Origin of the sequence: Mammaliicoccus sp. K-M42 (genome assembly GCF_022386375.1) — a bacterium.
Lineage (GTDB): Bacteria > Bacillota > Bacilli > Staphylococcales > Staphylococcaceae > Mammaliicoccus > Mammaliicoccus fleurettii.
On the sequence record NZ_JAJNIS010000001.1, the window covers coordinates 1 to 57671 of the forward strand.

Annotated in this window: 54 protein-coding genes, 1 other RNA gene and 1 riboswitch (1 of these 56 running past the window's edge); of the genes, 7 read left to right on the forward strand and 48 right to left on the reverse strand. The window is 31.0% G+C overall.

Going from position 1 to position 57671, the window contains the following annotated elements; translation table 11 throughout:
• Positions 1-141: 141 nt before the first annotated feature.
• Positions 142-4242, reverse strand: coding sequence for a Rib/alpha-like domain-containing protein (locus tag LQ668_RS00005; protein WP_239775849.1), 4101 nt, complete (start codon positions 4240-4242; stop codon positions 142-144).
• A 452-nt stretch (positions 4243-4694) separates the two neighbouring features.
• On the opposite strand from LQ668_RS00005, the gene LQ668_RS00010 reads away from it, so the two are divergent.
• Positions 4695-5102, forward strand: coding sequence for a ribonuclease HI family protein (locus LQ668_RS00010; protein WP_107510170.1), 408 nt, complete (start codon positions 4695-4697; stop codon positions 5100-5102).
• A 31-nt stretch (positions 5103-5133) separates the two neighbouring features.
• On the opposite strand, the gene LQ668_RS00015 is transcribed toward LQ668_RS00010, so the two are convergent.
• Together LQ668_RS00015 and LQ668_RS00020 are read right to left on the reverse strand one after the other, a co-directional pair.
• Complete coding sequence (locus LQ668_RS00015; RefSeq protein ID WP_078356657.1) at positions 5134-6018, reverse strand: 5'-3' exonuclease; 885 nt, start codon at positions 6016-6018, stop codon at positions 5134-5136.
• 11 nt (positions 6019-6029) lie between these two features.
• On the reverse strand, positions 6030-9458 hold the full coding sequence (locus LQ668_RS00020; RefSeq protein ID WP_119634652.1) for a dynamin family protein: 3429 nt from the start codon (positions 9456-9458) through the stop codon (positions 6030-6032).
• 285 nt (positions 9459-9743) lie between these two features.
• On the opposite strand from LQ668_RS00020, the gene LQ668_RS00025 reads away from it, so the two are divergent.
• Both LQ668_RS00025 and LQ668_RS00030 read left to right on the forward strand, forming a co-directional pair.
• Positions 9744-10223, forward strand: coding sequence for a cytochrome c oxidase subunit II (locus LQ668_RS00025; RefSeq protein WP_078356655.1), 480 nt, complete (start codon positions 9744-9746; stop codon positions 10221-10223).
• Positions 10220-11872, forward strand: a complete 1653-nt coding sequence (locus LQ668_RS00030) for a b(o/a)3-type cytochrome-c oxidase subunit 1 (RefSeq protein ID WP_239775850.1) — start codon at positions 10220-10222, stop codon at positions 11870-11872. Before LQ668_RS00025 ends, LQ668_RS00030 begins: the two co-directional genes overlap by 4 nt.
• An 83-nt stretch (positions 11873-11955) precedes the next feature.
• Here LQ668_RS00030 and LQ668_RS00035 read toward each other — a convergent pair whose 3' ends face one another.
• The 5 genes from LQ668_RS00035 to LQ668_RS00055 form a co-directional block, all read right to left on the reverse strand.
• Complete coding sequence (locus LQ668_RS00035; RefSeq protein ID WP_203153281.1) at positions 11956-13080, reverse strand: THUMP domain-containing class I SAM-dependent RNA methyltransferase; 1125 nt, start codon at positions 13078-13080, stop codon at positions 11956-11958.
• An 81-nt stretch (positions 13081-13161) separates the two neighbouring features.
• An RNA gene (rnpB, locus tag LQ668_RS00040) (RNase P RNA component class B) lies at positions 13162-13531 on the reverse strand.
• Positions 13532-13578: 47 nt separating this feature from the next.
• Positions 13579-13893 (reverse strand): cell division regulator GpsB, encoded by a 315-nt coding sequence (gene gpsB, locus LQ668_RS00045; protein WP_078356652.1) that lies wholly within the window; start codon positions 13891-13893, stop codon positions 13579-13581.
• Between the two features lie 13 nt (positions 13894-13906).
• A complete protein-coding gene (locus LQ668_RS00050; protein WP_078356651.1) occupies positions 13907-14467 on the reverse strand; it encodes an SLOG family protein in 561 nt (186 codons plus the stop codon).
• Positions 14464-14793 carry a DUF1798 family protein gene (locus LQ668_RS00055; protein WP_078356650.1) on the reverse strand — a complete coding sequence of 110 codons (330 nt, stop codon included), beginning with the start codon at positions 14791-14793 and terminating at the stop codon, positions 14464-14466. The genes LQ668_RS00050 and LQ668_RS00055 overlap by 4 nt, the downstream gene beginning before the upstream one ends.
• Positions 14794-14961: 168 nt before the next feature.
• On the opposite strand from LQ668_RS00055, the gene recU reads away from it, so the two are divergent.
• Entirely contained in the window at positions 14962-15588 is a 627-nt protein-coding gene (gene recU / locus LQ668_RS00060; protein WP_078356649.1) for a Holliday junction resolvase RecU, read from the forward strand.
• Positions 15585-17924, forward strand: a complete 2340-nt coding sequence (locus LQ668_RS00065) for a transglycosylase domain-containing protein (RefSeq protein ID WP_239775851.1) — start codon at positions 15585-15587, stop codon at positions 17922-17924. The genes recU and LQ668_RS00065 overlap by 4 nt, the downstream gene beginning before the upstream one ends.
• A gap of 547 nt (positions 17925-18471) precedes the next feature.
• On the opposite strand, the gene LQ668_RS00070 is transcribed toward LQ668_RS00065, so the two are convergent.
• The 30 genes from LQ668_RS00070 to cmk form a co-directional block, all read right to left on the reverse strand.
• Positions 18472-18819, reverse strand: coding sequence for a YpoC family protein (locus LQ668_RS00070; protein ID WP_078356647.1), 348 nt, complete (start codon positions 18817-18819; stop codon positions 18472-18474).
• A complete protein-coding gene (gene nth, locus LQ668_RS00075; protein ID WP_078356646.1) occupies positions 18816-19484 on the reverse strand; it encodes an endonuclease III in 669 nt (222 codons plus the stop codon). Before nth ends, LQ668_RS00070 begins: the two co-directional genes overlap by 4 nt.
• Complete coding sequence (locus tag LQ668_RS00080; protein WP_115337439.1) at positions 19474-20166, reverse strand: DnaD domain-containing protein; 693 nt, start codon at positions 20164-20166, stop codon at positions 19474-19476. The genes nth and LQ668_RS00080 overlap by 11 nt, the downstream gene beginning before the upstream one ends.
• A 76-nt stretch (positions 20167-20242) precedes the next feature.
• Positions 20243-21535: an asparagine--tRNA ligase gene (gene asnS / locus LQ668_RS00085; protein ID WP_239740834.1), complete on the reverse strand. Its 1293-nt coding sequence runs from the start codon at positions 21533-21535 to the stop codon at positions 20243-20245.
• 62 nt (positions 21536-21597) lie between these two features.
• Positions 21598-24291, reverse strand: coding sequence for a helicase C-terminal domain-containing protein (locus tag LQ668_RS00090; RefSeq protein WP_239775852.1), 2694 nt, complete (start codon positions 24289-24291; stop codon positions 21598-21600).
• A gap of 10 nt (positions 24292-24301) precedes the next feature.
• Positions 24302-25270 (reverse strand): biotin--[acetyl-CoA-carboxylase] ligase, encoded by a 969-nt coding sequence (locus LQ668_RS00095; protein WP_239740836.1) that lies wholly within the window; start codon positions 25268-25270, stop codon positions 24302-24304.
• On the reverse strand, positions 25257-26468 hold the full coding sequence (locus LQ668_RS00100) for a CCA tRNA nucleotidyltransferase (protein WP_115337435.1): 1212 nt from the start codon (positions 26466-26468) through the stop codon (positions 25257-25259). Before LQ668_RS00100 ends, LQ668_RS00095 begins: the two co-directional genes overlap by 14 nt.
• 1 nt (position 26469) lies before the next feature.
• Positions 26470-27591, reverse strand: coding sequence for an N-acetyl-alpha-D-glucosaminyl L-malate synthase BshA (bshA, locus tag LQ668_RS00105; RefSeq protein ID WP_239775853.1), 1122 nt, complete (start codon positions 27589-27591; stop codon positions 26470-26472).
• A 19-nt stretch (positions 27592-27610) separates the two neighbouring features.
• Positions 27611-27925, reverse strand: coding sequence for a nucleotide pyrophosphohydrolase (locus LQ668_RS00110; RefSeq protein ID WP_239740838.1), 315 nt, complete (start codon positions 27923-27925; stop codon positions 27611-27613).
• Positions 27926-28133: 208 nt separating this feature from the next.
• The gene (locus LQ668_RS00115) at positions 28134-28820 is read right to left on the reverse strand and encodes a zinc metallopeptidase (protein WP_078356638.1); all 687 of its coding nucleotides are present in this window, start codon (positions 28818-28820) and stop codon (positions 28134-28136) included.
• Positions 28821-28873: 53 nt separating this feature from the next.
• Positions 28874-29467: a DUF1405 domain-containing protein gene (locus LQ668_RS00120; RefSeq protein WP_239740839.1), complete on the reverse strand. Its 594-nt coding sequence runs from the start codon at positions 29465-29467 to the stop codon at positions 28874-28876.
• Between the two features lie 48 nt (positions 29468-29515).
• Positions 29516-30304: a menaquinol-cytochrome c reductase cytochrome b/c subunit gene (locus LQ668_RS00125; protein ID WP_078356636.1), complete on the reverse strand. Its 789-nt coding sequence runs from the start codon at positions 30302-30304 to the stop codon at positions 29516-29518.
• Between the two features lie 37 nt (positions 30305-30341).
• On the reverse strand, positions 30342-31016 hold the full coding sequence (gene qcrB / locus LQ668_RS00130; RefSeq protein WP_016912349.1) for a menaquinol-cytochrome c reductase cytochrome b subunit: 675 nt from the start codon (positions 31014-31016) through the stop codon (positions 30342-30344).
• A gap of 13 nt (positions 31017-31029) precedes the next feature.
• Positions 31030-31533, reverse strand: a complete 504-nt coding sequence (locus tag LQ668_RS00135) for a Rieske (2Fe-2S) protein (protein WP_078356635.1) — start codon at positions 31531-31533, stop codon at positions 31030-31032.
• A 293-nt stretch (positions 31534-31826) separates the two neighbouring features.
• Positions 31827-32267: a DUF2487 family protein gene (locus LQ668_RS00140; protein ID WP_239740840.1), complete on the reverse strand. Its 441-nt coding sequence runs from the start codon at positions 32265-32267 to the stop codon at positions 31827-31829.
• On the reverse strand, positions 32267-32800 hold the full coding sequence (locus LQ668_RS00145) for a YpiB family protein (RefSeq protein ID WP_078356633.1): 534 nt from the start codon (positions 32798-32800) through the stop codon (positions 32267-32269). Before LQ668_RS00145 ends, LQ668_RS00140 begins: the two co-directional genes overlap by 1 nt.
• 12 nt (positions 32801-32812) lie before the next feature.
• Positions 32813-34051: a tetratricopeptide repeat protein gene (locus LQ668_RS00150; protein ID WP_115337428.1), complete on the reverse strand. Its 1239-nt coding sequence runs from the start codon at positions 34049-34051 to the stop codon at positions 32813-32815.
• A 16-nt stretch (positions 34052-34067) separates the two neighbouring features.
• On the reverse strand, positions 34068-35141 hold the full coding sequence (gene aroB / locus LQ668_RS00155) for a 3-dehydroquinate synthase (RefSeq protein ID WP_239719542.1): 1074 nt from the start codon (positions 35139-35141) through the stop codon (positions 34068-34070).
• A gap of 8 nt (positions 35142-35149) precedes the next feature.
• Positions 35150-36316, reverse strand: coding sequence for a chorismate synthase (gene aroC / locus LQ668_RS00160; RefSeq protein ID WP_203153297.1), 1167 nt, complete (start codon positions 36314-36316; stop codon positions 35150-35152).
• Positions 36317-36436: 120 nt separating this feature from the next.
• The gene (gene ndk, locus LQ668_RS00165) at positions 36437-36889 is read right to left on the reverse strand and encodes a nucleoside-diphosphate kinase (protein WP_078356629.1); all 453 of its coding nucleotides are present in this window, start codon (positions 36887-36889) and stop codon (positions 36437-36439) included.
• A 75-nt stretch (positions 36890-36964) separates the two neighbouring features.
• Entirely contained in the window at positions 36965-37927 is a 963-nt protein-coding gene (locus LQ668_RS00170) for a polyprenyl synthetase family protein (RefSeq protein ID WP_078356628.1), read from the reverse strand.
• Between the two features lie 12 nt (positions 37928-37939).
• Positions 37940-38644, reverse strand: coding sequence for a demethylmenaquinone methyltransferase (locus LQ668_RS00175; RefSeq protein WP_078356627.1), 705 nt, complete (start codon positions 38642-38644; stop codon positions 37940-37942).
• 43 nt (positions 38645-38687) lie between these two features.
• Positions 38688-39158, reverse strand: a complete 471-nt coding sequence (locus LQ668_RS00180; protein WP_078356626.1) for a hypothetical protein — start codon at positions 39156-39158, stop codon at positions 38688-38690.
• Positions 39159-39289: 131 nt separating this feature from the next.
• Positions 39290-39562, reverse strand: coding sequence for an HU family DNA-binding protein (locus LQ668_RS00185; RefSeq protein ID WP_016912122.1), 273 nt, complete (start codon positions 39560-39562; stop codon positions 39290-39292).
• Between the two features lie 127 nt (positions 39563-39689).
• Positions 39690-40415, reverse strand: coding sequence for a hypothetical protein (locus LQ668_RS00190; protein WP_115337424.1), 726 nt, complete (start codon positions 40413-40415; stop codon positions 39690-39692).
• Positions 40408-40614: a DUF2768 domain-containing protein gene (locus tag LQ668_RS00195; protein WP_078356624.1), complete on the reverse strand. Its 207-nt coding sequence runs from the start codon at positions 40612-40614 to the stop codon at positions 40408-40410. Before LQ668_RS00195 ends, LQ668_RS00190 begins: the two co-directional genes overlap by 8 nt.
• Positions 40615-40631: 17 nt before the next feature.
• Positions 40632-41636, reverse strand: coding sequence for an NAD(P)H-dependent glycerol-3-phosphate dehydrogenase (locus LQ668_RS00200; protein ID WP_078356623.1), 1005 nt, complete (start codon positions 41634-41636; stop codon positions 40632-40634).
• An 18-nt stretch (positions 41637-41654) separates the two neighbouring features.
• On the reverse strand, positions 41655-42965 hold the full coding sequence (gene der / locus LQ668_RS00205; RefSeq protein WP_078356622.1) for a ribosome biogenesis GTPase Der: 1311 nt from the start codon (positions 42963-42965) through the stop codon (positions 41655-41657).
• Positions 42966-43074: 109 nt separating this feature from the next.
• Positions 43075-44232 carry a 30S ribosomal protein S1 gene (gene rpsA / locus LQ668_RS00210; RefSeq protein ID WP_078356621.1) on the reverse strand — a complete coding sequence of 386 codons (1158 nt, stop codon included), beginning with the start codon at positions 44230-44232 and terminating at the stop codon, positions 43075-43077.
• Between the two features lie 78 nt (positions 44233-44310).
• Positions 44311-44964 (reverse strand): (d)CMP kinase, encoded by a 654-nt coding sequence (gene cmk, locus LQ668_RS00215; protein WP_078356620.1) that lies wholly within the window; start codon positions 44962-44964, stop codon positions 44311-44313.
• A gap of 75 nt (positions 44965-45039) precedes the next feature.
• Between cmk and LQ668_RS00220 the strand changes: the two genes are divergently transcribed.
• Positions 45040-46008, forward strand: a complete 969-nt coding sequence (locus LQ668_RS00220) for an asparaginase (RefSeq protein ID WP_107510082.1) — start codon at positions 45040-45042, stop codon at positions 46006-46008.
• 46 nt (positions 46009-46054) lie between these two features.
• On the opposite strand, the gene LQ668_RS00225 is transcribed toward LQ668_RS00220, so the two are convergent.
• The 5 genes from LQ668_RS00225 to LQ668_RS00245 all read right to left on the reverse strand — a co-directional run bounded on the left by LQ668_RS00225 (position 46055) and on the right by LQ668_RS00245 (position 51865).
• The gene (locus LQ668_RS00225) at positions 46055-47041 is read right to left on the reverse strand and encodes a YpdA family putative bacillithiol disulfide reductase (protein ID WP_119634244.1); all 987 of its coding nucleotides are present in this window, start codon (positions 47039-47041) and stop codon (positions 46055-46057) included.
• 162 nt (positions 47042-47203) lie between these two features.
• Positions 47204-47845, reverse strand: coding sequence for a CBS domain-containing protein (locus LQ668_RS00230; RefSeq protein WP_239749444.1), 642 nt, complete (start codon positions 47843-47845; stop codon positions 47204-47206).
• Between the two features lie 24 nt (positions 47846-47869).
• Positions 47870-49462 (reverse strand): LysM peptidoglycan-binding domain-containing protein, encoded by a 1593-nt coding sequence (locus tag LQ668_RS00235; RefSeq protein ID WP_239749441.1) that lies wholly within the window; start codon positions 49460-49462, stop codon positions 47870-47872.
• Positions 49463-49554: 92 nt separating this feature from the next.
• Positions 49555-50928, reverse strand: a complete 1374-nt coding sequence (locus LQ668_RS00240; RefSeq protein ID WP_107510086.1) for a RecQ family ATP-dependent DNA helicase — start codon at positions 50926-50928, stop codon at positions 49555-49557.
• Positions 50909-51865 carry a helix-turn-helix domain-containing protein gene (locus tag LQ668_RS00245; RefSeq protein ID WP_119634242.1) on the reverse strand — a complete coding sequence of 319 codons (957 nt, stop codon included), beginning with the start codon at positions 51863-51865 and terminating at the stop codon, positions 50909-50911. The genes LQ668_RS00240 and LQ668_RS00245 overlap by 20 nt, the downstream gene beginning before the upstream one ends.
• A 104-nt stretch (positions 51866-51969) precedes the next feature.
• On the opposite strand from LQ668_RS00245, the gene LQ668_RS00250 reads away from it, so the two are divergent.
• On the forward strand, positions 51970-52218 hold the full coding sequence (locus LQ668_RS00250; RefSeq protein WP_016913182.1) for a ferredoxin: 249 nt from the start codon (positions 51970-51972) through the stop codon (positions 52216-52218).
• A 163-nt stretch (positions 52219-52381) separates the two neighbouring features.
• Here LQ668_RS00250 and LQ668_RS00255 read toward each other — a convergent pair whose 3' ends face one another.
• From LQ668_RS00255 to resB, 5 genes are all read right to left on the reverse strand, one after another.
• Positions 52382-52930 carry an ECF transporter S component gene (locus LQ668_RS00255; RefSeq protein ID WP_119634241.1) on the reverse strand — a complete coding sequence of 183 codons (549 nt, stop codon included), beginning with the start codon at positions 52928-52930 and terminating at the stop codon, positions 52382-52384.
• A gap of 77 nt (positions 52931-53007) precedes the next feature.
• A riboswitch (FMN riboswitch) is annotated at positions 53008-53141 on the reverse strand.
• A 77-nt stretch (positions 53142-53218) separates the two neighbouring features.
• Positions 53219-54958, reverse strand: a complete 1740-nt coding sequence (locus LQ668_RS00260) for an ATP-binding protein (protein WP_078356612.1) — start codon at positions 54956-54958, stop codon at positions 53219-53221.
• Complete coding sequence (locus LQ668_RS00265; protein ID WP_107509695.1) at positions 54958-55665, reverse strand: response regulator transcription factor; 708 nt, start codon at positions 55663-55665, stop codon at positions 54958-54960. Before LQ668_RS00265 ends, LQ668_RS00260 begins: the two co-directional genes overlap by 1 nt.
• Before the next feature lie 27 nt (positions 55666-55692).
• Positions 55693-56910, reverse strand: coding sequence for a c-type cytochrome biogenesis protein CcsB (ccsB, locus tag LQ668_RS00270; protein WP_078356610.1), 1218 nt, complete (start codon positions 56908-56910; stop codon positions 55693-55695).
• A protein-coding gene (gene resB / locus LQ668_RS00275) for a cytochrome c biogenesis protein ResB (protein ID WP_107509694.1) crosses the window boundary here: on the reverse strand, positions 56903-57671 show its 3' portion. The gene runs 875 nt beyond the window's last position; 769 of the gene's 1644 nt are visible here — the last part of the coding sequence; the start codon falls outside the window, past its right edge — the gene reads right to left on this strand; the stop codon is at positions 56903-56905. Before resB ends, ccsB begins: the two co-directional genes overlap by 8 nt.

Here is a 57671-nt window from a genome sequence, read left to right on the forward strand (position 1 = left end):
TTTAAGTTACTTTCAAATATAGCACTTGCCAATTCTTCAAAGTCTACGTTAATATTTAATTGAGTCATATATAGTCACCTCTACAATTTTTCTTAGTCGATTACATTGTACTAAAGTGAGCTATATATGGCTCTTATTTTATTACACAATTATATGGACATATTCAATAGTTGGTGTAATTTCAGCAACACCTTGATCATTTGCGATGCCTTCACCAATCTTATTACCATCTTTATCGAACAATTCTACTTTAGAATGAGGTTCAGCGTTTACTACAATAGGATCTTTCATACCACCTTTGCCTGTTAAGTCTGTAGTGATAACAGGTTTAGCCGGAGCCGTTGTATCTGTCGCCTTGATTGGGTCAGAAGCGTCAGACGTATTCGGTGATTGCGCATTATCTGTCGCTTTGGCTGTGATATTACCTTCAGGTAATGGTGTTGTTGGTGTAATTTCAGCCACACCTTGATCATTGGCAATAGCTTCACCAATTTTGTTGCCGTCTTTATCGAATAATTCAACATTAGAACCTGGTTCAGCATTCACAGAAATAGTTGGTGTCATATGAGCTTTACCACTTAAATCTGTTGTAATAACAGGTTTAGTTGGCGCAGTTGTATCTGTCGCCTTGATTGGGTCAGAAGCGTCCGACGTGTTCGGTGATTCTGCGTTATCTGTCGCTTTGGCTGTGATATTACCTTCAGGTAATGGTGTTGTTGGCGTAATTTCAGCCACACCTTGATCATTGGCAATAGCTTCACCAATTTTGTTGCCATCTTTATCAAAAATTTCAACATTAGAACCTGGTTCAGCATTCACAGATATATTTGGCGTCATATGAGCTTTACCAGTTAAATCAGTTGTGATGACAGGTTTAACCGGAGCCGTTGTATCAGTTGCCTTAACTGGATCAGAAGCGTCAGATGTATTCGGTGTTTCTGCATTATCCGTTGCTTTCGCTGTGATATTACCTTCAGACAGTGGTGTAGTCGGCGTAATTTGAGCGATACCTTGATTATTCGCTTTAGCTTCACCAATTTTGTTTCCGTCTTTATTAAAGATTTCAACATTAGAACCTGGTTCTGCATTTACAGAAATAGTTGGCGTAGTTCCTGCTTTGCCTGCTAAATCTGTTATGATAACTGGTTTAGCAGGTGGCGTTGTATCTGTCGCCTTGATTGGGTCAGAAGCGACAGAAGTATTCGGCGTTTCCGCATTATCTGTTGCTTTAGCTGTGATATTGCCTTCAGGTAATGGCATTGTCGGCGTAATTTGAGCGACACCTTGATTATTTGCCACACCTTGACCAATCTTATGACCATTTTTATCGAATAATTCAACATTAGAACCTGGTTCAGCATTAACAGAAATAGCTGGTGTTGTACCTGCTTTGCCTATTAAGTCTGTTGTAATAACAGGTTTAGCCGGAGCTGTTGTATCTGTCGCTTTGACTGGATCAGAAGCTGCAGAAGTGTTTGGTGATTCTGCGTTATCGGTTGCTCTCGCTGTGACATTACCTTCAGTTAAAGGTGTTGTTGGTGTAATTTCTACCACACCTTGATTATTCGCCACACCTTGACCAATTTTATTTCCATCTTTATCGAATAATTCAACATTAGATCTTGCTTCTGCATTAACTGAAATAGTTGGTGTTGTACCAGCTTTACCAGTTAAGTCTGTTGTGATGACAGGTTTAGCTGGTGGCGTTGTATCTGTCGCTTTGATTGGATCAGAAGCAACAGAGGTATTTGGTGTAGCTGCATTATCGGTCGCTTTCGCTGTGATATTACCTTCAGTTAAAGGAGTTGTCGGTGTTATTTGAGCAACACCTTGATCATTTGCGACCCCTTCACCAATCTTATTGCCATCTTTATCGTATAATTTTACATTAGATCTTGGTTCAGCGTTAACAGCAATAGTTGGAGTCGTACCAGCTTTACCAGTTAAATCTGTTTGAATGACAGGTTTATTTGGTGGTGTTGTATCTACAACTGTGAATTTGAAATTTTTACCTATACTATTGCCACTTGGATCTACATATTTAACAGATATTCTACTTGTACCTTCTGTTGTTGGTGTACCGGTAATTTGCTTAGTTTGACTGTTATAAGTTAGTCCTGGAGGTAAACCTGTTACGCTACTTGGTTCTACATCACCGCTATTATCTGTCGCATTAGGAATTGTTATTGGTTGTATAGCTACATTTCTTTCATTAGTTTTATTTTGTAGAGTTGGAGCTACTGGTGGTGTCGTGTCTATAACTTCAATTACTACTGGCACATCATCGTAACTGTTATCTGGGTATGTTACTCGTACTGTAGCGTTTTTATCACCTACAGTTTGCGTATCTATTTGTGTTATATACTCATATCTTGTACCATTTGGTGTTCCAGAAGGTAAACTGATTGATTGATCGACAGATGGTGTTTCATTTATCTCTACTGTTTGGTTAATAGCAGTTGGATTATGTCTATCTGCATCTGTTTCTTTACGAGTAGCGACTTTTGGAGCACTCGGAAACAATTCTCTTCCTTTGGTTACTATTCTTGCTGTAACATCTCCGGCAGGAATATCTACTGTAGGTGTTATAGGTGCTTTACCATTTGATTGGACAATACCTTCACCAATTACATTATTACTTTTATCGTATAATTTAATTGCTAATCCTGGTAATGAATATACAACAACAGGAGTTTTGGTATTAGCTTTTTCAGTTAGATCTGTATGAATAGTAGGACTAATAGTGGTGTTATAAACACCTCTAACTCTAAATGTATTTTGTTTGTTTCTAATAGCAGTATTCAATCCACCAGCACCAATAACAAATGATTTGAATTTATGATCACCAGTTGATGTATCTGTTGGGTCTTCATATTTTGAAAGTAAAGTTGTTAATGGTACTCTTACTTCAAATTCCACAATAATTTTATCAGAACGTTTTCCATAAACTACTTTAACTTGTGATGTAAGAGGATGGATGAAATCTCTTGTTATATCATTATATATTTGAGGTCTCTTTAATTTAAATGTCTTATTTAAATCCTCGGTATAAACATTGTTTGTATTTATACTTTGTCCATTTTTTTCTAAACGAAGAATTTTAATATTTCCTTCACTTGCAGCGAAATAATATTTCATACTTCCTCTATTGGCACTGTTGTCATTGAATCTAATTTTATCTCTTATAACCGCATTATCACCTTCACGTGCTACGTTTTCTAATTGCATAGCAGCAAGTAAGTGGAATTGGTCTCCTTGGTTATTACCACCAAAGTCTCTATCACCCAGAGGACCAAAGTCATATTCTTGAGCAATACCTGTTGGATATGGTCCTTGAGCAGCTCTAAACATTGATAAACTAGGAGCAGGATAAATATTTCCGTAATATGATTGGAAAGATTTATTTAACGCTAATGCTTTTTGTTGTGCTCTTGTTAAATCAGAATAGAAAGCTTGAATATTTAAGTTCTTAAGTTCTTCAAAATCAATTGAAAAAATCTCTCTTGGACTTAATTTCTTAAATTCTTCAACAGTCATTTTATTAGTACGGACTTCAGTAGCTTTAACTATTTTAGGTGTCACATTATTCTCATTATTATTTGTGTTATTTATCTCATTATTATTTCTATTTTGAATTGCTTCATTTGAATTATTTTTCTCTATAATTGTTTTTTTATTATTTTCAGGTTCAGTTAAATTTGTTTTTATTTCTGAATGTGGCGTTTGTTGAGAAGATGAATTATGTTGATCTACTGTATTTGTCGTAGTTGACGCCTTGATAGATTGGTTTACATTATTTACAGGTTTATCTAATTCTTTATTATTTTCTTTAGTAACAATCGTATCTTTGTTTAATTTGTTTTCCTCTTTATAAGTTGAATTTTCTGTATTTTTTTCTTCTTGTGTTGTTTCATTCTCCACTTTTGAAGTTTGATTATCTGTTTCTTCAACTATAGATTGTTCTTCTATTTGTTCATTTGTTTTTATTTTATCAGTTGGTGCTTCATTATTCTGTTCTACATTTTCGTTTGTGTTTTGATTTGATAGTTCATTACTTGTATCATTTGTTGTTTCTGTAGGTTTTACTGATTCTTCTTGATTGGTAACATCTATATTTTTTTCTGATGCAAAAGCTTTATCTGATGGATTACCAAGAAATAAAAGTGTGCCGATTAATATTGAGCATGTACCAATAGTATACTTTCGAATACTAAATTTTTGTAATCGCCGTTGATTGTCCATTAGCAATCTCCTTTTCATAGATAATAATTTAAATTGGAGTGCTAATTTACTCATACGATGATTCTTATGTAACTATTTTATTTTTATCTCACTAGTAATGTGTTCAAAAAATCTCTAAATGAATCTAAGATATATGAGCTAAGTTTCACACTAGCAATATGTGAATGGTGATATTAAATTACTCTCCTTCCATATAAACTATTCACATATTTGATATGGAACAAAATTAAATTTTGTTCCAAAATATTATATCATATTTATTGTGCGAATAAAATACTATATTTTTAAATCTCTATAAAATATTTATATAAATTTTAAAGTCTATAATATCTCGTTATAGTATGTCGTATTCAAATATTATTCCTGTATTCTCACTTGAATTTAATTGAACTATGCTAGATGTTCATGTAAATTAGATATAATGATGAATTTAATTGAAAGAGATGATATTAGTGCCACAAATTTATTTTGATGCAGCGACTAAAGGTAATCCTGGTGAAAGTACATGTGGAATTGTAATTATAGTAGATAATGAGAGGCATTATTTTACGGAAAGCTTAGGATTGATGGATAATCATCGTGCTGAGTGGGAAGCATTTATCTTATCACTAAAGCATGCTGCTGAATTAAATGTTAATAATGCTTTAGTGTATACAGATTCAAAATTGATTGGTGATAGTATAGAGAAAAATTTTGTGAAGAATGAAATGTTTAAATCGTATTTTAATGAATATAAACAATTGCAACAGAAATTTGATTTAGTATTTGTTAAATGGATACCAAGAGTACAAAATAAAGAAGCTAACCAATTAGCACAAACTGCATTAAGAAAGCATTTGAAAAAACGAAATAAAAAATAATAACCGCCAACTACATTGTTGGCGGTTATTATTATGAAAAGTTATTCATTAAATATTTACTTGAAACAAACAGTTCATGTTCATTACAAATATTAATAGAATTTTCTATATGATGGTTGTATGTCATTTTATTTAATAAGTCTTCTGTTTCAAGTGGTACATCTGTATGAATTTGAGCTAGTCGTTTGGACATGGCTAAATCATCTCTATATGTGATGATTTTATTTTGTTGTCCTGCAGTTAATTCATCAATATTTTCTATAACATTTTCAACTGATTGATATTGTTGAATAAGTTTTATTGCAGTCTTCTCACCTATTCCTTTAACACCTGGATATCCGTCAGCAGTGTCACCCATAAATGCTTTTACATCTACTAATTGATGTGGCTCAAGACCATATTCTTCTCTAAATTTATGGATATCATATTTATTATATATATTGAATCCTTTTTTTGTTAGCCAGATGTTAACGTTTGTATCAATACATTGCAATAAATCACGGTCACCACTTACTACGTATGTTTCGTACCCTTTTTCCTGTGCCTTTTTACTAATCGTACCGATAACATCATCCGCTTCATAATTTGTTATACCTAAGTTAAACATTCCTAATTTTTCAGCAATCTCTTTCGCTCTATCAAATTGAGGTATCATCTCTTCTGGTGGTGCAACTCGGTTAGACTTATAAGCTTCAAACATGTCATTACGAAATGTTTTTGAACCCATATCCCAACATACTGCAACATGTGAAGGTTGTATATCGTTAATAACTGTATACGTATGTCTAACGAAACCTTGTACCGCGTTTGTGGGAATCCCTTTTGAATCTCTCATAAATTGCTTATGGATACTTGTAGCATAAAAATGTCTAAATAATAAAGCCATTCCATCTATTAATAATATTTTATTTCCCATTTTGTTCTCCTCTATATCTCTTTTAAGACTTTTTCGATTTGTTCTATGACATTATTATCTACGTTAACAGATAAATATGATTCTATCAGTTTAATCGTTTCTTTGTTGTAATCTACTATATAATGTTCAGCTAAGTTATCATAGCCTTCAAGATTTTTAGTTAAAGCATTGTTAAAGTAGACGATTGGTTGATCTAATAACGACATTGTATCATTTAATATTGATGTTTGTACGTCCTTAGCTTTAGATGTTTTTAACAAATCTTTTTTCGAAATGGAGCTAATTGTTTGGTTAGAGATTTCTTGAATATTGATGTTTATCGGTTCTGGATTTATTTCATTGATAAAATCATGTTTGAACTTTGATACTAATATTGACGCTTCGTTTAATTCAACGATTGTTGGTGTAAGCAAATCATCAAATGTTCTTGAATAAAAGTTCTTTAATCTTTCAACTATGAGTGAACTTTCTAAACTTAATTTTTGATTTAAATCATCGACATATTGTTTTGTACTTGTTTGAAGTGATTGTTTAAAATCATCTGTAACAGTAGAAGTATTAAAATGTTTTTTCACAATATCGTTTAGTTGTATATTTAATCGGTCTTTCAAATAATAAAGTTGATCATGAATTTCTTTTTCTAGTTGATGATGCGATTTTACAACTATTTGATTAGTGAAGTTTTGTTTTTCTTTATATTTAAGTAATGTAGTATTTCTTTTTTCTAGTTGTGCTTTATCTTGTCTATACGTATGGACCATTCTTTCAAGTTCACTAATCAATTGATTAATTCTTGATTCTACTTGAGATTGTAGAACAGTTTTACTTTCAACTTTAACAAAATGATCTATTGCGTTCATGAAATTATTGAAATAGTCGTCATAATTTTTAATAGCGAGTTTACTAGATACAGGATAACATTCAGGTTTAATGTTTAATGCATCTAATGAGGACTCGACATATGAAATAACTGCATTTTTATCTTCTTCGGATTCAGCTAAGTCAATTGCATTAATAACGAATTTTAATCCTTGTGTTTGTTGCAAATTATTCATATCTCTCATATAAGTTAAAAATTCGCCATCTTTATCTGTAAAGGCATGGTTGTAATAGCTAACATATATTATAAGATCACTTGAAGCTATTATTTGTTCAGTTTCTCTCGTGTGTCTTTGGTTATTAGAATTTAATCCAGGTGAATCGATAATAATTTTATCTTTTAACCATTCTTCTTCAAGTCTTAAATTAATTTTATGCACAAATGCTGCGTGCGTATCATCTGCAGTTAGTTTTTCTAATTCTTCAAGTTTAAACTCAGTGGCTTTCTCTTTTTTCAGTGTATCTTCATAATATTTGAAGTTTGTTTCAATAGCTTCAAAAAATGCTATATGATTACTCGATAAAGAAGGATGTTGTTTTATATTTTTATCTTCTATAAAAGACTCAATAGAATCATAATTTTTATTCGCAAATTCTGTTATATGATTAATTTCTTCGAGTAATTGAGAATAAGTTTTAAAAGTAACTTCTTGTTTTGTTCCATAACTAATTTCAGTAATACTTGCAGTAGTTGGGTTTGGTGAACTTAATAATATAGGATTTCTTAAAATAGCATTAATTAAACTACTTTTCCCTGCACTGAATGTACCAAATACCGCGATTTTTGTAATGTTATTTTCCATACGCTGAACTTGGTTATGAATGTTTTCTACTTCACCTTCAAATAATGGAAGATTTTTCAACTTTGTTAATTTTTCATTTATATTAACGAGATTACTTTCTTTTTGTTTTGAGCTTTCTACTTTATATTGATGTTTCTTCTCAATTTGATTTCCTAAATCTATTTCTTCAATACGTACAAAATGTCTATCAATTAACTTATCAATAGATTCATCCAGATGAATATAGTAGTGCTGGTAATTATTTGTTATAAGAGAAGATTTTAAATTTTTGAATTCAATATATTCTTCATATTCACTTAGCTGGTTTGCATCTTCATTAGTTTCATTATGCACTTCACTTGAATTCACAATTTCTTCTATAAGTTGATTTGTATCATTACGAACTTTTCTAGTGATGATATCTACTATACCTTTCGTATATATAATTACATAATCATTCGTAATAGACGTTTGCTCTTGGACATGTTCAGCAAGTTCTTCTTTAGAAATTGTATATTGTTGGTTGATAATTTTTTCGAAAAGATTGGAATCTTTAATGTATTTATTAAGATGTTCTAATGATTTAATCCATACTTTTGTTATTTCATCATGTATTTTTAAATCTAATTCTTCTTTTACCGTATTTAACTTTTCTTCTTGAATAAGTTCTTTTTTCTTATCTTTGTTGAATAACCCTTTTACTTTATAATCTTTAGCTGTCGTTTCTAAATAAACACGAATCGTTTCTCTCATTTCGTAAGGCATTAGATAAGCGTTATCTAATATTTCTTTTCGCTTTTCTTTTAAATTTGATGTGAATTGATCTTTATTTTGAATAAGAGACTGTTCATTTTGAACGTTGAATTTTTCTTTATATGTTTGATAATCTTCATCAAATGTTTCTTCAGTTGATTCAATGTCTGAAAGAATAGATTCCATATGACGATTTATATATTCTAATTGTTCTTGTTTAATATAATTTGTTACGCGTTCAATAAATACTTGATGTTCAGTTCTGTTTTGATCAAGTTGATGAATGTATTCATTGAATTCAACTTTTTCATTGTTTAGTGTTTCATACTTTGATACATAGAATATTTTCTCTAAATTAAGTTTCCAATCTGTTACTGCTTTATTAACTCTACGTTTATATATATCAAAAGGTATTTCATTTTCATCATGTTTATCTACTTGATTCACTAGCAAAATAACAGGTATATCTAATTTGTTAAGAGACTTAATGAAATTGAAATTCATATCTGATTGTACGTGGTTATAGTCTACTGTATAAAAAACATAATTCGAAGTCAGTAAATATTGAAATGCACTTTCTCTATGGTTGTCACTCATAGAATCTACACCTGGCGTATCTTGAAAAGTGAAACCTTTATTAAATTTATCAGAAGTAAACTCTATCTCGATTGATTCTACTTTACGATCTTCAGTATTTAATCTTTTGACATCTTCTTGGTTATTCACCACTGTATATTGGTTATCACTTAAATTGACGGAAATACTATTTTTATTTGATGAAATTAATTGTGCGGTATTACTCGTTGTCGGCACTGGTGAACTCGGTAATATGCTTTGGCCGATAACATTATTTATTAATGTAGATTTTCCAGCTGAAAAATGACCTACAAAGCTAACAGTATATTGTTCATTATATACTTTCTTAATCATTTCATTGATTTGTTTAATCAATTGTTGATTTGATGATTTTTCAATTTCTTTTTTTAGTTTATAGAGTAAATCTAATGATTCTTGATTACTTTCCATTTTAATTCCCCTTCATTTATGCACAAATAATTTAAATAATGTGATTTACATCACATTATTTTTTCTATCTCTATTCTATTATAAATAATGAAGAGAATATAAGAAAGGATGAATCATATGACAGTCCAAAAAAATGACCTTAGTAATAAAACTGATGACCATTCACATGATGATCTCGACCTAAGAGGCACGCTCTACTCAGTTTTTACATTGGGAGGAATTTTTGCAGTATTATGGGTGATTTGTTTTATTTTATTTTTGATAAGAATGTAAGGGGTGAAATTTGTGCATAAATATGAAAAGTTATGGTTAACCATAGGAACAGCTTCTTTAGTATTGTTTCTTGCAATTTTAATAATCACTGGATTACATAATGGACATAAGCCAGCCGCTTCTGGTAGAGAGTATGTAAATCCAGATAAAGTCGATCAAATTGAACCTTTTAATAAGCCGGGTCTCAATAAAGTGGATGGTAAAGATTATGACTATGAACTAGTAATAGTCGCTTCAGCTTTTAATTATCAACCTGGGAAAGTAGAAATACCTAAAGGTTCGAAAGTAAAAATCATTGCAACAAGTAAAGATACTTTGCATGGCTTCAGTTTACCTGGAACAAACGTTAACATGATGCTTGAACCAGGACACATTAGTGAATATACAAAGACATTTAATGATAAAGGCGAATATTTGATCATCTGCAATGAATATTGTGGTGTCGGTCATGCAGATATGAAGTCGATGATAAAGGTTGTGGATAAAAAATGATAACACGTTTAAATAAGTCAGACAGTAAACTCGTTATGGCACATATGTATGTGGCAATTGGTTGTTTAATTCTAGGGGGACTCGCAGGTTTATTACAAACTTTCGTAAGATCAGGTTTATTACAATTACCTAAGAATATTTCTTATTATCAAATTTTGACTGTACACGGTATTGTTTTAGCACTTGTACTTACAACTTTCTTTATTTTAGGGTTTCAATATTCAGCAGTAGCCAAAACATGTGGACATTTAACATCCGTACAAAGAAAATTAGGATGGATTGGCTTTTTTGTTATGATTGTTGGAACGCTTATGGCTGCTACAATGGTGTTACTTAATAAGGCAACAGTTTTATATACTTTTTATGCACCATTACAAGCACACGTCATATTCTATGTAGGTATGGCTTTAGTAGTTGTAGGTAGTTGGATTTCTGTAATTGGCCAAATTTTGAAATATAGAGAATTTAAGAAAACTTATCCAGGTAAGAAATCTCCCTTACTTAGTTATATGGTAGCAATAAATGGAGTAATGTGGATTGTATGTTCGTTAGGGGTTGCAGCAACAGTGCTTTTTCAATTAATACCATGGTCTTTAGGTTTAGTTGAAAGAGTTGATGTGTCTTTAAGTAGAACATTATTTTGGTATTTTGGACATGCATTAGTTTATTTCTGGTTATTGCCAGCTTATATGTGTTGGTATGCAATTGTACCGAAAATAATAAACGGCAAAGCATTCTCAGATAACTTAGCAAGAATGTCATTTATGCTTTTCTTATTCTTCAGTATTCCTGTTGGGATACACCACCAATTAGTTGAACCTGGAATTGATGATATATGGAAGTATTTACAAGTAGTTCTAACATTTATGGTAGTAGTACCTTCATTTATGACAGCATTTAGTTTATTTGCAACTTTCGAGCATCATGGGCGTTCTTTAGGATATAAAGGATTATTTACATGGTTTAAATCTTTACCTTGGAACGATGCAAGATTTGTATTACCTTTCTTAGGTATGTTGGCATTTATACCTGGTGGTGCTGGAGGCTTAGTAAATGCTTCAGCACAAATGAATGGTCTTATACACAATACGATTTGGGTAACTGGACATTTCCATTTAACAATCGCATCAGCTGTTATATTAACTTTCTTCGGCATAATGTACTGGTTGATACCTCATTGTACAGGTAGAAAATTGACTAAATTTACTAATAAATTAGCAATTATACAAGGTTATACTTGGGCTATCGGAATGACAATTATGAGTGGTGCAATGCACTATGTAGGTTTATTTAAAGGTGCTCCAAGAAGATCGACTTTTTCTGAATATGGTGGCGCTAAACAAGCGGCAGAGTGGATCCCGTATCAAGTTTTACAAGCCGTTGGGGGAACAATTCTATTTATTTCAATTATATTAGTTGTAATGATATTTATACACTTAACTTTCTTATCACCAAAAGGAGAAGAAGAATATCCAATTGCGGAAGCATTAGATGAGCAACAACCAGTAACTAAACTTGTCGAAAATTGGAGATTCCTAATCATCATTACTGTATTATTAATTCTAATAGCTTATACAGTTCCGATTGGTCAAGTGTTTATAGATCCACCACCAGGCGCTAAAGGATTAGGTGAAGGTAAACTTTGGTAAGTAAATTGAAATTTTATTAAGTACGCTTCATACAAAAAAGATGAAACACCCACAATTGGATGTTTCATCTTTTTATTTATGTTTTATTTACTTCGCTTACCCCAATATTGATAGTAAGTACATTCGATATAACCGTTAAATAATTTTCTTTTCTTAGTAGCTTTTGTACCTACTAAAGGTTCGAATTCTTTATAACTCGTTAACATATATAATGAAACTTGGTTATTCTTGTTTAATATTTCACCTAAATGTTTGTACATTGCTTCTACTTCGCTTCGTTCACCTATACGTTCTCCGTATGGTGGATTCCCTATTATTGAAACAGGTCCTTCTGGTACTACTAAATCATGTACATCTTGAACAGTAAATTTAATTATATCACCTAGTCCAACTTCTACAGCATTTGCTTTCGCTATTTCTACCATTCTAGGGTCTATATCGCTAGCCACAATATCAATCTCTTTATCATATAAAGCTACTTCATCTGCTTCTTGTCTTAATTGATCATATAAGCCTTCTGGAATGATATCCCATTCTTCACTTGCAAAGCTACGATTGAAACCTGGTGCAATGTTCTGAGCTATTAGAGCTGCTTCAATTGCAAGAGTACCTGAACCACAGAATGGATCTATAAATGGTGTTTCTCCACTCCAGTTTGTTAATCTTACGAGTGCAGCTGCTAACGTTTCTTTCATTGGAGCTTCACCTTGTGCTAAACGATAACCTCTTTTATGAAGTCCTGAACCTGATGTATCAATTGTTAATAACGCTTCGTCTTTTAGCAATGATACTTCTACTTGATATTTACTACCAGATTCATCAATCCAACCTTTAATGCTATATACATGTTTAAGTCTTTCAACTATCGCTTTTTTAACGATTGCTTGGCAGTCAGATACACTAAATAATTTAGATTTAACGCTTTTGCCTTGTACTGGAAACATGCCTTGAGCTCCAATAACATTTTCCCATGGTAGTGACTTTGTCTTTTCGAATAGTTCATCAAAAGTTGTTGCATTAAATCTTCCGACTACTATTTTGACTCTATCAGCAGTTCTTAACCATAAATTTGCTTTAACAATTGCTTTTTCGTCACCTTCGAATAATACGCGACCATTTTCTACAGTCGTCTCATATCCTAATTCTTGAACTTCTTTAGCAACAATTGATTCTAATCCCATGGGACTAGTAGCGAGTAATTGATACATGTATATACTCCTTTATATTTAAATTATTATTTACAAATAAAAAGCTCTCCTACTTGGGAGAGCGACACTAGTAAGTGATAAATCTGTAAGCCATGTTTTGTCCTTTAGTACTGCTAACGTGTACTAGTTACACTCGTACGCCAGTGATAATCATCTGTCTGTATGATTACATACCTTCTCATTCCGTTCATTTCCGTCAAAGAAGTGCTCCTACCAATTTTGGATTGCTCACTCGAGGGGTTTACCGCGTTCCACCTTCTACATTTCTGTAGAAGCTACGTCACTGTGGCACTTTCAAACTACTTTAACCATATTATAAATAACTTAGGTTATTTCGTTGCCGTCAATTAATTGCCTTGGCTTATTGTTTCGCCAAGCACGAACACTACATTCATCTCAGAATGTGTGAGCATGGACTTTCCTCTACATAATGTAGCGATTATCCGAAATACCACTCGACTTAGAATTATAGCATAAACTGAGAAAAATAACTATAATTTATTCACCAAATACAGCTTTTTCAAGATTAGAGATTCTCTTTAATATATCTACATTATTAGAATTATATTGTTGTGAACCTTGTGGTCTTCCTGAAGCAACACGCAATCTTAACTCTTCGATTTCTTTTTTTAGTTTAGAATTTTCTTCTGTTAACTTTAGTACTTCATTATTTAAGTCAGCCATCTTTTGATAGTCTGAAATAATGTCATCTAAAAAAGCGTCTACTTCTTCAGTTTTAAAGCCTCTTAAACTTTTTTCGAATTCCTTTTCATAAATATCTTTAGCAGATAGTTTTAATGTTACATCAGCCATATTTACACCTCATTTAATAAGATTCATTTTCATTATTATAATTAAATTCCATAAAGTCTTGTAAATCGATGAACGTAATAACATTATAAGTATAATTTGTCTTTTCAGCAAAATCAACTAACTTACTTTTGAAGTACTTTGGTGAAGCTTCTTGTTCGTCATCATAGAATAAAATGGTTTTGTCGGTATTATCCAAAATAAAATCATTTGCTTGTTGGAATTGAAATGCTCCTTGGTATTCATTTTGATGAATAGCATTTACGTAATCAGCTTGAGCAACAATACTTTGATATTTATGTTGGTTTGTTTCATTCCATTTATTAAAATGATTCAAGAATGGTGTTAAAATTGCAAGTTTCAATTGAGGATATTTACTTTTCATTTCTATTGTAACTTCAGCTGCCCACAATTCAAAGCCAAGCTGACCAGATATTATTGCCCATTCCATACCTTCCTCAATTTCTTGTTCAATGATTTCCTTAATATATGCTTTGATCACTTTAACTTCAGGCTGATCATCTTTAAATATATTGAGTTCAAAAGGTTTATAGCCAGTAAAGTATATGGATGTCATGACAAATCACCTAAATGTGTATGAATATAATTCAAATCGTGTTGTACTGCTTTATGTTTCTCTAGAAACATTTTTTTACTCGTTCTTTTATAATGACATTCAACTGATAATTCTTTATAGTTATCAATTAGTAAATAAAACTTTTGTTCGTTCATATACTGTAATTTTAGAATTTCTTGTTGTTGCGAAGAAAGTTTATCTAGTAACTCGTCAACCACTTCAACAAATGGGACGACATCATTATAAAAATCATATTCATGATCATCTTTAGCATTTTTAAATATTTGCTGCATATCATTCAATTTATTTATAAGATTTAATAACATAATTATCCCTACTATCAATGAAGTTTGTGTTTTAAAAATCCCCACGATAAAATGATAACATAACTAGAAAAGTTCTAGAATATATTTGTATCATAAAAAACTTTTGTAACTTATAATGAAATAAGGTATAATATTTAGAGTTTTATGATATGAAGATAGGTGATGAATTTGAACTACCCAAATGGTAAAAAAGTATCAAAAGATACTTCTAAAGTCTTAAGTCAAGACTCCACAAAGTATAGTAAAATAAAATATGGTAAACGGGGTATGAATTTAGAAGAGGAAATTGATAAATCAAATCAATATTTCAGATTAGAAAATATTGCTGTTATCCATAAGAAACCGACACCTATTCAAATTGTTGATGTAGATTATCCTAAAAGACAAAAAGCTGTCATTAAAGAAGCATATTTTAGAAAACCTTCAACAACAGATTACAATGGTGTTTATAATGGATACTATATTGATTTTGAAGCTAAAGAAACCAAAAATAAAACAAGTTTCCCATTAAATAATATTCACGACCATCAAGTATCACATATGGAACAAGTTTCAAACCAAAAAGGTATATGTTTTTTATTGATAAAATTCAGCTATCATGATAGCGTATTTTTATTGCCTTTTAGGGAATTTATGGTATATTGGGACAGATATAAATCTGGTGGGAAAAAGTCCATTACACTTAAAGAAATTGAAAATGATGGATATTTAATTCCAATCCAATTTAGACCAAGAATTAACTACATAAAAATAGTTGATCAATTGATAAAAATAGAAAGTGAGGCGCTCAAATGAGTCAATCAAAAGCTTCTAATAGTAAAAATAACAAAGAACAACCTAAGAAAAAGAGGAATATTAAAAGAACAATAATTAAGGTGTTTGGTATTCTCGCACTTGCATTCTTGGCAATGGTAATAGTAGGTGTTCTCTTATTTGCATATTATGCTTGGAAAGCTCCTGCTTTCAATGAAAGTGCACTTAAAGACCAGTTGCCAACTAAAATTTACGATAAAAACAATGAACTCGTAACAACCCTTTATATGGGACAAAAAAGAGAACATGTTAAATTTGACGAAGTTCCAGACCAATTAAAAGATGCTGTTCTAGCAACTGAAGATAATCGGTTTTATGATCATGGTGCATTAGATTATAAACGTTTATCTGGCGCAGTATTGAAAAACTTTACAGGTGGATTTGGATCTCAAGGTGCCTCAACACTTACACAACAAGTTGTAAAACGTTCATTCTTAACAGATAAGAAATCAATTGAAAGAAAAGCTCAAGAGGCATACCTTTCATATAGACTTGAACAAGAATATTCAAAAGATGAAATTTTTGAAATGTATTTAAACAAAATCTATTACTCAGATGGTATTTATGGTTCACAAACTGCAGCTAAGTATTATTTTGACAAAAAACTAAAAGATTTAAACTTAGCAGAAACAGCATATTTAGCTGGTTTACCACAAGTTCCAAACCAATATAATATTTATGACAATCCTGAGGGTGCTGAAAAACGTAAAGACACAGTACTTTATTTAATGGAAAGACATGGTAGAATTTCTAAGGAAGAAATGAAAGAATCACAAGATACACCTATCGATAAGAACTTAGTTCAAAGAACGGTAGAAGAAAGAAATGAAGCTATGACAGAAACACCAGATAACGAGTACGCTTCATATATTAATTTTGTTAAACAAGAAATTACTGAGAATAAAGCATTTAAAGGACAATCTTTAAACGATATTATGACAAACGGAAATAAAATCTACACAAACATGGATAAAGATGTTCAAAAGAAATTACAAGATGCTGTAGATAACGGTACTTTCTATAAAAACAAAGACCAAATTACTGGTTCATCCATTATAGATACTAAAACTGGTAAACTCGTTGGTATTAGCGGTGGTAAAGATTATAAAGATGTTGTAGATAGAAACCAAGCAACAGACCTACATCCAACTGGTTCGTCATTAAAACCAATTTTATCTTATGGTCCAGCAATAGAAAATATGCAATATGCTACAAATCATAAGTTCCAAGATGAAAAAGAATACAGCATTAATGGTAGTGTATTTAAGAACTATGATGGCAATGGCCACGGATCAGTGACAATGGCAGATGCATTAGCAAGATCATATAACATACCAGCACTGAAAGCTTGGCAAGAAACAAATCAAAATGCTGGTGAAAAAGCAGTTAAAGATTTTGCATCTAAAGTTAATTTAAATTATAAAGAAGAAATAGGACCTTCAGAAGTACTAGGTGGTTCACAATCTGAATTCTCCCCTACTCAACTCGCTTCAGCATTTGCAAGTATGGGTAATGGCGGAACATATAACGAAGCTAAATCAATTAGAAAAGTTGTAACACAAGATGATGAAACAATTAAATTCTCAAGTGATAGTCATAAAGCAATGGAAGATTACACAGCATATATGTTAACTGAAATGCTTAAAGGTACTTTCGATGCATATGGTTCTGCTTATGGTTATGGCGTTGACGGAGTAAATGTAGCAGCTAAAACTGGTACAGGTACTTATGGTGATGAAGTATATAATGAATATCAATTACCTGAAAATGCAGCCAAAGATGTTTGGATTACAGGTTATTCACCTCAGTACACAATGTCCGTTTGGATGGGCTTCAATAAAGTTAAAGATTACGGTGAAAATTCATTCTTAGGACACGATGAACAAATTAAACCACAAATGTTATTTAAAGATGTAATGTCACAAATATCAAGTTATGATGGTGCAGACTTCGAAAAACCTGATTCAGTAACAGGTAGTGGTAAGAGCCTAAGTGTTGCAGGTAATGAAGATAATCAAACAACAAGTAGCTCAGCACCAAGTACTGACAATAGTAATGATAGTAACAATAACAATAACTATAATTTCTCAAACAATAATAATAATGTAACAACAAATGAACCACAAACAAACTCAAATACTTCAAGATCATCTAACACACAAAGTACAACTCAACAACAATCAACTAATACTGAAGAAGTAACAACAGAAGAACAAACAACTGAAGCACCTACTTCCGAAGATTCTAGTGATAATAGTTCAAGTAGTTCCAGTTCGAGCGCAGCTAAAGAAGCCGCCAAAGAAGCTGAAAATGATTAACGACTACTAAATATTAAGAGCAGAAATTCATTATTAAAATGAATTTCTGCTCTTATTTTTTATAAAAATTGTTTTGGCACCTCTTAGAACTACCATCAGATTGCCCGCAAAGTCATAGACATTGTGGGCAATTTTTATGCACATGCTAACACTTCTTTCGACTTGTGTTAACATAGGTATCCTTAGTTACACTTCTTTCCATTCATGTAAATATAGTTACCCTTGCTTACACTTCTCTCAACTTATGTAAATATAGACACTTAAGATTAATTACCTTTGACATAAATGTCCTAGTATTTTAATGATAATCATTTAGCTAACTCTTAGAACTTACATTTTTCTATATAAATATGGTTATTACGACGATTTTGTAAGTGCTGACGCCTGAGGGAATAGTATGTGTGAGAGACTACAGGCTCGAGCCATACCCCTAGGCAAGCATGCACGTACAAAATCGGAAGATATAAAAAAATTAGCATATCACTGTAAACTTTAAAAAATCAGTTACGTGATATGCTAATATAATAATCCACACGATCAAATACTTTTATTTATCTTCTTTTAATCTTGCTTCTCTTTTAAGTTTAAGTTGATGTCTTGCATTCATCTTAATAAGTTCATCTTTAAGCGTTACCATCTGTCTATAACCCATAAAGTGATAAATTCTATCATTTATATACTGATATCTTTCTTCAAAGTTCATTGGTATAACTGGATAGTCATGGATACCTTTTATTTCAAATTTGTCTATTTGGTTGATTTGTTCTATATAAGCTATGATAAGTGCATAATATTGATCTAAGAGTTCGTGAGCTTCATTACTTTTTAATTGTTTGTTTTTTACAAGTGGTTCTATTTGTTCTTCTAATATTATAAAATCATTCTTTTCTATCATGCTTCATCAACCTTTACTAGTCCTGCTTTTAATCTTTTCTGACCTTCTCTACAATCAGCCAGCAATGGACATGCTTCACATTTAGGCTTGCGTGCAACACAGTGATATCTACCAAAGAAAATTAACTGATGATGGCTTTTAGTCCACCTTTCTCTTGGTATAATACTACATAAGCGATCTTCTACTTGTCGTACATTATCCTTTTGTCTACATATTGCTAGACGTTTTGAAACTCTTTCAACATGTGTATCAACCGCAAGAGAAGGTTCTCCAAATGCAACACTCATTACAACGTTTGCCGTCTTACGGCCAACACCTGCTAAAGATTCTAGCTCTAAATGTGTACTAGGTACAATGCCGTCATAATTATCCAACAGTGATTGACATAATTTTTGAATGTTTTTTGCTTTATTTCGAAATAGTCCGATTGATCTAATATCATCTTGTAATTCTTCTAAACTCACATTTAAGTAGTCTTCAGGTGTTTTATATTTTTGAAAAAGCGACTTTGTGACTTTATTAACTAAAACATCTGTACATTGTGCAGATAGCAATACAGCAATTGTTAGTTCAAAAGGATTGTCGTGTACAAGCTCACATTCAGCATCAGGAAACATTTCATCTATGACATCCATCATTTCTAATGCTCTTTTTTTACTTATCATAAGGATTCTCCCCGTTCACCCAATCAAAAATCGGTATTGAATTTACATTTTGTTTTAATTTTTTGTTGTGATTAAATTTCTCACTTTCTTCTTTTGAAGACTGAACAGTTGTAATGTTTTTCTTCTTCCAATTTAATAAAATCCTATCAATATACTTGAAGCTTAGCTTGTCTAAACTATGCGCTTCATTTAGTGCACTTTGTATAAGCTCATTAGAATGGTGATCAGTATCAATCCAATGATTTAATGTTTGAACTTCAAGTGGTGTTAAAGGACGTCCAAACGTAGATTCAAATTCTTGGAATAATTTTTTGAATTGACTGTTTTGATCTTCAACAGTATCTTCTTGCTTTACTTCATTCATTATTAAAGCTAATTGTTCAAATAATGGTTCAAACGATATGAATTCATTATATTTATGCTGCTCATCTTTTTCAATTTTAATGTCAATACATTTTAGCTGTGAAAGTTGATTAATGACATGACTTACTTCTTGAATAGACAAACTTGTTCCTTGTTGAATATTTTCTAATGGTGGTTGCAAATTTCGATCATTTTCTTGATCTAATAATTTTACTAATATAACAAATTGTTTTTCATTTAAACCTAACTTTACGTAATGATTAAATAAAGCGCGTTGAATAATGACCGGTTTTTCTTTTAACATTTCGCTGGAATACATCTTTTCACCTACTTTGTGATTGAAATAATGCCAAATGATTAGAGGCTGAGACAATTAATATGTCCCAGCCTGATTATTATGGATATAAACGATTTAATAAGCGTGGGAACGGTGAAGTTTCTCTAACATGTTCAACTCCACTTAACCATGCTACTGTTCTTTCTAGACCTAATCCAAAGCCACTATGAGGTACACTTCCATATTTTCTTAAGTCCGTGTAATAGCTATATGAATCTGGATCTAATCCATGTTCTTTAATTCTTTGATTAATTAAATCTAAGTCACTAATTCTTTCTGAACCACCAATAATTTCACCGTAACCTTCAGGTGCAATTAAGTCAGCACATAGTACTGTTTCTGGATTTTCAGGATTTGGTTCCATGTAAAATGGTTTAATTTTAGTTGGATAATTGATAATAAATACTGGTTTATCATAATGATTTGCAATTGCTGTTTCATGTGGTGCGCCAAAATCATCGCCCCATTCAATATCATCAAAGCCTTCTTTATGCAAGAATTCAACAGCATCATCATAAGTGATTCTTGGGAATGGTGTTGAAACGGCCTCTAATTTAGAAGTATCTCTTTCAAGCAAATCTAATTCTAAAGTACAATTTTCTAATACTGATTTCACAATATGATGTACATAATTTTCTTGAACTTCTAAACTTTGATCATGTTTCATAAATGCCATTTCTGGTTCAATCATCCAGAATTCAATTAAGTGACGTCTTGTTTTAGATTTCTCAGCTCTAAATGTTGGACCGAAACTGAAAACTCTACCATGTGCCATAGCAGCAGCTTCCATGTATAATTGTCCACTTTGTGATAAGAATGCATCTTCTTCGAAATATTTTGTATGGAATAGTTCACTCGTACCCTCAGGTGCACTACCAGTCAAAATTGGTGGGTCTATTTTAGTGAATCCATTGTCATTAAAGAATTCATAAGTAGCACGAATAATTTCATTTCTAATTTTCATAACAGCGTGTTGACGTTTAGAACGTAACCACAAATGTCTATGGTCCATTAAGAATTCTGTTCCGTGGTTTTTAGGCGTTATAGGATAATCGTGTGATTCTGAAATGACTTCTACTGAGCTTACTTGCATTTCATATCCAAATTTAGAACGCTCATCTTCTGTAATTGTTCCCGTTACAAATACTGATGTTTCTTGAGTTAATGATTTAGCAAGTTTGAAAATATCTTCTGATACTTCTGCTTTTACTACAACACCTTGCATAAATCCTGTACCATCTCTTAATTGTAAGAATGCTATTTTCCCACTAGATCTCTTATTTGCAATCCAAGCACCGATTGTCACTTCTTGATTGACATAATCTTTTGCTTGTTTAATCGTAATATTCATTTATATTTCTCCTATTCAAATAAATTACCTATAGTCATTTTATCAAATTATCTATATAACTGCTATCTGTTTGGATATTTTCTTAATTTATCTTGGAAATTATTTATATCGCCTTCTATAACTGGTATTTCGCCTAAAGCATTTATGAAAAATTTACTATAATTACTATCTAAAATTCTTCTATCAAAACATACTAACAATCCTTGATCATTTTTATTTCTAATTAACCTACCGATACCTTGTCTAAATTTAGTAACAGCATCTGGTAATACATAGTCTTTAAAAGGATTTTCAAATTCATCTTTCATCAAATGGTATCTAGGGTCATCTTGATGAATGAACGGTAATTTAGTCATCATGACACATTTAATTCCTGAAGATTGATAATCAAAACCTTCAAAGAAAGATAATGTTCCAAGTAAAATTGTTTTATCAAATTGATTAAATTGTTGAACAATTTTATAAACATGTGAATGCTGTTGTTGCATTAATAATACATAGTCATCAAATATTTCAAGTTCTTCCATATAACGGTATGCTTGATAAAGCATTGAGTAGTTCGTGAATAATACTAAACATTTTTGATTTGTTTCACTTACAAATGTAGATAAGTAATGAACAATTGTTTCAATATACTCATCTTGATTATGGAACTGATAACTTGGCATATTTTTAGGAACAAAACATGCTGCTTGATTTTTCAAATCATAAATATCATTCAAATAGTATGTATTGAATTCAATATTTTTAGGAAACATAGATTTAAACGATGTAAACGACTCATTTACAGTTAATGTTCCTGAAATGAAAATATTACTATTAAATTGCTCAATAAATACTTGATTAAGTAAATCTTTAACTTCTTCTTTTTTAACAAAAAGAGAAAGTGTAGATTTTTGAGTTAACTTTTTAATTGATACGTATGGTACTTGCCCCGATTTAATAACGTTATATATCTTAGTATACTGATGATATATATAAATCAATTCTTTTTTGAATGCTTTCACATGAGCATGTGTAAAAGATTTGAATCTAGATAAAATTTGATTAATCGTACCTATTTGTAGTTTGAATATTTCAGATAGCTTCGTAACATCGATATCATAGATATAATGAATTTGTTGTTCGTCATCATTTTGAGATTTATGCTTTTGATTGATTTGATCCATTAATTCATCGAATAAATTTTCGTTTTGTTCATGTAATAATTCGATATCTTTTTTTAATTGATAAATATCAATGGGATCTATTGGGTATTGCTCTATAATTCTTCTGTTTTCTAATTTATCTAATCTTCTAAATAATTTTTCTTGTTCATTTTTACCTAATAATCCAAGATGATATTTAATGTGTTGATAACTTAAATTATCAGTAACTTGGTTAAGTGCATAGTCTTGTATACGGTGTGCTTCGTCTACAATTATATGTTTAAACAATTGATAAACAGTGTCTTCAGTACTATGTTGCAATAAATGCGCATGATTCGTAATACCTATCTCAACACTTTGAGCACTCTCTTTAATAAATTGATAATAATGAATGTCATTTTTAAATGGAACATAAGTTGTTCTTTTTTGGTCAAAGAATACTTTTTGTCCTCCTTTTAGATGTAACTCTTCAATATCTCCAGTTTCAGTCTCTAAAATCCAAACTAATAACTGCATTTTTAAAATCGTTGCTTCATAATTATCAGTATCATCTTGAAGAATGTTTAAAATTAAGCCTAGTGAAATGTAATGATCTTTACTTTTTATAATCATTGCCTTTAAATCAAGATCTAATGCATTCAACACTTTGTTGAACTCTTGCTCTAGTAGTTGATTTTGTAATAATTTTGTATGAGTTGAAACAAGTATGTGCTCTCCTGTTTCTAAATAGTAAAGCAGTGAAGCAAGTACAAAACTCATCGATTTTCCACTTCCAAGAGGTGCTTCGATAAGCGCATTTTCATTATGCATTAAAGAATCAAATAATTGTTGAACTAATTGATATTGTTCTTTACGATAATCAAAATTAAATGTTTTAAGAATTCTATCATAGGCTTCATCAATTGTTATAATTTCACTATTTTTCGATTTACGTATAAGTGTTTGCTTTAAGTAGTTGATATTTTGATATTTTTTTATTTTGCTTGAATTTGTCACTGTATTTTGACTAGTTCTAACAATTTCAAATAAAATATCTTTCAAGTCATATTTCAGTGACTTTGATAAATAGTAAAGTTGTTTAATAGTATCTATAGGTAAATCTTTTATTTTTTGAATAGCTTTTATAAACAATAAAGCTGTTGCTTTAGCATCTTCATCTGCACTATGTGCTTGATTCAAATCGACTTTTAAAGATTGGCTTAATTCACTTAACTGATAGCTTTCTTCAGTTGGAAAAGCAATTTTAAAGAGTTCCATCGTATCTATTATTAATTTTGGTTCAAATTCTATTTGATATTTTTCAAAATGAGCCTTTAAAAAGTTCAAATCAAATAAAACGTTATGCGCTACAAACACACAGTCTTTTAACATTACAAATAAAGATTTACTAATCTCGTCAAAATATGGCGCATCTTGTAAATCTAACTCATTTATATTTGTTAATGCCTGGATGAAAGATGGAATTTCCAAATCAGTTTTAACATATGTATGGTAAGTATCTACAATTTGTTGGTCTTCTATAAATGTAATACCAATTTGTATAATTTCATCATATTGTATTTGGTTTCCAGTTGTCTCTAAATCTACGACAGCGTATCTTTGCGCCATATTATCTCTCCTATATTTCGATATCTGCGCTCATAAATTGATGTAAATTGCCATCCTCAGATATCACAGTTAAGAACCCATTATCTTGTATATCTATTGCTCGCCCAACGATTTGTTTTTTGCCTTCAGTATAAGTTAAAGTTTTATTCCAGATCATGCTTTTTTCTTTATATAATGCTTTAATTTCACTAAATGGTAAATTCAAGAATTGGTCATATCTCTGTTCAATTGCTTTAATTAGTAATGTTAGAAATTGATAAGGATCTATAGGCTTACCATTCTCTATATTTAAACTCGTTGCACGTGATTGATTTACTTTATCAAATTCTAATTGAGTCTGATTTAAATTTATACCTATTCCACAAATGATTGCATGAACACCATCCGTATCGGCAATCATTTCTGTCAAAAATCCACATACTTTTTTATTACCAATATAAATATCATTTGGCCATTTTATTTTACATTGTATATTATAATGTTGTTCAATCACTTCTTGAATTGCAAGACTAATAAATAAATTGAATGTCGACATTTTTTGAATAGCTATGTCAGGTTTTAATACGATTGACATCCACAGGCCTTTGCTTTTTAGAGAGGACCATTCACGATTAAATCTCCCTCTTCCTTTAGTCTGTTCATCGCTTAATACTACAAAATGATTATTTATCTCATTTATATAAGATTTAGCAAGTATTTGAGTAGAATCAACCTGAGTTTGAACGATTGCTTGATTCAACAATACGTTGTCTTTAAGTTCAATATTAACAATGTCTTCTTGCCAAATGGAAGGAATACTCGCAATTTTATATCCTTTATTTGAAATGGATTCAATTTGGAATCCTTCTTTTCTAAGTTGATCAATTACTTTTTTTACAGTAACACGTGAACAATTTAATGTCTCAGCAATTTGTTGACCTGATAAATATTTATCATTTTGATATAAATAACTAACAATTTCACGTTTATATTTCGACATTCTCTCGCACCCATTCTATTAACTCATTTTGTGTATTATTCACTTTATTTAAAATTACTGCTTGCTCTACTTTATTTAATATATCTTTTATCCATGGCCCACCATTTTTATTAAATTCATTCATGATGATTTGACCATTAATACTTAAATCTGACTTATCATATATAGGTAGTTTATCATAAATTTCATTTACTAAAATAGTATTCATTATTGTAGGATGAAATTGTATATTAAGTGATTGATTATTTTCATATATAAATTGTATGACTTTGTTTACTTTATTGTTGCCATAATTATAAATCATACTAGTCATTTCCACTTTTGAAATGTTTCCATTTTCAAATTCATTAAATAGATTATAATAAGAAATTATTTCATGTTTCTCTTTATTACTTATTTTCAAATGATTTAAACTCGAAAGTTCTAAATGATATATATAGCATAATGAAGCAATCCATAGTTCGAAATTTGAATGTTGTGGTATAAAAATTGTTTCCAAATTGATATTTTTAAAAAATGGTATATATTTAAAAATTGCCATGTCTTTCATGGTTTGAATAATATGGGATACATAATTGCCTGAAATCATCTTTTTTAATTCAACGACAATTCTTTCGATTGCAATTTTATCTAATAAATGTGCTGATTGGCTCATTGCTTCTTTTGTTTCATCATCAATATTAAATCCTGTTTGAGCTTGAAACCTTACACCTCTCATTATACGTAGAGCATCTTCTTCCATTCTATCAATAGGTGTACCTACTGCTTTTATTATTTTATTGTTAATATCCTTCAATCCATTAAAATAATCATGCAGTTGATATGATTTATCCATAGCAATTGCATTCATCGTAAAATCTCTTCTTGCAACATCTTCATATAAATCTGTTACAAATTGAACCGATGTAGGTCTTCTGTGATCAACATAATCCCCATCTTTCCTAAACGTGGTTACTTCGAATTGTTGACCACTTCCTAATACAATTATCGTACCGTGTTCTTTTCCAATTGGTAAAGTTTTATCAAAGATTGATTCCACTTCTTCTGGTAAAGCACTTGTCGTTATATCTACATCAGAAATATGTTTATCCATTAAGTAATCTCTTACAGATCCTCCGACAAAGTAAGCATGATGGCCATGATTTTCAAGTGCTTCAATTATCCATTTGGCATCTTCAAAAACTTGATTAGAGCTCATATTAATCTCCTAACATATTGTTGTAACAAGATTCATATTGATCAGCAATCACTTTTGATGAGAAACGTTCCTTCACATCTGCTACCATAGCTTCTTGCATATTTTTATAAAGTGTATGATTAGTTAAAAGCTCAATTGCATGCTCACTTGCTTTATCAGTATCAGCAACATCTACAGTGTATCCTGTTTCGCCATTTTTAATAACTTCTTTAATACCACCAGCATTAGTACCAATAGGAACGACACCAGTTAGCATAGCTTCTAACAGTACTAAGCCAAAGCTTTCTTTTTCACTCATTAACAAAGTTAAGTCTGACATCTGATAGAATATATTGACTTCATCTTGTTTTCCTAAAAATAGTACATGATTTTCTATATTGAGATGTTTGATTTGTTCTCTAGCAACTTGTAGTTCAGGTCCATCCCCTATTAAAAGCAATTTAGATTTAACCTTTTTGTTTATTTTATAAAAAGTATCTACTACGTCATGAACACGTTTAACTTTTCTAAAATTTGATACAAAAGTAATAACTTTCTCGTCTTCTTCAATTCCGTATCTACTTCTTAAATCTGTATTATAAACTTGAGGAAAGTTATCTTCTTGTACAAAGTTGTATATTGTTTTAATTGGTTTATCGGGTCCTATCACTTCGTATGTTTCTTCTTTTAAACTATCACTTACACTTGTAACGACATCACTTTTTTCAATTCCAAAGCGAATAGCACTTTGCAACGATGTATCATAACCTAATACAGTAATATCAGTACCATGTAATGTAGTCATAATTTTTACGTCTTTTCCTGAAATTTGTCTAGCTAAAATACCACATATTGCATGTGGTACGGCATAGTGCATATGTAAAATATCTAAATCGTAATCATTTATTACAGCTGCAATTTTTGCGCTTAATGTTATATCGTATGGTGGATATTGGAATACAGAATATTGATTAACATCAACTTGATGAAAAGTAACATTTGGAACAGGTTCTTTCATTCTAAAAGGCATGTTTGAAGTAATAAAATGAACTTCATGACCTCTTTTTGCCATTTCCAATCCTAGTTCAGTAGCTACTATACCTGAACCACCCATTGACGGATAACAAGTAATACCGATTTTCATATTATGCCTCCATAAAAACTTATTTTCGTTCAAATCTATCTTTATCTCTTACATTGAATTTATTCATAGTATCTTCAAAACTTTTATTTAAATCGATATTTAATGAATTAGCTAAACAAATTAATACAAATAAATTATCGCCTAATTCAGCTTCAATTGTATTTTCTTCTTCAGAAGATTTCTTTTTCTTTTCACCATGAGTATGGTTGATTTCTCTAGCCAATTCTCCAACTTCTTCTGTTAATCTCGCTAAGTTAGCTAATGGTGAAAAATAGCCAGTTTTAAATTGAGAAATATAAGTATCTACTTCTTTTTGCATTTCTTGCATATCCATACAAATCCCCCTCACTTATCTTTTATATTAATTTATAAAAGTGCTCACATATTAAAATTATATATGATTAACGTACATAATGACAATGTTATAAACTGACTATAGATTTTGATGCATATACTTTTAAAATTTATAGTTCATTATGAAATTAAAAATAAAAAACTACCGATTTAAGTTATAAACTTAAATCGGTAGTGTGTAATACGAATTAACTGTTACGTGCCATTAGAATAAATCTTGCTAACTCGGCTACTGCTACTGCTGTTGCAGCGACATATGTCATCGCAGCGGCTGATAAAACTTTCTTAGCATGTCTATATTCTTGTTGATTGACCATGTTTAGTTTTTCAATTTGGCGCATCGCCCGTTTACTTGCATCAAATTCGACTGGCAATGTAATGATTGAGAATAATACAGCGAATGACATAAATACGATACCAACCCATAATAATGTTGTTCCGAATGTACTGCTCATTGCTGTTAATACGATACCAGCTAAAATAATAATATAAGATAACGAACTACCTAAACTAGCAAGTGGTACTAAAGCTGTTCTAAACTTTAAGAAACCATAACCTTGAGCATGTTGTATTGCATGTCCTACTTCGTGAGCTGCAATCGCTGTACCTGCTACGCTAGGTTGTTGATAGTTTGATGGTGATAAAACTACACGTTTTTTAGATGGGTCAAAATGATCTGATAAGAACCCTTCACCTTGTAATACTTCTACATCATGAATACCATTAGCTGCTAGTATTTCTTCAGCCACTTGTTTACCCGTTTTACCGCTTGTTGAACGTACTCTTGAGTATTTATTGTAAGTTGATTTTACTTTAAATTGGAAGTACATAGGGACAAGCATAATGATCACAAAATAAATAATGAATGAAAACAAATTACTTCCTCCTTTATATCCCTGTTAGTTATTATATTACGGAGTGATGACCTCTACGTCAAATATTTCGAACGTATTTTTATGTTTTTTTGTAAATAAAATAAAAGGAGAAAAGCGATTATACTTAGCCAAAATGCAAAATATCCAATATGTGATTCATACTGACTTAACATGCTATATACAGGATATTGATGATACACATAATCTATTACATCGTTATGAAAGACCCATATCATCGTTATTACAATATGCCAAGTTTTTATATTAAATGTAGGATAAAACATAAATGCTTGGATTGCCATAAGCCCGTGAGATGTCATTAGCATGATTGCCATAGGAAGAAGTTGTTCATAGTGAATCATGACAAATAAGTTCATCACCACTGCCCATACACCATATTTAATTAATGTCACAAATGCTAAACATTCAAATAAACCTAAATGTTTATTGAAATAAATAGCTGCAATGGCAATGACTAGGAAGAATGTTGCTGTTGGACTATCAGGTATGAATGGCCAAAAATACCATTTACTTTCTAACAATTGTCCTCCATACCAAATATATCCATAAATTGTTCCGAGTAGATTTGCAATAAATAGAGTTATGAGCACTGATTTTTGTCCCATAACGTATCTCCAAAATGCCATTATGTAACTCCTTTGAAAAAAGCCACCATAAAATGGTGGCTTTAATAATTATTTTTTCAATTCTTTACCGTTCGCATCTGTTTCGTGTAAATCAGCAACGTATTTAGAAACTTTATCGATTTCATCTTTTGAAAGTGTATCTTTAAAGCTAGGCATTTTACCTGCACCTTTTTCTACAAATCCTTGTACGCCCTCTTTTGGTAATTTCGATTCTACTAAGTTTGGACCTTGTCCACCAGTCAATTCACCACCATGACAACTTGTACAGTTTGACTTGATAATGTCTGTGTAGACTGGATCGGATTTATCTAAGTTAGAAAATACGATTTCACCTTGCTTAGCTTGTTGTTTCCAATCATGGTAATAACTTGATTCCCATGTTGTATAGAATAAGATAGCAATTGCAATTAACATGAAACCAGAAGCAAATGGTCTCTTTGTCCATTTACGTTCAGGGCCTCTATCTAACCATGGAGCTAATAATAAAGCACCAAAAGCAATACCTGGTAAGACGATTGCCCCAAATGTATTATAAGGACCAGATGCGAATGTATATTTAAGTATTTGATATAAGAATAAGAAATACCAGTCTGGTAATGGTGTGTAACCAGTATCAGATGGATCTGCCACACGTTCAAGTGGCGATGGATGAGCAACTGTTAAACATAAGTATGCAATTAAGAAAACTGCACCAGTCATCCATTCTTTTAATAGAAAGTCAGGCCAGAAACTTTCTGTACGACCTGGAAATTCTGAGTAATCTCTATTTAACTTTGGTTTGTCGTATGACTTAATTCTTGAGTCACCAACAAACTTCATCCCTTTACCGCGATGCATGTCGCATGACCTCCTTTTTCATTTATTCACGTTATTTTTATAGTGGACCTGAAATACCTTGTTTTCTGATCATTATAAAGTGTGCTGCCAGTAACGCGAATAGTGCAGCTGGTAGGAAGAATACATGTATCGCAAAGAAACGAGTTAGAGTTTGTGCACCAACTATTTCGGCATCCCCTGCTAGTAATGTCTTAACCCACGGCCCAATGATAGGAACTGATTCTGCAATTTGTAAACCTACTTTTGTTGCGAAAAGTGCTTTCATATCCCAAGGTAATAAATATCCAGTAAAACTTAATCCAAGCATTACGAAGAATATTAAAACACCTACAACCCAGTTTAATTCTCTAGGTTGTTTGTAAGACCCTGTGAAGAATACACGGAGTGTATGTAAAAACATCATTACTACTACTAAACTTGCTCCCCAATGGTGCATACCACGTACGATAACACCAGCAGCTACATCGTGTTGTAGATAGTAAACTGATTTCCAAGCATTAACGATATCTGGAACATAATACATCGTTAAAAACATGCCTGATAAAACTTGTATAACAGTAATGAAAAACGTTAGACCACCAAAACAATAAACGAAAGCTGAAAAGTGATAAGCAGGGTTAACATGCTCTGGCACTTCATGATCAGCAATATCTCGCCAAATTGGTGTAATATCAAGTCTGTCATCGACCCAATCATAGATTTTATCTATCATTGTTAATCCCTCCTTATTTAGCTAATTCGTTTTCGTGCTTTTTGCCGATTTGAATAATGCCATCTTTAACTTTTACTTCGTATTGATCAAGTGGTGCTAATGGTGGCGTACCAGGAATGTTTTTACCATTCTTTTCGTAACGGCCGTTATGACATGGACAATAGAATTGATTAGGATTTGAGTCATCACCATTCCAAGTCACTGTACATCCTAAATGTTTACAGACAGGTGATAAAGCTACAATTTCCTTTCCATCTTTGTATACCCAAGCGAATTCTGTAACTTCACTCGTATACCAAGCATCTTCTTGCTCGAATTTAAAGTCCACTTTTATAGGCTCTTTGCCAAGTTCTGACTCCTTTACGCCTGTAGCAATCAAATCGCCTTGTGCATCCGCTTTGAAAACAGGATCAAGCGCAAATCTACCCATAGGTAAAATCATACCAGCAGCCATAAATGACCCAACACCCATTAATGAATAGTTTAAAAATTGGCGTCGTGTGACACGTTGGCTCATTCAGATTCCCCCCTCTATTAATCGTTCTTTTATAACTAGGACAATTTAATTTTAGCCTATTATTTCAAGACGGTCAACGCTTTGTCACAATTTATATTTTATTTATTAAGGTTTTAACTAAGAAAGTTCAAAAATATGAAAAGGCTTTAATTTTTATGGACATTTTTTGGCGATAAAAGTGATTTTTGAAGAGTACTTTTTGAAAAAATTATCTAAGACATCTTCAAAATAAAAAGCATATCACTGCATAACTGAAAATATCAGTTGAGTGATATGCTTATTATTTACAAAAATTAAGAGTTTGTTTTATTCCAAGATTTTATGATGAATTTCATAAATTGTTTAACTTCATCTTCTATAAGTGTACGTTTCATTTCATCGTCTAGATCACTCATAGGGATTGTGTTAACCGTATAATATTCAATCTCAGAATTTATATTTATTTTTTCACTACTTAAAATGATTATATTGTTAAGTCCATATTCATTTAAGCTTTGCACAAATGAATTTACATGGTCGTATTGATTTCCACTTGTAAAAAATGTAGGTGTTAGTAATAATCTACCTTTAAATTGTTTTTCTGCTAGCATTCCAACTAATTGTACTGTTTCGTTTTTATCGCATGAAGTTAATAATTGATGATTCATATCGATATTTGAAACTGGAATAATTGCTGTATCTATATATTCTAAGTTGTTTTTTAATTCTTTTAAGTCAATGTGATTAAATAACATTACTGATGTTCCTCCAACTCATTAATGAACTGCAATATTTTAGACATCTCTAAAAATGTGTCTTGATCATTATTATCTAATGATTTATCAATCTCATTTCTGATTAGTTGTCCCCAATGATGAAGTGAATTATTGTTATTGTTAAATGAACGTATATCTTTATCTTCTCCATAATAGTCAACTAACATTTGTAATAGCAGCAATCTATTTAAGCGATCGTCATTTTTATTTAAATATAGTAAGACATTAAGTTCTGTATTATCCAATCTTATATCATGAAAGATTTGTCGACCATTTTCTATACAAAATTGGTCTTTACAATACAATAATGGTAATTGTTTAGATTGGGAAGTACTAATAGATAGAATTCGATTATTAGATAATTCACTAACAAAAGTTATATTTGATAAATATTTTGGACTACTTTTAAGTAAATTTAATATCCATACACTTTCAGCAATTTTAAAATCATATTGATACAATATATATTCAATGAACCGCTGTTTTTCATAGTTAAGCCATGTATGATTCATATTTAACCCTACTTATAATAGTCTTTCGTATTCTTGGTCCCAATAAGGATTCTCAGGATCGAGTTTGCGAACAGACTCTAATATATTTTTAGCAGTTTCTACATTTCCAATTTCTATTAAATAATGGTAATAGTCATTTAAGAAGTCTATGTTTTGTGTTAAATCTGGATAAGCTAATTCGTAAAAATGCTGTGCTTCTTTATCTCTTTCTTCTTCTCCGAATGCATACCCAACATGCCAAGCTACTATTGGATCGATGTCTTCATGGTCAACATAAGTTAGCAAGTTAATTAAGCCAGTTGTGTTATCTTTTTCACGATAATAATCAGCAAGAATAATTGCAGCTTCTGTATAAGATGGATCAACTGTTAAAGCATCTTGTAAAAGAATTGCACCATGTTCGTCATTTGTTGTTAACATTAGTCTAGCTGTATCAGTCATTAATTCTTTATAATATGCATTTAATCTAAGACCTTCTTTACCTATTTCAATTGCTTTTTCATAATCTTTTTCAGATTCGTAAATTTGAAGTAAGTAATGGTAAGCTTGCATAAAGTCGGGATCTTTTTGTAGAAGCTTCTCAAGTTGTTTAATTGCTTCTCTTGTTAAGTCATTTTTTTGATAACTTATTGCTTGTTTGAAATAATCTTCAGCAGTCATATCCATTTCAGAAACATTTTCATAATATTTAATCGCTTCTTCATATGCACCACTTTGTAAACTCGCATCAGCCATACGTGAATAAATAGATATCCCATTTACAATATCTTCACCTGTTTGCGTAATCGTTTCATAATTAGACATTGCTTTTAAATATTGACCGTCATAATAATACATTTCAGCTAAAGCAAAAGTAATAACGATGTCATCTGGTTCAATTTCTTTTGCTTCAATAAGTTTTTCAATTCCAACTTCGAATAATCCTTGTTGTTGATATAAATCAGCTTCTAGCATTAATTTTTCTGTTGAATGGGGGCTATTATATAGAACTTCATGTGCTTTATCTAAGTCATTTTGGTCGATAAGACCTTCTATATAATAAACGAGTAGTTCATTTTCATCTGGATAAAGTAAATAAAGTTCTTCAAATATTTTTACACCTTGATCGACTATTCCATATTTATATAATGTTTCTCCTAACATAAATAAAGCATCATGATCGTCAGATTGTAAAACTCTATTTACTTTCTCATCTAATTGTTCGATATTTTTCATATGAATATCGTCAATTACTTTATATACATCTTCCATATTTAAAGGACTCCTTCTATTCATTTATTAGAGATTTAAGTTCTATAAATGCATCTAATACTTCATCTTTAGAAACGGATTCAATTGTAAACGAAGCTTCGCCTTCTTGTAAAACCATTTGAATCGTTTGTCCAATATTCTTTTTGTCTTTTTTCATATAGTCAAAAATCAGCTCAATATTAGCATTATTTATTATGCTAAGTGGATATCCAAGTTCTTTTAAATAATTAATAAATATATGAATAGATTCTTGGTTATCAAAGAGATTTCTATTTTTATTTATGATTTTTTGGAATAAAATACCTATCATAACAGCTTCACCATGAGCAATTTTAGTTAAATATTCTAAACCATGTCCAAAAGTGTGTCCTAAATTTAAATGTTTACGTACGCCACCTTCGAACTCATCTTCAATGACAATTTTTAATTTTGTTTCTATACCCATTTTTAAAAATGTATCTATATTCTCAAGACGTGACAGTTCTTTAATAGATGGATATTGATCCATTAAATGCCATGTATCAGTTTCACTGTTTAAAATAGCATGTTTATATACTTCTCCAAAACCACTTCTAATTTCTGTATGTGGTAATGTATTTAAGAAGTTTAAGTCATATATCACAGCGCGAGGTCTGTGAAATGCGCCAATTAAATTTTTACCGACTGAAGCATTTATTCCAACTTTGCCACCAATTGCAGAATCATGTGCAAGTAATGTGGTAGGAACTTGTATAAAATCAATTCCACGTAATAAAGTAGCTGCTAGAAAACCAACAAAGTCTCCTGTAGCTCCTCCACCAATAGCAATCAATTGTGACTGTCTATTAATATTTAAAGACAATATTTTTTCGCTAATCGATTCGAAGTACGACATTTGTTTGCAAGCTTCACCACTCATAATAGTTATAAATTTAATATCCTGATTTTCAAGGTTTGCTTTAATATAATCTTTATGGAATCTATAAACATCTTGATCAATTAGAACGATATTTTGTTCGTTTTCTTTTAAAAAATGATTTATCTCTGCAAGTGCATTTTGCTTTAATATAATCGGATAGTTGTTGTCATTGTAAGTAGTTTCAAAAATCATTTCATCACCTAGAAATTTAAATTCCAATTACGATGATTCTTAACTGCATCTTGTAATTGGTCAATATGATTTGATTGATATTCTTCAGTAATTGCCTTAGCAACTTCAAATGCAATGACATGTTCACAAACTACGCTTGCTGCAGGGACTGCACAACTATCTGATCTTTCAATTGTAGCTTTAAAGCTATCTTTGGAATCTATATCAACAGAATTTAATGGTTTATATAGTGTAGGTATTGGTTTCATTACGCCGTTTATAACAATTGGCATACCATTCGACATACCACCTTCTAGTCCCCCAAGGTGATTTGATAAACGGTGGTATCCTTTTTCATTATCGTATGCAATTTCATCTTGAATTTCACTACCTGGTTTCTCAGCAGCTTTAAACCCTTCACCAAAACTTACGCCTTTGAAGGCATTAATACTAACCACAGCTTGAGCTAAACGCCCATCAAGTTTACGATCATAATGTACATAACTTCCGATACCAGCAGGAATATTTTCAACAACTACTTCGACTATACCACCGATTGAGTCTCCATCTTTTTTCGCTTTGTCAATTCGGTTTCTCATTTTTTCAGCTACTTCATCATTAATACAACGTACATCGTTATGGTCAATGTTTTCTTTAACCTCTTCAAGCGTATATTCAAAATCGTCTTTTACGCCACCTATTTCAATAACTCTAGAATAAATATCTATATCTAAGGCTTTTAGTAAGATTTTTGAAACTGCACCAACAGCAACTCTTGCAGCAGTTTCACGTGCAGATGAACGTTCAAGTACATTTCTTAAATCTCTATGATTATATTTCATACCACCTACGAGATCTGCGTGACCAGGTCTAGGTTTAGTGATAACTCTTTTCATATTATCTAACTCTTCTTCAGTTAATGCGTCAGCACCCATGATTTTTCTCCAGTGTTTAAAGTCATCATTCTTCACGATGAGCGTAATAGGGCTACCTAAAGTATAACCATGTCTCACACCAGAAACTATTTCTACTGCATCTTTTTCAATTTGCATACGACGACCGCGACCATAACCTCCTTGACGTTTGAACATTTCTTCATTAATTTCATTTACGTCAATTTTTAAGTTAGCTGGAACACCTTCTATAATTACAGTTAGTTGCGGTCCATGTGATTCACCAGATGTTAAATAACGCATATAATCTCTCCCTACTGTTAATTAAATATAAAATTAATCATATCATATTTAACGCGTTAAATTAACAAAAAAGAAAGGAATCGTTTAACAAAAATTTGTTAAACGATTCCTTTCTCGTAATTATTTTTCATATACCCAATTTTCATTGTTTAATTTATAATTATTAAGTTCTGATTTATCAAACCATAAACCTATTTCACGTTCTGCTGACTCATTTGAATCAGAACCATGAATAATATTTCTTCCTAAATCAATACCATAATCCCCTCTTATAGTACCTGGAGCTGCTTTAGCAGGGTTTGTTTCACCAACAATTGTTCTTGTAACTTCAACTACATTATTACCTTCAACTACCATTGCAAATACTGGGCCAGATGTAATAAAGCTCACTAGTTTATTGAAAAAAGGTTTTTCAACATGTTCAGCATAATGTTCTTTAGCTAAATCTTCATTAGCTTGATATAATTTTGCTGCAACTAATTTTAATCCTTTTTGTTCTAGTCGTGAAACTACTTGACCAATTAAATTTCTTTGTACTGCATCAGGTTTAATCATTAAAAAAGTTCTTTCCATTGCGTAATCCCTACCTTTGTTTTATGTAAATCCAAGATAAGTTTATCATTGACTACAAGGAGTTGCAAGCGCTTTCTAATGGTTTCTATCTCTTATTTTTACAATTATTTCTAAAAGCATCTTTTTCCCTGATTCATTATTTAATGTATTGATTAAATTTTCTGCTTTCAGTAAATAATTATTGCTGACTTCTTTTGCCTTTTGCAATTCATTAGATGCTATAATTTCTTCTACTAATGAATCAAAGGTTTCTGCTGGACTCTCAACATGTAATTGATTAATACGCTCTTTAAATTCAGAAGAATTTCTCATTCTTAATAATACTGGTAAAGTAAGGTGTCCATTTCTTAAATCTGAACCAACTGGCTTACCTAACTTTTTCTCAGTGCTTGTAAAGTCCAATATATCATCAACAATTTGATAACTCATACCGATATAATAACCAATTTTAGTTAATTTTTTTACAGTTACATCATCTGCTCTAGCAGCATATGCACCTAATTCAGTAGACAATGAAATAAGCAATGCTGTTTTGCGCTTTATCCTTCTCAAGTAATTCGTTATAGATTGGTTTGAAACAAATTGATCTTCAAATTGAAATAATTCACCTCTACAAACTTCAATAATTCCTTGTGCTAATTGTTCGTGAAGTTTCGGATATTCAATCGTACTTACAGCATTTAATGATTGTGATAATAAGTAATTACCAGTTATAACTGCAGTTTGTACATCCCACTTCTTTGCAATTGTAGGCTTACCTCTTCGTTTGTCACTTTTATCAATTACATCATCGTGAACTAAACTCGCCATATGTATAAGCTCAAGTGTTGTAGCTACTGTGATTACATCTTTTGAATATTGCTCACCAAATTGACTTGCGATTAAAGTAAACAGCGGACGTATACGTTTACCACCAGAAGTTAATAAATATTGGCAAGCTTCATTTATAGTTGTTTGCTCACTATCTATATAATTATTCAATTGTCTTTCTATTTCTTTTACTTCTTTATTTATATGAATTTTTGTTTTGTCATACATGTAATCACCTTGTTATTTAGGTTTATAAGCTAAATGCATCGCTGAAACGCCACCAGTAAAGCTCTTAATTTTAATTCTTTCATATCCTACATCCGCAAACATTTCTGCTAATTCTTTTTTGCCAGGGAAATTTTCGGCAGACTCTTGTAACCAATTGTATTCTTGTAAAGATTTTGCAAATAACTTCCCAAATAATGGCATGATATTCTTGAAATAGAATCTATACAATTGTTTAAATACTGGCATTGTTGGTTGACTCGTTTCTAAACATACAACCATACCTCCAGGCTTTACCACTCTTTTAAGTTCGTTTAATACATGTTTGTAATCTGGAACATTTCTTAATCCAAATCCAATTGTTACATAATCAAATTCATTATCTTCAAATGGTAAATTCATAGCATCACCATGAATCAAATGTATATTAGCCATATTATCCGTTTTTTTCTTACCTACTTCTAACATGTTCTCACTAAAGTCTAGTCCTACAACTTCTCCGTATGGGCCAACAGCATGGCTAAGTTGTATCGTCCAGTCAGCTGTTCCACAACATACATCTAAAGCTTTAGATCCAGGTTTAACATTCATTTGTTTCATCGTGTATTTACGCCATCTTTTATGCTGTTCAAAACTTATAATATTATTTAATGTATCATACTTTCCTGAAATGTTTTGGAAAACATCATGTACATGTTCTGATTTAGATTTATTATCCATTTAGTATTCATTCCTTTAAGTTTAAAAATATAGTCATTTTTATTTAGTAGTAATATGCATAAATGTCATCTTTTAATTGTTCTTTATCCATATTGATTTCATAATAATCTATTAAAGTTGTAATGAAAATAGATTCAATTTCTTTTATTTTCGTTGAATCAAGTGTCATATTTTCATTTGCTAAAGTTTGTTTCAATTCATTTTGTTTGCTGATTGCTTTAGTCATTGTATCTAAAAATATTAAATCCTTATTTAATGTAGCACATTTATAGAAATATGCACTAACAAGATCACCTATTAAGATATCTTGATTAGATACATTTGCTTCACCGATACGGTTTAAAAAGCGCATTGAGGCATCAATAGATATTGTAGCTAATTTCGCATGTATATCAATGTTAATATCATTTAATACATCTGCAATAATAGGATTAACTGCAGGTATATTTTTATTTTTAACGCCTTTTAATAAATTAGAAATTTCATAATTATAAATATTTTCAATTTTATCCATCTTATCACCTCAACATTATCACCTATATATCTTAACACTAAGTTTAATGAATTGAAAATGCATATATTTATTTCATTTAAAGAAATAAGACAAATAAAAAAAGCCCTTTAAAAGGGCTTTGACACAATCAATTATTTAACTGCATCTTTTAATGCTTTACCTGCTTTAAATGCTGGAACTTTACTTGCAGGGATATCAATTTCTTTACCAGTTTGTGGGTTACGTCCTTTACGAGCAGCTCTTTCGCGTACTTCAAAGTTACCGAAACCAATTAATTGTACTTTTTCACCGTCAGATAAAGATTTTTGAATTGATTCGAACACTGCGTCTACAGCAAGACCAGCTTCTTTTTTAGTTAAATTAGCTTTTTCACTTACTGAGTTAATTAATTCTGTTTTGTTCATTTCAATTTCACCTCCCAAAAGGTTATCTAATGATATGTATAAATACCATTATGTTAAGACTTTAACACATCAACCAGTGCCACTGCAACGATTTACAAGCCATAAATGTATATTTTCTATAATTTTATTAATATTTTTTCACATTTGATTTAAAAACAGGCTCATTTTTGTTATTTATTGTAAATTCTGGTGAATATGCCGGTAGTATAGGCGTATCTTTATATAGTAAGTATCGAATGTCTGTACCTGGTTTAGGTAGTGATTTTTCTTTTTTTATAGCTTTTGCTAAATCTAAACGGTAATCAATTACAAAATCATTCCCTCCGTTCATATAAACAGGTAATCTTTCATTGCTATATGGACTAGGAACTGTAGGTGCTTTTTTAAAGCCATACTTTTTGTAATCAATTTCGTAGACGTTTGGTGCAACTTTCTTGCCAAGTTGTAACGGTTCACCACTCGCATCAATTCTAATTCTAAGATCTTTCAATACTTCAGATGTTCTTAAATCAATTAAGTGTACTTTTGGATCTTTATCGACATCCATAATGACATATTGATATATACCACCATTTTCAAATGAATTACCAGGTAATTGTGATAAGAACTTTGGCTTCAATTTATTAAAATCTACTGGGTGTTTTAAATAAATTGAGTAGCTGTCATCTCTTTCTTTAAGCGGTAATAATCCATTGCTTGCTTTCTGATATTCATCAACTGCCGTTTGAACCATATTTAATTGATCATTAGCTGGAACTTGATTTTCTTCTTTTTCTTTATCGGGAAATGCACATGCAGTTAAAAATAATGAACAACATAGTATAAGTATCGTAATTTTTTTATAGTTATGCATGGCTAGATCCACCTAATACAACAATCATAAATATACCAGCAAATATAAGAGAAACAACTGCTAGAAACATAGTAATTCCACTAATTATTTTGTTTTTAAATTTAAATCTTGATAAATATACGAGTATAATTGATAAAATCATAAAACCTATCGAATAAAAAGACACCCACATTAAATCCATTCTTGATATATCAAACATTTCATTACCCCACTTGCTTAAATATTCTCTGACTTTTTGTCACGTTCCATAAGATCTTTAACACCTTCTGAAACAGGATAATCTTCAAATAATACTCTATAAAGCCCAGATGTAATAGGCATTTCTACATCATATTCTTTAGCTAAATTGTAAGCAGCTTCAGTTGTTCTTACACCTTCAACTACCATATTCATTTCTTCTAAAGCTTCGTCTAATGTTGCACCTTTGCCTAACATGTTACCGCATTTCCAGTTTCTTGAATGTACGGATGTACACGTTACTATTAAGTCACCAATGCCTCCAAGTCCAAGGAATGTCATCGGATCTGCACCCATTTTAACACCTAGACGCGTAATTTCTGCTAAACCTCTAGTAATAAGTGCTGCTTTAGCATTATCCCCATATCCAATTCCATCAGTAATACCTGCAGCAAGAGCGATGATATTTTTCAAAGCGCCACCAATCTCTATTCCGATCAAATCATTATTCGTATAAACACGGAAATAATCCGTCATAAATAAATCTTGTGCAAGTCTTGCTACTTCTTCATTTTCTGAGGATACTGACACTGTCGTAGGATGCTTAATTGCAACTTCTTCAGCATGACTAGGACCTGATAATACAGCAATTCCACCATTTAATTTAGAATCAATTGATTCATCAAGCATTTCAGAGATTCTTTTAAAAGTTACAGGTTCTATACCTTTAGACACGTGTATAAATACTTTCTTGCCATCAGCAATTTGATTTATATTTTCTGCAACTTCACGAATTGCTTTAGTAGGAACAGCAATAATAAATATTGAAGAATGATGAACAGCATCTTTTAAACTTGTAGAAGCTTTAATGTTTTCATTGATTGTAATTTCTTTTAAATATTTTGAATTAGTATGTTCTTTATTAATTTCATTGATTGTATTTTCAGTTTTTCCCCACATTAGTACATCATGTTGATTGTCAGCTAATACGTTAGCTAATGCAGTTCCCCAACTTCCTGTACCAAACACAGTAATATTTGACATATTTATCAATCCTTTAATTTAGTTTCTTTTTCTAGATATTAAATGAACTGGCGTTCCTTCATAACCGAATGCATCTCTTATGCGGTTTTCTAAGAAACGTTTATAAGAAAAGTGCATTAATTCAACATCATTAACGAATATTACAAATGTTGGAGGTTGGATTGCAACTTGTGTTGCATAAAAAATATTTAATCTTCTTCCATTATCTGTAGGTGTTGGATTCATTGCAACAGCATCTGTAATAACTTCATTTAAAGTAGAACTTTGTACACGCTTACGATGGTTTTCATCTGCCATTGTTATTAATGGGAATAATGTTCTTAATCGTGATTTCTCTAAAGCAGAAACAAATGCAATTGGAGCATAATCTAAGAATTGGAAGTTATCTCTAACTTTTTCTTCGAATTTTTTCATCGTTTTAGAGTCTTTTTCTACAGTATCCCATTTATTTACTACTATAACTATTGCTTTACCAGCTTCATGTGCATAGCCAGCAACTTTTTTATCTTGTTCAATAATACCTTCTTCTGCATCAATTACGACAAGAACAACGTTTGATCTTTCAATAGCTTTAAGTGCTCTTAATACAGAATATTTTTCTGTACTTTCATACACTTTACCTTTTTTTCTCATTCCTGCAGTATCAATTAATACGTACTCTTGTTCATCATAAGTATATAAAGTATCAATTGCATCTCTTGTAGTACCTGCTATTGGTGATACAATAACGCGTTCTTCACCTAAAATAGCATTTATCAAACTAGACTTACCAACATTTGGTCGTCCAATAAGTGATAATCTAATTGTTTCATCATCATAATCAGGTTCGTCATCTTCAGGAAAATGTCTAGCTGCTTCATCTAGTAAATCTCCTAATCCTAAACCATGTGAACCTGAAATTGGGAATGGTTCCCCGAAACCTAATGAATAAAAGTCATAAATTTCACTTCTCATCTCAGGGTTATCAATTTTATTAACTGCTAATACAACAGGTTTATTTGATTTGTATAATATTTTAGCTACCATTTCATCAGCTTGAGTTACACCTTCACGACCATTTGCCATGAAGATAATTACATCCGCTTCATCTATAGCTACTTCTGCTTGTGCTCTAATTTGTTTTTGGAATGGCTCATCGCCTAAGTCAATGCCACCAGTATCAATTAAATTAAAGTCATGTGTTAACCACTCACCACTTGAATATATTCTGTCTCTTGTAATACCTGGTGTATCTTCAACAATTGATACTCTTTCTCCAACAATTCTATTAAAAATTGTAGATTTCCCTACATTTGGTTTACCTACAATTGCTATAATGGGTTTCGTCATAAACCTACTTCCTCTCATTCATAATCCTTTTTATTTTAACATATCATCACAGTTTAGCCTATGGAATTAAAAAAAGCCATTCAAAGTTTATTCGAATGGCTTTTTAGGATTATAATTTAAAATCTTTTAATTTATCTCCGAAGACATCACCCAATGTTGGATTATCGTCATCAGAATTTGTTTGATTTAAATAAGACTCATCATAATCTGTTTCTTGTTCAATTGTATCTTTAATTGATAAAGAGATTCTTTCTTCATCCTTATCTATTGATAAAATTTTAACTTGTACATCTTGTCCTTTTTCTAAAACTTCATCAGGTTTACCTATATGTTCGTGACTGATTTGTGAAATGTGTACCAAACCTTGTAAACCTGCACCTATTTCCACAAATGCGCCAAATTGTGCTAATCGAACTACTTTACCTGGTACTATATCTCCAACTGAGAAATTATTATCTATTTGTTCAAACGGACTTGGTAAAGTATCTTTGATTGATAAAGAAATTCTTTCAGCGTCTCTATCAATAGCACGAACTTTAACCTTAACTGTATCTCCAACAGTAACTACTTCTTCTGGTGATTTAACATGATCGTGTGATAATTCGGAAACATGTACTAATCCATCTATTCCACCTAAATCAATAAAAGCCCCAAAGTTAGCTATTCTTGCTACTTTACCTTCTAATACATCACCTTGAGATAAATTGTTTAAGAAATCTTCTTTTTGTGAGCTTAAAGACTCTTGTTCAATTTTTTTATGACTTAAAATAACTCTGTTGTTAGTTTGATCTAATTCTTCAATTTTAAGTGTTAATACTTTACCTAAATAATTTGAAAAATCTTCAATGTAGTTAACTGATATTAATGAAGCGGGTATGAAACCGCGAATACCTGCATCTACAACTAAACCGCCTTTTACAACTTCTGTTACTTCAGCTTCGATTGTTCCATCTTCATCAAGGATTTTTTGTAGTTTCTCGTATGATAAGTTCTCGTCTAATTTACGTTTTGATAATATATAATGACCACTATCTTCGGTTTGTTCAATCTTAGTTACAAACGCTTCGATTTCATCACCAATATTGACGACTTCGTTGGCTGTTTCGATGTGTTGAGTTGACAGTTGGCTTATTGGAATGATGCCATCAAACTTACCACCCTCTATGTGTACAACTACTTGTTTATCTTCTATTTGTTGTACAGTACCTTTTACTTTGTCACCTTCTTGCACTTCATTTATCATGGATTCGTTGAATTCTTCCGTCATCAAAATTGCCTCCTTTAAATAAATATCATAATAATAACTTCTTATAAAGAAGCTAAATTGTCAAGAAATTCGAACTATTTAGTTCATTTTACTTTTTGCTAATTCTGAAATTTTATTTGTCACTTCTTCTATAGTTAATCCGGTTGTATCAATACTTATAGCATCTTCAGCTTTAACTAAAGGTGAGATTTCACGATTCATATCATATTGATCACGACGTTCGATATCTAATTTTAAAGATTCTAAATCTGATTCAATCCCTCTTAATTCATTGTCTTTCAAACGTCTTAAAGCACGTTCTTCAACAGATGCAATCATATATATTTTAAGCTCTGCATCTGGTAATACCGTAGTTCCTACATCTCTACCATCCATTACAACATTCTTTTCATTTGCTAACTTTTGTTGTTCATTAACTAAAAATGTTCTGACTGGTTCTTTAGAAGCAACGTAAGAAACTTTTTGCGTTACATCATTTTGTCTTATTCTTTCTGAGACATCTTCACCATTTAAAATAACTCTCTGACCATTATCTAAAACTATTTTCAAATCAATCTCTTTAACAAGTCGGTCAAAATCTTCAGTTTCTTGTTCAATGTAATAAAGTGTTATTGCTCTGTACATAGCACCAGTATCTACATAAATCATATTAAATTTTTGCGCTACTAATTTAGCGATTGTACTTTTACCAGCAGCAGCTGGACCATCTATTGCAATATTTATTTTCTTCATTTGTATTAACCTCTCTTGTTCTTTAATCCTATATATTTTATCATAAACTATAATCATATGAATAGGAGGAAAGAAATGAAGAGAATATTAGTTATACATACAGGTGGAACAATAAGTATGTCAGAAGACAAAGATACAGGTAAAGTAGAAACAAATTCAGAACATCCAATGCACAGACATCAAGAGTTTATACAATCTTTAGGTGATATTACAGAAATCAACCCATTTCAAGTACCTTCTCCACATATGAACAATCAATATATTATTAAATTGAAAAATATCATATGCGAATCTATCAAGAATGATGAATATGATGCTTTTGTTATTACTCATGGTACTGATACGTTAGAAGAAACTGCATATTTATTAGATTTAACAATAGATACTCAGTTACCTATAATTTTAACAGGTGCTATGAGATCTTCCAATGAAATAGGTTCTGACGGTTTATATAATTACGTTTCAGCATTAAAAGTAGCATCAACTGATGATGCTAAAAATAAAGGCGTAATGGTAGTATTTAATGACGAAATCCATACAGCTAAAAACGTTACAAAGACACACACATCAAATACGAGTACTTTCCAAAGTCCAAACTATGGACCAATAGGAAGTGTCACAAAAACGCATGTAATATTTCATCACCAGCCATTTCTTAATAAGAAATATACAGAAATTAATCCTGATATGAAAATAGGTATTGTAAAAGCACATATGGATATATCAAGTGACCTATTCAATTTCTTCGTCGACTATAAATATAACGGATTAGTTATAGAAGCACTTGGGCAAGGCAATATGCCTCCTACAGCATTAGAAGGTATAATAAGCTTAATAGAAGCAGAAATACCTGTAGTGATGGTTTCTCGATCATTTAATGGAATTGTTGGTGGTATATACGCATATGAAGGTGGCGGATATCAACTACAGCAAATGGGTATTATTTTGTCGAATGGTTTAAATGGCCAAAAAGCAAGATTGAAACTTTTAGTAGGACTAAGTAATAATTTAACAAAAGAAGAACTCGTTCAATATTTCTCATAAAAAAACACCCTGTTATAAGGTTTAATACCAATAACAGGGCGTTTTTTTATGATTCTAGAGGTGTTTGTTTTTTTCTATCTATGTCTTGTGCGATTGTACCACCATGATACTTCCCATTTTCTATGAAAATAGTATTAGCATCATTTCCAGCTGCAATAACTCCAGCTATATATAAATTCTCAACATTGGATTCCATCGTATCTTTATTAAATGATGGTGCTGTTCCAAATTCGTTTGTAATGGTTTCAACGCCACATGATTCTAGAAACTTATAATCTGGATGATAACCGATCATCGCAAATACAAAATCATTTTTAATAGTGTGAGATTTCCCCTCTTTAGAGAAAGTTAATGTTTCTTCATCGATGCGTTCTACTTCACTGTTAAAATGCATTGTGATTTTTTCGTGGTTTGCAAGCGATTCGAAGTTAGGCAATATCCATGGTTTAATACTCTTAGAATATTCTGTACCACGATATAGAACTGTTACTTTTGCTCCAGCTTTCTCTAATTCAATTGCAGCATCTACTGCAGAATTTTTTCCACCAATTATAACGACATCTTGATTAAAATAAGGATGAGCTTCTTTAAAGTAGTGCATAACTTTACTTAACTCTTGTCCTTCTACTTCTAATGAATTAGGTTGACCATAATATCCAGTTGCAATTGTTAAAAATCTAACTTTGTATGTTTGTTTAGTTGTAGAGACTAAAAATCTATTATCAACTTTTTTAACTGCTAACACTTCTTCAAATGTTCTAACATCAAGCTGATGATGTTTAACGACTTCTCTATAATAAACAAGTGCTTGATTTCTTTTAGGTTTTAAGTCTTCTACGATAAAGGGTACATCCCCGATTCCAAGTTTATCACTTGAAGAAAAGAAGGTTTGATGAGTTGGGTAATTATAAATTGCATCTACTACATTACCTTTTTCAATTACAACTGTATTAATACCTCTTCTTTTTTGTTCGATTGCCGCACTTAATCCACATGGACCTCCACCGATTATTAAACTTTCATATTCTTGCATGTACCTTCACTCCTTATAATATCCTCAATCATTATATCAATAAAGAGAGATTATTAAAATAAATTGTTTCTAAATTAAACAAAGAACACAGGTAAACAAACAATTTATAAAGAATTAAATAAAAAAACAGCCAACAAAATTACTCATTGTTGGCTGCTGATATTAATTGTCTTCAGTTACATCTAGAACTTTAAATCCATTTTTAGATAAGTACTTGATAAACTTATTAATATTATTTGATTTTTCAACTTTAATAATCATTCTACGGTACATCTTATCCGTTTCATCAAATGTTACAAATGAAATCGTATTTAATTTGTATTTAGCTATAATACTTGATAATCGCTTAATTCTACCTTCAGCTTCAACTGATGTAATAGCAATTCTAACCCCTATTTGTTTCATACCGAAAGCTGACTTAAATTGTTCCATAACATCATATCTTGTAACTACCCCAAGAAAATCTTTTTCATCATTTACTACTGCAAGAATCGGAAAATCTTGCAAATTAAGTAGTGACTCTTCAACTACAAGATTTTCATTTAATGAGTGTAAATCTAATGTTAAGATTTCTTCGATTAATGTATCCGCTATAAAGTTATCTCTAGATACATTTTCTTTTTTAAAGAAATAATGTCTAAAAATACTATATCTTGTGATCATTCCTATATACTTTCCATCAGCTACAACTGGTAAGCCATCAATCCCGTGATGTTCCAACTTATCAAGAGCTGAGTGAATCGTATCTTTTGGATGAGCAATGTAACATTTTTCTTTCGGTATCATTATATTCGTTAAATACATAAATCCATCCCCTTTTGTATATGTCTATGGTATTACTAAGTTCTGACCTTGTGATATTTCATTGCCAGAAATACCATTTGCTTGTCTAATTTTCTCTACATTTTCAGGTGAACCACTTCCATAATATTGAATAGCTATACGGTATAAGTTTTCTTTTCCTGTTACTGTATGAGCTTCTTGCGATTGACTTTGATTATTTTGCGTGTTTTGATTTGCTTGATTATTTGCTGCATCTTGTGCGGCATTTTGTACATCTTCATTTTCAGCACTTTCGTTGTATTGATTCATACTATTGTCGCTGTTTTGACTTTGGTCTTGATTAGCTTGGTTATTTTGTTCATCAGAATTGTTTTCATTTGTGTTGTTTGATGAATTGTTTGCAGAATCACTAGAAGCATTTGAGTTACTATCTTTATCTGAATCACTTGATTTTTTATCATCGTTTTCAGATTTTTTCTCATCTTCTTTTTTAGCTCGGTCTTTTTCAGTTTGTTCATCTGCTTTTTTCTTAGTATCAATGTTTGTTTGTTCAGTTTTTTCAGTAAGCTCTTTACCATTATCTTTATTTGCACCATTTAAATACATGCCAAGGAATAGAGCTAGGGCACCTAAAATAAGAATAGCCGCAATAATAGGTATTAAAGCTTTTTTAAATTTATTAGAATTACCATCGTCTCCATTATGACCACTTTGACCGTTGTTACCACCATTAGGAGGCGTTCCTCCACCAGAAGCACCAGTTCCAGCTACTCCTGCACCAGCAGCTGCGGCAGCACCTTTTTTCTTACCAGACTTATCATTTTCAGCATGTTTATTACTATCTTGTTTATTTTGATTTTTGTTGTCTTTATTTTTTGCTGATGCTGCTACTCCAGCTCCAACTGCTCCTGCACCAGCAGCTGCGGCAGCGCCTTTTTTCTTACTAGACTTATCATTTTCAACATGTTTATTATCATCTTGCTTTTCTTGATTTTGATTGTCTTTATTTTTTGCTGAACCTGCTACTCCTGCTCCAACTGCACCTGTTCCAGCAGCTGCGGCAGCACCTTTTTTCTTACTAGACTTATCATTTTCGGCATGTCTATTATCATCTTGCTTTTCTTGATTTTGATTGTCTTTATTTTTTGCTGATGCTGCTACTCCAGCTCCAACTGCTCCTGCACCGGCAGCTGCCGCAGCACCTTTTTTGCTATTTTTATCATTTTCTGATTTCTGTTGTTGTTCAGGTTTGTCAGTTAAAGATTTTTTCGGACGTTTCTTACTAACATTATTATTTGAAACGCCTGAATCTGCACCAGTTGATCCAACTGCAGCTTTATTAGATGTTGTAGGTTCTTCTTTAGTTTCTTGTTCTTTCGGAGTATCTGAAGTTGAACTCTGTTTATTTGCTTCTTCTTTTCTTCGTTGTCTTCTTAATGCACCTCTTGGAGGATAATGCTGTTCTTTTTTACTTTGTTGCTTATTATCTTGTTTTGAATCTTCTACTTCTTTCCGATTAGATTGACTATTATTGTTCGTCTCTTCGTTGTTTATTTCTTCTTTCTTTACCTTGTCTTCAGGTCGTTCTATCGGTTGACGACTCTTTTCAAATTCGTCTTTAAAATTATCTTTAGACAATAAACTCACCTCATCATTAACTTATTGATTTCAATTATATTGAATTACACTTTATTATATCCCTGTTCAACTTATCAAGTAAAGCAATCCTATTAAAATATTGCATTTAATCTAATTTGATATGTTGTTTTTCTCTTTACTTCTTTAATATTAGGCAATTTTATTAAATTTGCATTGTTACAATTATCGCAGCAGTTCTCATTTTGCATGACTTTCTCGTTAAAATATTGCATTAAATAAAGCCTTCTACAACTATCAATTTGAACATAATTTTTCATGTAATTAAATGCATAACTTTTTTGATCTTGCTCAGCTTGAATTTTAGCTTTTAATTTATTGATAGGATATAGCTCAAGAAGGAACTTTATATTCATCGTAACCTCCTCATTTAACTGATACCCTTGTTCATATAAATTAAGCATATCTATATCAATTCCATGATCATTAGCTAAATGGTTAAGTATAAGTAAATCACGTGGTGTAAATAAACTGATTGCTTGTGACTGTTCTCCATCTCTACCTGCTCTACCAACTTCTTGAACAAATTTAGATGGTGAAGTTGGTAAATGATAATGAATAACTGTTCTAACATCTTGTTTGTTTATGCCCATTCCAAAAGCACTCGTTGCGACGATTATCTTAATGTCATTGTTAATAAATTGTGTTTGAACTGTAGTTCTCTCTTGATAATCTAAATCGCCATGATAAATACCCGTTAAATATCCTTCTTTATAAATCATATCAGCTAGTTCATGACACTTTTTTTTGGAAGATACATAAATTATTGTTGGTCCCGTTTCTTTAATTTCATTTAATAAAAATTTATCTTTTTCTTCTTCACTTTCAAAATTAAAATGATGATACATAATATTTGAACGATTTAAACCTTCTTTATGTATTTCAAATTGTCTTTTTGTTATTTCTTGAATGTCAATTATCATTTTTTTGGTTAAAGTAGCAGTTAAAGCAATAACTTGAGAATGAAGAAAGTGTTGCGTCACTTTTGAAATCAATGCATAGTGTGGTCGGAAATCAAATCCCCACTCACTCAGACAATGTGCTTCATCCAATACAATATATTTAAAATTTATTGATTTAAAATGTTTGAAGTTATGCTCTTCATAAATAAATTCTGGACTACAAAATATAAATTGATAATTCTCTAAATCTTTAAATATGTCTTGTTTCTCATCCATCGATAAAGCAGAATGTATTGCGACTGCATTCTTTTCTCCATTTAATTTCATTTGAACAACTTGATCATCCATTAATGAAATTAAAGGTGATATTATCAGTACTCTACCTCCCGTGATATATGCTGGTAGTTGGTAACACAAACTTTTTCCAGCACCTGTTGAAAGGATACTTAGTACATCGTGACCATCTAATATATTTTGAACTGTTTCTTGTTGGCCACTTCTAAATGTTTCATATCCAAAATATTTTTTAAGTTCTTCTTGTAGCATTTAATCCCTCCATTGCAAAGCAAACATACATTAATTTAATTTCAAAATAAGTAAATTCGCCTAAAGTTTCATAATAATATTTCAAATTTTGATTTGGTTTATCTTCAAAGACTTTTACAAATTTTGAATATTTAATGTCATCTATGTACTTGTTCATATCAGTTAAATAGCCTTTAATATACATTTCTATTATATGATCGTGAATTGTATGAGTTTTAACATTTTTCATAATAGCTAATTGTTCGATATCGTATGTTTGATTTAACAATTGATATGTCGACAAAGTTTGCTGATGTAATTTAGGTTGAAATTTAATTTGTGATAAAATTGGATATCTTTCTTGATTTTGTATTGTAATTTGTATCAACTGATATTCTTCGACTAAGCGTTCTTTTAATTCGATTATGGGTATTTCTTCAATCTGTGATATTTGTTCTGTTGTATATGGTGTTTCACGATAACCAGCTAATAAATAATGAACATAAATTCCACTAAAATAATGATCTATATCTTCAAATAATTGATTAACTTCTTTTATAAATTCTTCTTCGTGATGATTGTTAATAGATATGTATAATTCTTTTGCTTTGAATTGAATTGTTTTATCATTAATAATAGGTTGGTAAGAGAAATGCTCATGTTTTCTCTGGCTAATCATTTGTATTAACAGTAATATAGTGCCTACTGTTTGAATAGCTTGTTGATAGAAAAAATTACCTACAATAGGATTTTGATTTTTTATTGGTTCTTGCTCAACTATCATTTCGAAATCATTGTATTTTAAATTTGGTAGACAGCCATAATATAATTTTAAATGCTCAATACTAGCATCAAAATAGGTCTGATGTGTTTTCTTTCCAATTAAAATATTATAAATACTTTTATGCGTTTTATTTTCATGTTTCATAGAAAGTGCTTTCAAAATTAATTCTTTCAAATAAATCACCTCAATTAATATAAAAATGTTGAAAAATATAAGTGTTATCACTAAAATAAGTATGTATAATAAGTGTAGCATGTTTTTTAAAGGAGGCGAAAATTTTGGCTAAATACACAATAGTAGATATGGATACATGTATCGCATGTGGTGCATGTGGAGCAGCTGCCCCCGATATATATGATTATGACGACGAGGGAATCGCCTACGTAATATTAGACGACAATAAGGGAATCGAAGCTGTTCCTGAAGAGTTACTCGAAGATATGGAAGATGCTTTCGAAGGTTGTCCTACAGATTCAATTAAAATAGCAGATGAATCGTTTGACGGAGACGCACTTAAATTCGAATAATATAGATTAAATTAAGATTTTAGAATATAACAATCTTTACACATTAGTGAGTAGAAATTCATTGAACAAATGGTTTCTACTCCTTTTTTCTTTAATAACATTATAAAAAAACACCCAATCCATTGCAATCAATTTTGGATTGGGTGTTCTATTTGAATTTCATTTACTTTATAATCGTTTTAAGTTTATCAAATATCAGTATATATATAATAGAAATCACAATACCTTTTATTAAGTTAAATGGGATGATCCCTGCTGAGACAATTAATTTTAGATTATGTGTTAAGTCTGCTAAATTCATAATTTGACCATATAAAGGTAATAAAACAAAATAGTTCATTAAACTCATAAATATCGTCATTAAAATTGTTCCTGTTAATAAGCCATAGCCCATAAACAATTTATTTTTTTTAATACGGTAAAAATAGTATGTTGGTATAATTAAACAGATTGAAGCTAGAAAGTTTGCCGTGTTACCTATAGGTTCATGAGATACAATTAAAAAGTTCAATACGTTCTTGAATAATGCAACCAAAATACCCGATACAGGACCAAAAGCAAATGTTGCAACAAGTACTGGTACATCACTAAAGTCCATAGTTAAATATGGCGGTAAAAATGGCAATGGAAATTTTATAAACATTAAAATAAAGCTAATTGCAATAAGCATACTTACAGTGAGTAAGCGCTTTGTTTTGTTATCGTTAGACATATAAACTCCTCCTATTCATCTCGTAAGAATAGGAGGAAAGCAATAGCTAAATAAACCTAGTATTAACTAGATTTTTCCTCCATCTTCTCCCATCCAGACTTTAACTGTCGGCCTTAGATTTTCACTAAGTCAGCCAATACATAAATATTTACGTATCAGGTCGCGGGCTATAACCGCCGGTATGGAATTACACCAAACCCCGAAGATGAATTTTATTAAATTTTATTTTTATGATTCATATATTAGCACATTACTAAACAATTTTCATCAAAATTACTCACAATCATTTTATTTCGGTAAAGTAATTGTAAATTGAGTTCCTTTACCTTCTTCACTTTTAACATTAATCGTACCATCATGAGCATCAATAATCTTTTGTACAATAAATAAGCCAAGTCCTGTACCATGTTTACCTCTCGTACGAGATGCATCTACTTTATAAAATCGATCAAATATTTGCTCTAAGTGTTCTTTTGCAATACCTACTCCAGTATCGTTAACAATAATAACAAAGTCTTCTTCTTGAGTATCATCAAAAATCACTTCAATTGAATCGTTCTGATGAGTATACCTCATAGCATTATCTATTAAATTTGTTAAAATTTGTTCGATTCTATCGCTATCACCATACCAATTTGTAGCATCACCAAGATGTTCAAATGATAAATTTAGTCCATTTTCTTTTGCTTGTGGTAAAAATTTAGTGTCAATTTTATTAATAAGTGTTGAAATATTAAATGCTTCTAAATTGACTTTAATCCCTTCAGCATCCATTTTAGCAACTTCTAAAAGTTCATTAATTAATCTGCTCAATCTTTTAGATTCATCTAAAATGATATAAAGAAAATCATCTATATCTTTTTGTTCTGTCACGATACCATCAACTATTGCTTCTGTATAACCTTGTAGCATAGAAATAGGTGTTCTTAACTCATGAGAAACACTCGCTATAAAGTCTTTTTTCATTTGATCCATATGGTGTTCATCAGTCATATCACGAATAATAACAACAATTCCTGATGAACCATCATTTTGAATGCTATCAATATATGTTGATATAACCACATAATATTTATGACCTAATTCGTATTCAAAGAATTGAGTGTTTTTATCTTTAAATGTTTCATTTCTTTGAGTAGATATATCAACATGTGCATATTCTCTAATTTCCTGTAAAAATGTATCTGCTTTCGAATTTGAGATAATTATTTCATTTTTATCGTTTATCCCGAGCACGCCATCTATCATAGAATTAATCAATTTTTCTTGGATATTGTTTTTTGACTTAACGTCATCAATGTTTGTTCTTATATCTTTACTCATTTTATTAAATGCTAATCCAAGTTCACCTATTTCATCACGAGTATAGATAGGAACTTTCTCTGTATAATGTCCTTTTGCAACTTTAAATGCTGCATGTTTAAGTTGTATAAGTGGCTTAGTAATTCTATTAGATAAGAAAAAGGCAAATACTGTACTGACTATTAACAATATAATTGCAGAGACTAATATACTAAGTGTTACTACGTTTTGAGCTTCTTTTATGGAATTAATATCTTGAAATAAAAATATACCTGCCTCATCTTCTTGGAAAGCTTGAGATGGATAACCTAATAAGATGTATTGATGTTTTTCACCTTTATATGATAGTTTAATTTCTTTTAAAACGTGTTCATCATTGTTAAAAACTTTATCAAAAGATTGATTTGTTCTTATTTCATCAATCATGACATCTTTTAGTGGATCTTCTGATTGTTTAGTTAAATCTTGTTTGTTTTTAATTATAATTAGTCCAGCAGGATCTTCTACTAATTCTTTAGCATAATCAATTACTGATTCCTTCTCATGTGAGTTAAGAAGTAAACGTTCAATTTTACTGGCATTATTGTATAAGTTTTCACCGGTTGTTGAAGTATTATATGATTGTAAGAAAGTTATAAGAAAGGCGCTTAATAAAAGTAAAACTGTCGTTACTATTAAAATAATAGATAACCACAGTTTTACAACAACACTATTTAACCGATTCATTATTCAGGAACCTCAAATTTATAGCCAACGCCCCAAACAGTATGAATCATTTGAGCTGCTTCTTCTGAAACGCGATTTAACTTTTCTCGTAACCTTTTTACATGAGTATCAACAGTTCTTAAATCTCCGTAGAACTCATAATGCCATACTTCTTTTAAAAGTTGTTCTCTATCAAATACTTTATCTGGTGATTTTGCTAAGTACAATAATAATTCATATTCTTTAGGCGTTAAATTTACTTCTTTGTGATCAGCTAGCACACGATGTGCGTCATTATCAATCACTAGATTTTCAAATACAATTAAATCTTTAGCAGTACTTGTCTGATTAACAACAGAATGATTAGTTGTACGTCTTAACAGAGCTTTAACACGTAATACCACTTCTCTTGGAGAAAATGGCTTTACAATATAGTCATCTGCTCCAATTTCAAAACCTTCTACTCTATTATTTTCTTCTCCTTTTGCAGTAAGCATAATAATAGGTGTTGATTTTGTTTCTCTAACTCTTTTACATACTTCAATCCCATCTATTTCGGGTAACATTAAGTCTAATAATATACAGTCATAATCTTCGTTTAAAGCTTTATCTAACGCAATTTGTCCATTTTCAGCTTCATCTGTTTCATAACCTTCTCTTTCAAGATACATTTTTACTAACTTGCGAATTCTATCTTCATCATCTACAACTAAAATACGATCTGTCATACTTGCTTAACTCCCTTCTAGCAATTTTTAAGCATAAGAATGTAAACCAGCTACAATTAAATTAACTGCAATAACATTAAATAGGATAATTGCAAGACCACCAACAGCTAACCATGCTGATTTGCGACCTTCCCAACCTTTCCCTAATCTTAAGTGTAGGAATATCGCATAGTACAAGAATGTGATGAGTGCCCATACTTCTTTAGGATCCCATCCCCAATATCTACTCCATGCCATTTGAGCCCAAATGCTCGCGAATAAAATACCACCCAGAGCAAATAAAGGAAATCCTATTATAACTGCTCGATATCCTATTTCATCCATTAAGGATAGATTGACTTTTTTCGTCAATGGTTTCATTAGACTGAACAATGTTTTTCCTTTTAAAATCAATCTCAGTATACCATACAAGATAGAACCAATCACAATTGACCATATTACTGTATTGAGTTTCTGAGCATTGATTACGGCTGGTAATTCAATTTTAATCCAGCTCAATATATCGTTTCTTTCAATTGGTTCATAATCACTTCCTGAAACATGATCAACAAGCAAGCTGTCTTGCTGTGTCACAAATGCAGGTAAATGGTAATGTTGTACAGAATTACTGTCGTTTTTATCAATAAAGAAGAATGTGTCATCATATCCAACAATATCTTTCATGATTACAGTTGTTAAAATAAAACCTATGATGATTACAACGAAATACATAATCACTTCAACAAAGAAGCTATGTATCGTTTTTTCTTTTGGATCAACTGCTGCAAATAAATATATTAAACCAGCAACACAACTAATAGATAATATACCGTAAGAAATCGTTACTGTGATTACATGTATTGCTAACCAACTAGATTGTAATGCAGGTATTAATGGTGATACATCTCTAGAAAACATACTTGCATATGCAATTAGTAACATTGCAATTGGTAGTACGAATAGTGCAAGAATTGGTGTTTTGTAAATTGAATAAATAACAAGGAATCCTCCTACCATCATGATTCCAAACATCGTTAAAAATTCATACATATTACTAACTGGTGCATGACCAGCAGCAATCCATCTCGTAATAAAGTAAATAATTTGTAATACGAAACCAACAACTGTTAAAATAATTCCAATTTTTTCAGCTCTTTTTTTAGATGAACGAACTGAAAAAGAAAATGGCACAATTGCTATTAAATATAGTATAAATGCCGAATATAAACTAATATTACTAATATTTAAAAATAAATCTTTATCCATTATTTGCCTCCTTGCTTTCGTGAATATCTTCTTTTGTATCTTTGATATGTGAAATTTGATGTTTATCTAATACTTGATTGATTTCTTTACTAAATCCATAGTAATTCTTATTTGTATGGGCTGCAATATTAAAGTCACCATTGTCGCTATTAATCCAAATACGTCTGTGATTAATATATGAACCAACTGCTAGGCCAATTAAGAAAATGACAAATCCAGTAAATAATATTGGTAATGTTAAATCTTTTTTAACTGCTAACACAGTTGCCCATTGATTCGTAGCATTAGCGAACTTCACATCATATTGATTGCCTTTTGATATATCTTCTGATTCCTTAATTCTCAAGAAACTAAATTCAGGTTTATCACCCTTTTTAGTTACTTCAAACACAAAAGCAGGATTATTTGGATTTGGTGATTTAGTAGCTAATACACCATTTTCTATTTTTTCATAGTCTGGTGCATAACTTCTTAATTTTACTGTTAAATCATCAGTAAGTTTATATTCCTTTTTAGGACTTTCCAAATTAACAGTAAATGATTCACCTAAAGACTTTCCGTCTTTCGTTTTTAAGTTAAAAGTCATATCTTTTAATAAAGAATTATCAAAGCTACTTTGATAAAATTGCAAATTGTCATATGTTAATGGATGATTTACTTTTATAGAATCTGTAGCTACTTCTTTTAAGTTTGCTTTCGAACCTATAACATCTTGTTGATCATTCTTGTATAACGTAGCTTTAGTCTCATAGTTTTTAGCA

What these genes read in the sequence shown, in the direction of transcription:
- LQ668_RS00180 (WP_078356626.1), bottom strand. Translation starts at nt 39,158, where the DNA reads ATGGATAAAATTGAAAATATTTATAATTATGAAATTTCTAATTTATTA.
- LQ668_RS00050 (WP_078356651.1), bottom strand. Translation starts at nt 14,467, where the DNA reads ATGACATCCATATACTTTACTGGCTATAAACCTTTTGAACTCAATATA.
- LQ668_RS00055 (WP_078356650.1), bottom strand. Translation starts at nt 14,793, where the DNA reads ATGTTATTAAATCTTATAAATAAATTGAATGATATGCAGCAAATATTT.
- LQ668_RS00090 (WP_239775852.1), bottom strand. Translation starts at nt 24,291, where the DNA reads ATGGCGCAAAGATACGCTGTCGTAGATTTAGAGACAACTGGAAACCAA.
- LQ668_RS00135 (WP_078356635.1), bottom strand. Translation starts at nt 31,533, where the DNA reads ATGAGCCAACGTGTCACACGACGCCAATTTTTAAACTATTCATTAATG.
- LQ668_RS00225 (WP_119634244.1), bottom strand. Translation starts at nt 47,041, where the DNA reads ATGCAAGAATATGAAAGTTTAATAATCGGTGGAGGTCCATGTGGATTA.
- qcrB (WP_016912349.1), bottom strand. Translation starts at nt 31,016, where the DNA reads ATGATAGATAAAATCTATGATTGGGTCGATGACAGACTTGATATTACA.
- LQ668_RS00175 (WP_078356627.1), bottom strand. Translation starts at nt 38,644, where the DNA reads ATGGATAATAAATCTAAATCAGAACATGTACATGATGTTTTCCAAAAC.
- LQ668_RS00190 (WP_115337424.1), bottom strand. Translation starts at nt 40,415, where the DNA reads ATGCATAACTATAAAAAAATTACGATACTTATACTATGTTGTTCATTA.
- der (WP_078356622.1), bottom strand. Translation starts at nt 42,965, where the DNA reads ATGACGAAACCCATTATAGCAATTGTAGGTAAACCAAATGTAGGGAAA.
- LQ668_RS00020 (WP_119634652.1), bottom strand. Translation starts at nt 9,458, where the DNA reads ATGGAAAGTAATCAAGAATCATTAGATTTACTCTATAAACTAAAAAAA.
- LQ668_RS00125 (WP_078356636.1), bottom strand. Translation starts at nt 30,304, where the DNA reads ATGCATCGCGGTAAAGGGATGAAGTTTGTTGGTGACTCAAGAATTAAG.
- LQ668_RS00170 (WP_078356628.1), bottom strand. Translation starts at nt 37,927, where the DNA reads ATGTATGACAAAACAAAAATTCATATAAATAAAGAAGTAAAAGAAATA.
- nth (WP_078356646.1), bottom strand. Translation starts at nt 19,484, where the DNA reads ATGATAAGTAAAAAAAGAGCATTAGAAATGATGGATGTCATAGATGAA.
- LQ668_RS00015 (WP_078356657.1), bottom strand. Translation starts at nt 6,018, where the DNA reads ATGGGAAATAAAATATTATTAATAGATGGAATGGCTTTATTATTTAGA.
- LQ668_RS00265 (WP_107509695.1), bottom strand. Translation starts at nt 55,665, where the DNA reads ATGACAGATCGTATTTTAGTTGTAGATGATGAAGATAGAATTCGCAAG.
- LQ668_RS00260 (WP_078356612.1), bottom strand. Translation starts at nt 54,958, where the DNA reads ATGAATCGGTTAAATAGTGTTGTTGTAAAACTGTGGTTATCTATTATT.
- LQ668_RS00065 (WP_239775851.1), top strand. Translation starts at nt 15,585, where the DNA reads ATGAGTCAATCAAAAGCTTCTAATAGTAAAAATAACAAAGAACAACCT.
- LQ668_RS00070 (WP_078356647.1), bottom strand. Translation starts at nt 18,819, where the DNA reads ATGATAGAAAAGAATGATTTTATAATATTAGAAGAACAAATAGAACCA.
- LQ668_RS00100 (WP_115337435.1), bottom strand. Translation starts at nt 26,468, where the DNA reads ATGAGCTCTAATCAAGTTTTTGAAGATGCCAAATGGATAATTGAAGCA.
- LQ668_RS00080 (WP_115337439.1), bottom strand. Translation starts at nt 20,166, where the DNA reads ATGTATTCCAGCGAAATGTTAAAAGAAAAACCGGTCATTATTCAACGC.
- LQ668_RS00140 (WP_239740840.1), bottom strand. Translation starts at nt 32,267, where the DNA reads ATGTTATTTAATCACATTGACTTAAAAGAATTAAAAAACAACTTAGAA.
- cmk (WP_078356620.1), bottom strand. Translation starts at nt 44,964, where the DNA reads ATGAAGAAAATAAATATTGCAATAGATGGTCCAGCTGCTGCTGGTAAA.
- LQ668_RS00030 (WP_239775850.1), top strand. Translation starts at nt 10,220, where the DNA reads ATGATAACACGTTTAAATAAGTCAGACAGTAAACTCGTTATGGCACAT.
- LQ668_RS00185 (WP_016912122.1), bottom strand. Translation starts at nt 39,562, where the DNA reads ATGAACAAAACAGAATTAATTAACTCAGTAAGTGAAAAAGCTAATTTA.
- LQ668_RS00220 (WP_107510082.1), top strand. Translation starts at nt 45,040, where the DNA reads ATGAAGAGAATATTAGTTATACATACAGGTGGAACAATAAGTATGTCA.
- LQ668_RS00150 (WP_115337428.1), bottom strand. Translation starts at nt 34,051, where the DNA reads ATGGAAGATGTATATAAAGTAATTGACGATATTCATATGAAAAATATC.
- ccsB (WP_078356610.1), bottom strand. Translation starts at nt 56,910, where the DNA reads ATGGATAAAGATTTATTTTTAAATATTAGTAATATTAGTTTATATTCG.
- aroC (WP_203153297.1), bottom strand. Translation starts at nt 36,316, where the DNA reads ATGCGTTATTTAACATCTGGTGAATCACATGGACCGCAACTAACTGTA.
- aroB (WP_239719542.1), bottom strand. Translation starts at nt 35,141, where the DNA reads ATGATTTTTGAAACTACTTACAATGACAACAACTATCCGATTATATTA.
- ndk (WP_078356629.1), bottom strand. Translation starts at nt 36,889, where the DNA reads ATGGAAAGAACTTTTTTAATGATTAAACCTGATGCAGTACAAAGAAAT.
- LQ668_RS00200 (WP_078356623.1), bottom strand. Translation starts at nt 41,636, where the DNA reads ATGTCAAATATTACTGTGTTTGGTACAGGAAGTTGGGGAACTGCATTA.
- bshA (WP_239775853.1), bottom strand. Translation starts at nt 27,591, where the DNA reads ATGAAAATCGGTATTACTTGTTATCCGTCAATGGGTGGTTCAGGTATA.
- gpsB (WP_078356652.1), bottom strand. Translation starts at nt 13,893, where the DNA reads ATGGCTGATGTAACATTAAAACTATCTGCTAAAGATATTTATGAAAAG.
- rpsA (WP_078356621.1), bottom strand. Translation starts at nt 44,232, where the DNA reads ATGACGGAAGAATTCAACGAATCCATGATAAATGAAGTGCAAGAAGGT.
- asnS (WP_239740834.1), bottom strand. Translation starts at nt 21,535, where the DNA reads ATGAATATTACGATTAAACAAGCAAAAGATTATGTCAATCAAGAAGTG.
- LQ668_RS00195 (WP_078356624.1), bottom strand. Translation starts at nt 40,614, where the DNA reads ATGTTTGATATATCAAGAATGGATTTAATGTGGGTGTCTTTTTATTCG.
- LQ668_RS00255 (WP_119634241.1), bottom strand. Translation starts at nt 52,930, where the DNA reads ATGTCTAACGATAACAAAACAAAGCGCTTACTCACTGTAAGTATGCTT.
- LQ668_RS00240 (WP_107510086.1), bottom strand. Translation starts at nt 50,928, where the DNA reads ATGCTACAAGAAGAACTTAAAAAATATTTTGGATATGAAACATTTAGA.
- LQ668_RS00005 (WP_239775849.1), bottom strand. Translation starts at nt 4,242, where the DNA reads ATGGACAATCAACGGCGATTACAAAAATTTAGTATTCGAAAGTATACT.
- LQ668_RS00145 (WP_078356633.1), bottom strand. Translation starts at nt 32,800, where the DNA reads ATGAATCATACATGGCTTAACTATGAAAAACAGCGGTTCATTGAATAT.
- LQ668_RS00230 (WP_239749444.1), bottom strand. Translation starts at nt 47,845, where the DNA reads ATGTATTTAACGAATATAATGATACCGAAAGAAAAATGTTACATTGCT.
- LQ668_RS00035 (WP_203153281.1), bottom strand. Translation starts at nt 13,080, where the DNA reads ATGTATCAATTACTCGCTACTAGTCCCATGGGATTAGAATCAATTGTT.
- LQ668_RS00120 (WP_239740839.1), bottom strand. Translation starts at nt 29,467, where the DNA reads ATGGCATTTTGGAGATACGTTATGGGACAAAAATCAGTGCTCATAACT.
- LQ668_RS00095 (WP_239740836.1), bottom strand. Translation starts at nt 25,270, where the DNA reads ATGTCGAAATATAAACGTGAAATTGTTAGTTATTTATATCAAAATGAT.
- LQ668_RS00110 (WP_239740838.1), bottom strand. Translation starts at nt 27,925, where the DNA reads ATGGATATGCAAGAAATGCAAAAAGAAGTAGATACTTATATTTCTCAA.